This window comes from Gluconacetobacter asukensis (genome assembly GCF_014174375.1).
Lineage (GTDB): Bacteria > Pseudomonadota > Alphaproteobacteria > Acetobacterales > Acetobacteraceae > Gluconacetobacter > Gluconacetobacter asukensis.
Genome location: NZ_JABEQE010000017.1, coordinates 1 through 57,671, shown reverse-complemented (window position 1 = coordinate 57,671; position 57,671 = coordinate 1). Strand labels below are relative to the sequence as shown.

The 57,671-nt window shown below is 60.8% G+C and carries 47 protein-coding genes and 2 pseudogenes (1 of these 49 running past the window's edge); 34 read left to right on the top strand and 15 right to left on the bottom strand.

Features of this window, described 5'->3' with window-relative positions:
- The 5 genes from HLH35_RS16065 to HLH35_RS16045 all read left to right on the top strand — a co-directional run.
- On the top strand, positions 1-1,109 hold the 3' portion of the coding sequence (locus HLH35_RS16065; protein ID WP_182980109.1) for a peptide MFS transporter. 382 nt of this gene lie to the left of the window's left edge; the window shows 1,109 of its 1,491 coding nt (coding positions 383-1,491); its start codon lies off the left edge, out of view; the stop codon is at positions 1,107-1,109.
- A gap of 83 nt (positions 1,110-1,192) precedes the next feature.
- Positions 1,193-2,341, top strand: coding sequence for a M24 family metallopeptidase (locus HLH35_RS16060; protein WP_182980108.1), 1,149 nt, complete (start codon positions 1,193-1,195; stop codon positions 2,339-2,341).
- Complete coding sequence (locus tag HLH35_RS16055; RefSeq protein WP_182980107.1) at positions 2,338-4,752, top strand: glycoside hydrolase family 127 protein; 2,415 nt, start codon at positions 2,338-2,340, stop codon at positions 4,750-4,752. The genes HLH35_RS16060 and HLH35_RS16055 overlap by 4 nt, the downstream gene beginning before the upstream one ends.
- On the top strand, positions 4,749-6,506 hold the full coding sequence (locus HLH35_RS16050) for an aminopeptidase P family protein (protein WP_182980106.1): 1,758 nt from the start codon (positions 4,749-4,751) through the stop codon (positions 6,504-6,506). Before HLH35_RS16055 ends, HLH35_RS16050 begins: the two co-directional genes overlap by 4 nt.
- A 30-nt stretch (positions 6,507-6,536) precedes the next feature.
- On the top strand, positions 6,537-8,888 hold the full coding sequence (locus HLH35_RS16045) for a S9 family peptidase (RefSeq protein ID WP_220790726.1): 2,352 nt from the start codon (positions 6,537-6,539) through the stop codon (positions 8,886-8,888).
- Between the two features lie 28 nt (positions 8,889-8,916).
- Here the strand turns inward: HLH35_RS16045 and HLH35_RS16040 are convergent, their stop codons facing one another.
- From HLH35_RS16040 to HLH35_RS16010, 7 genes are all read right to left on the bottom strand, one after another.
- The gene (locus tag HLH35_RS16040; RefSeq protein ID WP_182980105.1) at positions 8,917-9,090 is read right to left on the bottom strand and encodes a hypothetical protein; all 174 of its coding nucleotides are present in this window, start codon (positions 9,088-9,090) and stop codon (positions 8,917-8,919) included.
- A 292-nt stretch (positions 9,091-9,382) separates the two neighbouring features.
- On the bottom strand, positions 9,383-10,651 hold the full coding sequence (locus HLH35_RS16035) for a c-type cytochrome (protein ID WP_220790725.1): 1,269 nt from the start codon (positions 10,649-10,651) through the stop codon (positions 9,383-9,385).
- Positions 10,652-10,653: 2 nt separating this feature from the next.
- Positions 10,654-12,429: a GMC family oxidoreductase gene (locus HLH35_RS16030; protein ID WP_182980103.1), complete on the bottom strand. Its 1,776-nt coding sequence runs from the start codon at positions 12,427-12,429 to the stop codon at positions 10,654-10,656.
- Positions 12,430-12,507: 78 nt separating this feature from the next.
- Positions 12,508-13,233 carry a gluconate 2-dehydrogenase subunit 3 family protein gene (locus HLH35_RS16025; RefSeq protein ID WP_182980102.1) on the bottom strand — a complete coding sequence of 242 codons (726 nt, stop codon included), beginning with the start codon at positions 13,231-13,233 and terminating at the stop codon, positions 12,508-12,510.
- 189 nt (positions 13,234-13,422) lie between these two features.
- Positions 13,423-14,622, bottom strand: coding sequence for an L-dopachrome tautomerase-related protein (locus HLH35_RS16020; RefSeq protein ID WP_182980101.1), 1,200 nt, complete (start codon positions 14,620-14,622; stop codon positions 13,423-13,425).
- Between the two features lie 78 nt (positions 14,623-14,700).
- Positions 14,701-16,077 (bottom strand): MFS transporter, encoded by a 1,377-nt coding sequence (locus tag HLH35_RS16015; RefSeq protein ID WP_338029373.1) that lies wholly within the window; start codon positions 16,075-16,077, stop codon positions 14,701-14,703.
- Positions 16,078-16,270: 193 nt separating this feature from the next.
- Positions 16,271-17,188, bottom strand: coding sequence for a LysR family transcriptional regulator (locus HLH35_RS16010; RefSeq protein ID WP_182980100.1), 918 nt, complete (start codon positions 17,186-17,188; stop codon positions 16,271-16,273).
- A gap of 133 nt (positions 17,189-17,321) precedes the next feature.
- Between HLH35_RS16010 and araD the strand changes: the two genes are divergently transcribed.
- From araD to HLH35_RS15965, 9 genes and pseudogenes are all read left to right on the top strand, one after another.
- Positions 17,322-19,103, top strand: a complete 1,782-nt coding sequence (gene araD / locus HLH35_RS16005) for an L-arabinonate dehydratase (protein ID WP_182980099.1) — start codon at positions 17,322-17,324, stop codon at positions 19,101-19,103.
- Positions 19,104-19,132: 29 nt separating this feature from the next.
- Entirely contained in the window at positions 19,133-19,951 is an 819-nt protein-coding gene (locus tag HLH35_RS16000; protein WP_182980098.1) for an HpcH/HpaI aldolase family protein, read from the top strand.
- Between the two features lie 49 nt (positions 19,952-20,000).
- Complete coding sequence (locus HLH35_RS15995) at positions 20,001-21,500, top strand: CoA-acylating methylmalonate-semialdehyde dehydrogenase (RefSeq protein WP_182980097.1); 1,500 nt, start codon at positions 20,001-20,003, stop codon at positions 21,498-21,500.
- A 138-nt stretch (positions 21,501-21,638) separates the two neighbouring features.
- Positions 21,639-23,060 carry a carbohydrate porin gene (locus tag HLH35_RS15990; protein ID WP_182980096.1) on the top strand — a complete coding sequence of 474 codons (1,422 nt, stop codon included), beginning with the start codon at positions 21,639-21,641 and terminating at the stop codon, positions 23,058-23,060.
- Positions 23,061-23,078: 18 nt separating this feature from the next.
- Entirely contained in the window at positions 23,079-23,954 is an 876-nt protein-coding gene (locus HLH35_RS15985) for a DoxX family protein (RefSeq protein ID WP_182980095.1), read from the top strand.
- Positions 23,955-24,070: 116 nt separating this feature from the next.
- A complete protein-coding gene (locus HLH35_RS15980; protein WP_246385158.1) occupies positions 24,071-24,646 on the top strand; it encodes a GlcG/HbpS family heme-binding protein in 576 nt (191 codons plus the stop codon).
- 39 nt (positions 24,647-24,685) lie between these two features.
- Positions 24,686-25,171 (top strand): GlcG/HbpS family heme-binding protein, encoded by a 486-nt coding sequence (locus tag HLH35_RS15975; protein WP_182980094.1) that lies wholly within the window; start codon positions 24,686-24,688, stop codon positions 25,169-25,171.
- A 282-nt stretch (positions 25,172-25,453) separates the two neighbouring features.
- Positions 25,454-25,774 (top strand): annotated as a pseudogene (locus HLH35_RS15970) (integrase core domain-containing protein); the annotation flags it as partial.
- A gap of 46 nt (positions 25,775-25,820) precedes the next feature.
- Positions 25,821-25,973: pseudogene (locus HLH35_RS15965) on the top strand (IS630 family transposase); the annotation flags it as partial.
- A 15-nt stretch (positions 25,974-25,988) separates the two neighbouring features.
- Here HLH35_RS15965 and HLH35_RS15960 read toward each other — a convergent pair.
- A complete protein-coding gene (locus HLH35_RS15960) occupies positions 25,989-26,615 on the bottom strand; it encodes a nitroreductase family protein (RefSeq protein ID WP_182980093.1) in 627 nt (208 codons plus the stop codon).
- A gap of 380 nt (positions 26,616-26,995) precedes the next feature.
- Positions 26,996-27,781 carry an SDR family oxidoreductase gene (locus tag HLH35_RS15955; protein WP_182980092.1) on the bottom strand — a complete coding sequence of 262 codons (786 nt, stop codon included), beginning with the start codon at positions 27,779-27,781 and terminating at the stop codon, positions 26,996-26,998.
- A gap of 142 nt (positions 27,782-27,923) precedes the next feature.
- On the opposite strand from HLH35_RS15955, the gene HLH35_RS15950 reads away from it, so the two are divergent.
- From HLH35_RS15950 to cuyB, 8 genes are all read left to right on the top strand, one after another.
- The gene (locus HLH35_RS15950) at positions 27,924-29,468 is read left to right on the top strand and encodes an FAD/NAD(P)-binding protein (RefSeq protein ID WP_220790724.1); all 1,545 of its coding nucleotides are present in this window, start codon (positions 27,924-27,926) and stop codon (positions 29,466-29,468) included.
- Positions 29,469-29,675: 207 nt separating this feature from the next.
- Complete coding sequence (locus HLH35_RS15945) at positions 29,676-31,241, top strand: ABC transporter substrate-binding protein (RefSeq protein ID WP_220790723.1); 1,566 nt, start codon at positions 29,676-29,678, stop codon at positions 31,239-31,241.
- 25 nt (positions 31,242-31,266) lie between these two features.
- Positions 31,267-32,295: an ABC transporter permease gene (locus HLH35_RS15940; protein WP_182980090.1), complete on the top strand. Its 1,029-nt coding sequence runs from the start codon at positions 31,267-31,269 to the stop codon at positions 32,293-32,295.
- Positions 32,292-33,164 carry an ABC transporter permease gene (locus HLH35_RS15935; protein WP_182980089.1) on the top strand — a complete coding sequence of 291 codons (873 nt, stop codon included), beginning with the start codon at positions 32,292-32,294 and terminating at the stop codon, positions 33,162-33,164. The genes HLH35_RS15940 and HLH35_RS15935 overlap by 4 nt, the downstream gene beginning before the upstream one ends.
- The gene (gene nikE, locus HLH35_RS15930; protein WP_182980088.1) at positions 33,161-34,768 is read left to right on the top strand and encodes a nickel ABC transporter ATP-binding protein NikE; all 1,608 of its coding nucleotides are present in this window, start codon (positions 33,161-33,163) and stop codon (positions 34,766-34,768) included. Before HLH35_RS15935 ends, nikE begins: the two co-directional genes overlap by 4 nt.
- Positions 34,769-34,918: 150 nt before the next feature.
- Positions 34,919-35,860 carry an N-carbamoyl-D-amino-acid hydrolase gene (locus HLH35_RS15925; protein WP_182980087.1) on the top strand — a complete coding sequence of 314 codons (942 nt, stop codon included), beginning with the start codon at positions 34,919-34,921 and terminating at the stop codon, positions 35,858-35,860.
- 82 nt (positions 35,861-35,942) lie between these two features.
- Complete coding sequence (locus HLH35_RS15920) at positions 35,943-36,602, top strand: aspartate/glutamate racemase family protein (RefSeq protein WP_182980086.1); 660 nt, start codon at positions 35,943-35,945, stop codon at positions 36,600-36,602.
- Entirely contained in the window at positions 36,586-37,293 is a 708-nt protein-coding gene (cuyB, locus tag HLH35_RS15915; protein WP_182980085.1) for a cysteate racemase, read from the top strand. The genes HLH35_RS15920 and cuyB overlap by 17 nt, the downstream gene beginning before the upstream one ends.
- 87 nt (positions 37,294-37,380) lie before the next feature.
- Here the strand turns inward: cuyB and HLH35_RS15910 are convergent, their stop codons facing one another.
- The 5 genes from HLH35_RS15910 to HLH35_RS15890 form a co-directional block, all read right to left on the bottom strand.
- Positions 37,381-38,430, bottom strand: a complete 1,050-nt coding sequence (locus HLH35_RS15910; protein WP_182980084.1) for a mandelate racemase/muconate lactonizing enzyme family protein — start codon at positions 38,428-38,430, stop codon at positions 37,381-37,383.
- Positions 38,431-38,486: 56 nt separating this feature from the next.
- Positions 38,487-39,227, bottom strand: a complete 741-nt coding sequence (locus tag HLH35_RS15905) for an amino acid ABC transporter ATP-binding protein (RefSeq protein WP_182980083.1) — start codon at positions 39,225-39,227, stop codon at positions 38,487-38,489.
- A 1-nt stretch (position 39,228) separates the two neighbouring features.
- Positions 39,229-39,888, bottom strand: a complete 660-nt coding sequence (locus HLH35_RS15900; RefSeq protein WP_182980082.1) for an amino acid ABC transporter permease — start codon at positions 39,886-39,888, stop codon at positions 39,229-39,231.
- Positions 39,889-39,898: 10 nt separating this feature from the next.
- The gene (locus tag HLH35_RS15895; RefSeq protein ID WP_182980081.1) at positions 39,899-40,672 is read right to left on the bottom strand and encodes a substrate-binding periplasmic protein; all 774 of its coding nucleotides are present in this window, start codon (positions 40,670-40,672) and stop codon (positions 39,899-39,901) included.
- Positions 40,673-40,807: 135 nt separating this feature from the next.
- Positions 40,808-42,229 carry an amidohydrolase family protein gene (locus HLH35_RS15890; protein WP_182980080.1) on the bottom strand — a complete coding sequence of 474 codons (1,422 nt, stop codon included), beginning with the start codon at positions 42,227-42,229 and terminating at the stop codon, positions 40,808-40,810.
- Between the two features lie 109 nt (positions 42,230-42,338).
- On the opposite strand from HLH35_RS15890, the gene HLH35_RS15885 reads away from it, so the two are divergent.
- The 4 genes from HLH35_RS15885 to HLH35_RS15870 all read left to right on the top strand — a co-directional run bounded on the left by HLH35_RS15885 (position 42,339) and on the right by HLH35_RS15870 (position 47,627).
- Positions 42,339-42,605 carry a CBM20 domain-containing protein gene (locus HLH35_RS15885; RefSeq protein ID WP_182980079.1) on the top strand — a complete coding sequence of 89 codons (267 nt, stop codon included), beginning with the start codon at positions 42,339-42,341 and terminating at the stop codon, positions 42,603-42,605.
- Between the two features lie 304 nt (positions 42,606-42,909).
- Positions 42,910-45,336: a TonB-dependent receptor domain-containing protein gene (locus tag HLH35_RS20330; protein WP_182980078.1), complete on the top strand. Its 2,427-nt coding sequence runs from the start codon at positions 42,910-42,912 to the stop codon at positions 45,334-45,336.
- 95 nt (positions 45,337-45,431) lie between these two features.
- Positions 45,432-46,187, top strand: coding sequence for a class II aldolase/adducin family protein (locus HLH35_RS15875; RefSeq protein WP_182980077.1), 756 nt, complete (start codon positions 45,432-45,434; stop codon positions 46,185-46,187).
- A 102-nt stretch (positions 46,188-46,289) separates the two neighbouring features.
- Complete coding sequence (locus HLH35_RS15870; RefSeq protein WP_182980076.1) at positions 46,290-47,627, top strand: dihydroorotase; 1,338 nt, start codon at positions 46,290-46,292, stop codon at positions 47,625-47,627.
- Positions 47,628-47,656: 29 nt separating this feature from the next.
- Here HLH35_RS15870 and HLH35_RS15865 read toward each other — a convergent pair whose 3' ends face one another.
- Positions 47,657-48,547 (bottom strand): LysR family transcriptional regulator, encoded by an 891-nt coding sequence (locus HLH35_RS15865; RefSeq protein ID WP_182980075.1) that lies wholly within the window; start codon positions 48,545-48,547, stop codon positions 47,657-47,659.
- 386 nt (positions 48,548-48,933) lie between these two features.
- Between HLH35_RS15865 and HLH35_RS15860 the strand changes: the two genes are divergently transcribed.
- The 8 genes from HLH35_RS15860 (at position 48,934) to HLH35_RS15825 (ending at position 57,362) form a co-directional block, all read left to right on the top strand.
- Entirely contained in the window at positions 48,934-49,905 is a 972-nt protein-coding gene (locus HLH35_RS15860; RefSeq protein ID WP_182980074.1) for a D-2-hydroxyacid dehydrogenase, read from the top strand.
- Positions 49,906-50,072: 167 nt separating this feature from the next.
- Positions 50,073-51,377, top strand: coding sequence for an LLM class flavin-dependent oxidoreductase (locus tag HLH35_RS15855; protein WP_338029372.1), 1,305 nt, complete (start codon positions 50,073-50,075; stop codon positions 51,375-51,377).
- A 93-nt stretch (positions 51,378-51,470) separates the two neighbouring features.
- A complete protein-coding gene (locus HLH35_RS15850; protein WP_182980073.1) occupies positions 51,471-52,685 on the top strand; it encodes an MFS transporter in 1,215 nt (404 codons plus the stop codon).
- 40 nt (positions 52,686-52,725) lie between these two features.
- Entirely contained in the window at positions 52,726-53,340 is a 615-nt protein-coding gene (locus HLH35_RS15845; RefSeq protein WP_182980072.1) for an NIPSNAP family protein, read from the top strand.
- Positions 53,341-53,732: 392 nt separating this feature from the next.
- Positions 53,733-54,671 carry a TauD/TfdA dioxygenase family protein gene (locus HLH35_RS15840; RefSeq protein ID WP_182980071.1) on the top strand — a complete coding sequence of 313 codons (939 nt, stop codon included), beginning with the start codon at positions 53,733-53,735 and terminating at the stop codon, positions 54,669-54,671.
- Between the two features lie 35 nt (positions 54,672-54,706).
- Positions 54,707-55,747 (top strand): ABC transporter substrate-binding protein, encoded by a 1,041-nt coding sequence (locus HLH35_RS15835; protein WP_220790722.1) that lies wholly within the window; start codon positions 54,707-54,709, stop codon positions 55,745-55,747.
- Positions 55,748-55,827: 80 nt separating this feature from the next.
- Positions 55,828-56,556, top strand: coding sequence for an ABC transporter ATP-binding protein (locus HLH35_RS15830; protein WP_220790721.1), 729 nt, complete (start codon positions 55,828-55,830; stop codon positions 56,554-56,556).
- A complete protein-coding gene (locus HLH35_RS15825) occupies positions 56,556-57,362 on the top strand; it encodes an ABC transporter permease (RefSeq protein ID WP_182980069.1) in 807 nt (268 codons plus the stop codon). Before HLH35_RS15830 ends, HLH35_RS15825 begins: the two co-directional genes overlap by 1 nt.
- The last annotated feature ends 309 nt before the right edge of the window (positions 57,363-57,671 follow it).

Genomic DNA, 57,671 nt, shown 5'->3' with positions numbered 1-57,671 from the left:
GCAATATCGTGCGCCAGATCTACGAAGGCGACGACGCCGAACTCGATGCGGCCTTCACGATCTACTACATGTTCGTGAATATCGGATCGTCCGTGGCCATGCTCCTGTGCCCGTGGCTTCAGGATCGCTTCGGCCCATCCGTCGCCTTCTTCGTCTGCGCCGCCGGGCTGGGTGTCGGGCTCGGCTATTACATGCTGCGCTCGGACTGGCTCGCCCGACGGGACGGCCCGCTCGACGGGGCGCCGGCCGACCGGCGTGCAGCGGCGATCGTGGCGGCTGGCACGGTGCTGTGTCTTATCTCGTCCGTGGCCGTGCTCGGCGACGGGAGGTTGGCGCTCGATGGCGTATGGGCTGCCGGGGGACTGATCGTCCTCGCCTGGATCTGGCTCTATCGCCGGGTGGAACGAGGCGAGCGGGCGGGGCTGCGGATCGCCTATCTGTTGTGCGCCGAAACCATGCTATATGCCCTTTTCTACCAGCAGCAGGCCACGTCGCTCACGCTTTTCGCGCTGCGTGCGGTGGACGGCGATTTCCATCTCGGCGGGCGAGTCCTCTTCCATCTGAGCGCCGGCCAGTTCCAGGCGTTAGATCCGCTCTGGATCTTCGCTGCGAGCCCTTTCCTGGCCTGGATTTACAGGGTGCTTGCCGGCAGGGGACGCGATCTTTCCCTCGCCTGGAAGATCGTGGTCGGCCTGGGGCTGGGCATGGTGGCGTTCATGATCTGGTGGCTTTGCGCCGCGCAGGCGCAGGCCCGCGTGTCGGGCTGGGTCATGGTGGTGGCCTATGGCTTCGCCTCGGTCGCCGAGCTCCTGACCATGGGGCTGGGGCTCGCCATCATCGCGCGCTACGTTCCGGCGCGTTTGTCCGGCTTCATGATGGGGTCGCTTTATCTATTGTGGGCGCTTGCTTTCTATGCGGGTAGCGTCCTGTCCGCGATCGGCGGGCAGCCGGGGGCAATGGTCGGCGCCGCCGCCTACGTACCGCTGCTGCGTGACCTCGCCCTGCTCATCGCCGCCGCCTTCACGGGTGCCGTCGCCCTGCTGCCTGTGCTGGGACATTGGGAAAAGCAGTTCGCGCGAGACAGGTTTCCGCATATGGATGCCTCATGACACGCGTGCCTCGAATTGACGGAAAATCCGTCTATCGTATACTATTTTAAAGAAATAGAGTTAACGTCAGCGAGCAAGTGACCATGGGAAGCAATGCCGAGGCCCCACCCCCCATCGGGCCGGACCAGTTCGCAGGACGGATCGAGGCCGCGCGCTCCCTGTTGCGCGCGCGGGGGGCGGACGCGCTCATCGTCAACGCCGGGGACAGCCTGCGCTATTTCTGCGGCGTACCGTGGAGCGCGACGGAGCGGCTGGTGGCCCTGGCGATCCCTGTCTCGGGCGACCCCTGGATCCTGTGCCCCCGGTTCGAGACCGGCTCGCTTGCCGACTGTCTGCGCCTGCCGCTTCCTGTCCTGACGTGGGAGGAGGACGAGTCCGCCGCGGCGATCATGCTGGCCTCGCTGGAAGCCGGGCAGCGCGTCGTCCTGGATCCGGACATGTCGCTGCGTTTCGCTACCCTCTTGCGTGCCGCGCGGCCCGATCTTGTCTTTCTCGACGACGTGCCGGTCATCGACACGTTGCGCACGGTCAAGGAACCGGCCGAGATCGCCCTGATCCGTTACGCGATGGGCCTGACGCTCGCCGTGCACAAGGCCGTCTTTGCGTCCCTGCGCCCCGGCATGCGGGCGAGCGAGGTGCGTCGGTTCGCCGATCAGGCGCATCGCGATCTCGGGGCGCGCGACGGCACGACCTTCTGCGCCGTCCAGTTCGGTCAGGCCACGGCGTTCCCGCATGGTATCCAAGGGGACCAGGTCCTCGGCGAGAACGACCTCGTGCTTGTGGACATGGGGTGCCGGATCGACGGATATCACGCCGACATCACCCGCACGTACGCGTTCGGAGTCCCGGAGCCGGAACAGGCGCGCATCTGGGCGATCGAGAGGGAGGCGCAATGCGCCGCCTTCGCCGCCGCTCGGCCGGGGGCGCCGTGCCATGCGGTCGATGACGCCGCCCGCGCCGTGCTGGTGCGCCATGGCCTTGGCCCCGGCTACCGGCTGCCCGGCCTGCCGCATCGGACTGGGCACGGCGTCGGCCTCTCGATTCACGAGACGCCGTATCTGGTGCGCGGCAATGAGACGGCCCTGCGGCTAGGCCATTGCGCGTCGATCGAGCCGATGATCGTGGTGCCCGACCGGTTCGGAATCCGGCTGGAAGATCATTTTTACGTCACGGAAGACGGCCCGCGCTGGTTCACGGAACCGGCCGTGCGCTTCGAGCAGCCCTTCGGATGAAGGGCTCGCTGTCCCGCAGGGCGCTTCTGAGCGCGGGCGCCGTTCTTCCTGTTTCCGGGCTTCCCTTTCCAGACTCCCGGCGGGGGGAGGCGAAGGCGGCCGACCCGGCGCGCGAGGGCGTCGCGACTGCCGTCCCGATGCGCGACGTGCGGCTCGATCCGTCGCCCTGGCTGGTGGCGCAGGATGTCAACACGGCCTATCTCCTGCGCCTGGACCCGGACCGTCTGCTGCATAATTATCGCGAGCAGGCGGGTTTGCAGCCGAAAGGCGCGGCCTATGGCGGCTGGGAAGGCGAGACGATCGCCGGCCATACGCTCGGCCACTACCTCAGCGCGCTGAGCCTCTGCCACGCGCAGACGGGCAACGTGGAGGCAAGGCGCCGCGTCCATTACATCACGGCGGAACTCGTCGCCTGCCAGTCGCGCGACCCCGTGGGATATGTCGCGGGATTCACCTGCATACAGAACGGTCGCACGCTGCCCGGCAAGGTGGCCTTCGAGCAGATCCGCCTCGGCCGCATCCATTCGACCGGTTTCGACCTGAATGGCGCCTGGTCGCCGCTCTATAACTGGCACAAGCTCTTCGCGGGGCTTCTCGACGCGCAGGCCCATTGTGGCGATCTCCACGCCCAGGGGATCATGATTCGGCTGGGCGGCTATATCGAGGGCATCCTCGCCCCGCTGCACGACGAGCAGCTTCAGGCCGTGCTGTCGTGCGAATATGGCGGTCTGAACGAGAGCTTCGCCGAGCTTTACGCCCGGACCGGCGAGGCCCGCTGGCTTCGCCTCGCGCGCCTCATCCATGACGGCAGGGTGCTCGATCCGCTTCAGGAAGGGCGGGACGATCTCGCCAACCTGCATTCCAACACGCAGATTCCCAAACTCGTCGGGTTGGCCCGTCTCCACGAAGTAGCGGGCGATGCCAGGGCCCTGACGGCCGCGCGCACCTTCTGGGAAAGCGTGACGCGGCACTACAGCTATGTCATCGGCGGCAATGGCGACCGCGAATATTTCCCGCTGCCCGACACGATCTCCCGTCATCTCACCGAGCAGACCTGCGAGACGTGCAGCAGCTACAACATGCTGAAGCTGACCCGCCAGCTCTACGGCCAGTCGGGCGACAGCCGCTTCTTCGATTATTACGAGCGCACGCATCTCAACCATATCCGCGCCGCGCAGAACCCGCGCACCGGCATGTTCTGCTACATGACGCCCATGATGGCGGGCGCGGCGCGCCAGTATTCCACGTCGTTCGACGATTTCTGGTGCTGCGTCGGGACGGGCATGGAGAGCCATGCGAAACATGGCGATTCGATCTACTGGCAGGTCGGTCGCACGACGCTCCTGGTCAATCTCTTCATCCCATCGCGCGTGCGGTGGGAGGAAGGCGGGATGCGCCTCAGGCTCGAGACGGCCTATCCCGACAGCGGAACGGTCCGCCTTGCCGTGGAAGGCGGCGCGGGCGAGGGGGAGCGCACGCTCGGCCTGCGCGTTCCCGCCTGGTGTCCGGGCGTGACGCTGGCCGTGAACGGCGTGGCGGAGACGGGCGGGCGCCAGGATGGCTACGTCGTCCTCCGGCGCGTCTGGAGGGCCGGCGACGTGATCGAGCTCATCCTCGACCTGCCGCTGCGGGCCGAGGCGGCGAACGACGATCCCCGCATGATCGCCTTCCTGCACGGCCCGACCGTGCTCGCCGCCGATCTCGGCTCGGTCGATGCGCCGTTCGACGGCCCGGCCCCCGCCCTGGTGAGCGAGGCAGCCCTCGGGTCGCTGGTTCCCGGTGAGGCGCCGGGAACGTGGCGGACGAAAGGCGCCGGGCGGCCTGGCGACCTGCTGCTGAGCGCGTTCCATGCCCAGCACGACCGGCGGGCGGCACCCTACCTCCCCGTGTTCACGGCCGAGGAATGGACGCGCGAGCAGGCGCGTTTCCGGGCGGCCGAGCAACGTCGCCGCGTTCTGGATACCCATGCGGCGGACGTCTTCCACCCCGGCGAGATGCAGGCCGAACGGGACCATGCGTTGAGCAGCGCGCTGTCCTTCCCGGTCGTCTATCGCGGCCGCAACGGGCGGGATGCGCGGTCCGGCGGGCATTTCACGTTCACGATGCGCACGCGGCCCGGCCCGGCCGTGTTGCAGGTCACCTATTGGGGCGGGGAGCGCGACCGCCGCTTCGCCATCCTCGCCAATGGTGCCGTCCTCGCCCGCCAGATGCTGGAGGCCGGGCATCCCGACCGCTTTTTCAGCGTCCGCTATCCACTGCCGGCGGCGCTGACCGCGGCGGGCCGGCCGGTCGCCATCACGTTCCGCCCCGATCCGGACCATTCGGCCGGGCCCGTCTTCGGTGTCGCCATGCTGGCGGCGGACGGGCTGCCGCCCTTGGGCGATCCCAGCGACGAGGAAGCCTGGCCATGACCCCGGCACAGCGGCTCGAAGCCTTTCGCGGCGAACTGGCGCGTCTCGGCGTGGACGGATTCTTCCTCCCGCGCGGGGACGAGTATCTCGGCGAATACGTGCCCGCCAGCGCCGAACGCCTCGCCTTTTTGACGGGCTTCAGCGGAAGCGCCGGCTTCGCCCTCGTCCTTCCGGACGAAGCGATCGTCTTTTCCGACGGGCGTTATCAGGAGCAGATGCGCGGGCAGATCGACCCTGCGATCTGGCGCATCGGCCATCAATACGAGACACCGCCCGGCGCATGGCTTGCCCGCCACGCGGGGGACCGGCGGGTGGGATACGATCCGCGCGTGACCGCCGGGCAGGACCTGGCGATGTTCCGTGCAGCCGGCGTGACGATGGTGCCGCTGCCCCGAAACCCCGTGGATGCGATCTGGCGGGAGCGTCCGGACGAACCGGCGGGCGTCGCGGAAACCCAGCCCGAGCGGCTGTCCGGTCGCTCGACGGCAAGCAAGATCGCCGAGATCGCGGCATGTCTGCGCGCGGAGGGTCAGGACGCGGTCGTTCTGGGGGACCCCACGAGCGTCGCCTGGCTGTTGAATCTGCGCGGAACCGATCTTCCGTGCCTGCCCATCATCCGGGCTCAGGCTCTGCTGCGGGCGGATGGGCAGGTGATCCTGTTCGTCGCGCCGGACCGGGTGAGCGACGAGGTCCGCGCGCATCTGGGGGCGTCCGTGACCGTCGTGCCGCCGGGCGCGATGGAGGGCGTCCTTCGCGCGTGCGGCGGCCTCGTGGTCCGGCTCGATCCGCAGCGCGTCCCGGTCTGGTTCGCCGAAATCCTGAGCGCGTCCGGCGCGACGCTTCGGGAAGGGACGGACCCGTGTCTACGTCCCCGCGCGATCAAGACGCAGGCTGAACGCATTGGGATGCGGCAGGCGCATCGCCTCGACGGCGTGGCGCTCTGTCGTTTCCTCGCATGGCTCGACCGGCACGGGATCGGGGAGACGGAAAGCGCGGCCGCCGCCCATCTCCTTGCGCTGCGACGCGCGTCGCCGGAATGCGCGGGTGCGAGCTTCCCCTCCATCGTCGCCTCCGGTCCGAATGCCGCGATCATGCATTATCTGCCGGACGGGCGCGCCGACCGGCGGATCGAGGCGGGCTCGTTCCTTCTTGTCGACAGCGGCGGCCAGTATCGCTGTGGCACGACGGACGTGACGCGGACGGTCTGGGTCGGCGCGGCGCCGCCGCCGGAGGCATGGCGGGACCAGTATACGCGCGTGCTGAAGGGGCTGATCCGGCTCAGTCGCGCCGTGTTCCCCGCCGGGACGCCCGGATATCGGCTCGATCCGCTTGCGCGCGAGGCGCTCTGGGAGGTTGGGCTGGATTTCGACCATGGCGCGGGGCACGGCCTCGGCAGCTATCTCAGTGTCCATGAATGGCCGCTCGGTTTCACCCGGCGGCCGGTCCTCGACTCCATCGAAGCGGGCATGGTCTTGACCAACGAGCCCGGCTACTACGCGCCGGGATCGCACGGCATGCGGCTTGAGAATGCCATGGAGACCCTCTTGGCCGTCGGCGGCGGGGACGGCGCGTTCTGCCGCTTCGATACGCTGACCCGCGCGCCCATCGACCGCTCCGCCCTGCGGGTCGGACTTCTGGACGAGGGGGAGCGACGCTGGCTGGATGCCTATCATGCCTGCGTCCTCGACGAGATCGGTCCACTTCTGCCGCCGGACGATGCCGCCTGGCTTGGGGCGGCGTGCCGCCCGATCTGAGCTGTTCCTTCCTGCCTGCGGAGAATGAGGGTGCCTGTCATAAAGCGACGGATCGGCGCGATTCTGGTCAGCCTGCTTCCCGGCATCGTCGCGGGGGCGATGCCTTCCCGGGGGGTCGCGGCTCCGCCCGTCGCGGCCGATTACCAGCGTTCTCTTGCCCTGCGCGGGGACTGGAGCCACCTGACGCGCGACGTTCCCTTTCCGGCGCGGTGGAGCGACGACGGGAAGACGCTCTATTACCGCAAGACGGTCCAGGAAGGCTTTGCCTTCGTCGCGATGGACCGCGCGACGCTCCGCAAGGCCCCGGCTTTCGATGCGAAGCGCATCGCCGCCGCGCTGGGCCGCGCGACGGGCGAGCGGGTGACGGGCCGGGACCTCCCGTTCGATAGCTTCACGATCCGCGGCAATCCACGGCATCTGGAGTTCATGATCCACGACGAGGACTGGTCGTGCGGGTTGCAGGACGATGCCTGCGGGCCCGTACAGACCGGCCTGCGGCCGCGCGGTTTCGATGCCGTGCGGGATCTGCGCGTGCCGGCGAGGAACACGCCCGTTCCGTCTCCCGACGGAACCTGGGAAGCGTTCGTCCGCGCCGATAACGTCGTGGTCCGTGCGAAGGCCGGCGGAGCGGAGACGCGCCTCAGCCTCGACGGTACCGCGAGCGATTTCTACGATCCGGAATCCATCGTCTGGTCGCCGGATTCGCGCCATCTCGCCGTCCTTCGTGTCCGCCCGGGCTTTGCCCGCTATGTCACGCGCGTCGAGGCCGCTCCCCGCGACGGGGGGCAGCCACGTATCCATACGCAGCTCTACCCGAAACCCGGCGACATCATCGATTCCGAGCAGCCCGTTCTCTTCGACGTCGCGTCGGGTCGGGGCCGCGATATTCGCACCGACGACTTCGCTGACGCCTATCCTCTTCGGAACGGAGACGTGGGATGGAGCCGGGACGGGAAGTTCCTGATGTTCCCGTTTGTCCAGCGCGGCTATCAGCGCGCTGGCTTCATCTCCGTCGAGGTGGAAACAGGGCGTGCCCACCTCGCGGCGGATGAACGCGCGCGAACGTTCGTCGATGCCGGGCGGCTATATGAACATGTGGTCGGCAACGAGGGCAGGGAACTCATCTGGGTGTCCGAACGCGACGGATGGCGCCATCTCTACCTGTTCGACATGACGACCGGGCATATCGAGCGCCAGATCACGAAAGGTCCATGGGTGGTCCGTGAGGTCCTGCGGGTCGACGACCGGAAGAGGGAGATCTGGTTCGGCGCCAGCGGCATGACGCCGGGCGAGGATCCCTACTTCGTCCACTACTACAGGATCGGCTTCGACGGTTCCCACCTGACGGCGTTGACACCCGAGACGGCCAATCACCACGCGGCGATCTCGCCCGACGGCGCCCTTCTGGCCGATACCTATTCGCGGGTCGATCTCGCTTCGCGGAGCATGCTGCGGAGCGCCGAGGACGGTCATGTCGTTGGCTCCGTGGAGACCGGCGACGATACCGGACTGCGCGCCACCGGGTTCCGGCCGCCGGAGGTCTTCCATGCCAAGGGCCGGGACGGGACGACCGATATCTGGGGGCTCGTCGTCCGGCCCCGCGATTACGATCCAGCCCGGAAATATCCCGTGGTCGAGAACATCTATGCCGGCCCCCATGACAGCTTTGTCCCCAAGGATTTCTGGCCGTTCGGCTACCATTCCGGCGGCGACAAGGTCATCGGCATGCAGGCGCTCGCCGATCTCGGCTTCATCGTCGTGCAGATCGACGGCATGGGAACGGCGAACCGGTCGCGGGCCTTCCATGACGTGGCCTGGAAGAATCTCGCAGACTCCGGCTTCCCGGACCGGATCCTCTGGCACCGTGCCATGGCCGCGCGCGATCCGTCCTACGACATCACGCGCGTGGGCATCTACGGAGGTTCTGCCGGTGGGCAGAGCGCCTTGAATGCCCTGCTGTTCCATCCCGAGTTCTACAAAGCGGCGGTCGCATTCGCCGGCTGCTACGACAATCGTATGGACAAGATCGACTGGAACGAGCAGTGGCTCGGATGGCCGGTGGACGAAAGCTACGTCCGTGCCTCGGGCGTCGAGAATGCAGGCCGCCTTCAGGGGCGCCTGCTGATGATCGTCGGCGAGCAGGATGCCAATGTCGATCCGTCCTCGACGTTCCAGGTCGCCAGCGCGCTCATTCGCGCGAACAAGAACTTCGAGCTTCTGGTCGTCCCCGGCGGCGGCCATGCGACGGGGCGCTCGGAGGGGCCGATCGGCTATGCGGAGCGCCGGGAGTTCGGATTCTTCGTCCGGACCTTGCAGGATGGCCGGGAGCCGGACTGGAATCGCCTCTCCGAGACCGACCGGACAAACCGTCATGAAGAATAGCGCCCGCCAAGACAAGTATCCGTTGTGATCAAGCGGCTTTTTGTGCCCAGATTCGGTTGTCGCGGAGGAGCGCGTTTGCGATGACGACGAGCCTGCGCATGATAGCGGTGATGGCGATCTTGGCGTGTTTTGCGCGTATGACGAGGGCATCGTAGCGGGATTTGAGATCAGGGTTGAAGCGCATGGTGGTGTTCGGCTTCATGCGGCCGGTCGGGCATCCGTACCGTCAAGACGCTGGCGCTGGAACAGGCGCGGCGCCAGTTGTGGGACGAACGCTCGGCCGAGGCCACCCTGTGGCGGCGGGGTGGATGGGCAACATGGCCGCGACCGTGGCCCAGCCGTTCGAACTTTTCATCAATCGCGGCATTCTACCGGCGGAACCATGCCCAAACAGGAAATCATCTTCGAGAACATGTTTTCATGATCCTGTCAGGGGGACAAGCCGACGACGGCCGCTGCCCCTGACTCTTCGGGAGCAGCGGCCGGAACAATCGTCAGTGCCAGACGACCTGCTGGGCGCCGAGCGCCTTGCGGGCCTTTGCCACATCGGCGGCCGAGACGGCCGCCGCGGCATTGCCCTGGCTGTTGCGGATGTAAGTCAGAACATCGGCGATTTGATCATCCTGCAATTTCCAGGCGAAGCCGGGCATTGCGGCGCCCGTGGGGTTCGCGGCGGTCGCGGGGCCAGTGGTGCCTGCGAGCAGGATATTCAGCAGACTATCCGGGCTTCGCGCGTTGATCGCCGGATTGCTCTGAAGCGACGGAATCATGTTCGTCACGCCCTGGCCGCTGCTGGTGTGGCAGGCGCTGCACTGCACGACAAATTCGCGCCGGCCGGCCTCCACCTGCGCGTTGTTGGCGGGAAGCGGCGGGGGAGCCTCGACCGTCCGTGCCGGCAGGGCCTTGAAATAGGCGGCGATGGCGTGCAGGTCGGCGTCGGTGAGATGCTGGGTGGAATTCACGATCACTTCGGTCATCGACCCCGAGGAGGCCGTATAGCGGTTGGTGCCGCTCCGCAGGTAGGTGACGATGTCCTCCGCGCTCCATTTGCCCAGGCCGGTATGGTCGTTGTTGGTCAGGTCGGGCGCGTGCCAGCCTTGCAGGGATGTCCCCTGATAGGTCGCCGCACTATCACCGCCGAGCGCGTTCTTGGGCGTATGGCAGATGCCGCAATGGGCCAGCGCCTCGACCAGGTAGGCACCGCGATTGACGGCGTCGCTCTTCGCGGAATCCGGCCTGAAGGGCGTGCTGTCGAAGAACAGGGCGTTCCAGACGATCATGGCTGAGCGGATATTGTAGGGGAACGGGAGCTTGTTCTCGACCACCTTCTGGCTGACCGGCGGAATGGTCCGGATATACGCCCAGAGATCCGCCAGGTCGGCGTCGGTCATCTTGGCGTAGGCAGTATAGGGCATGGCGGGATAGAGGTGCCCGTTCGGGCCCTTGCCGTGCCGGACCGCGGCATCGAATTGCTGCAAGCTCCACGACCCTATGCCCGACGCCGTGTCCGAGGTGATGTTGCTCGCCGTGATGGTGCCGAAGGGCGTGTTCAGGTCCAGCCCGCCGGCGAACGGCTTGCCGCCGGGGGCCGTATGGCAGGCGACGCAATCGCCGGCGATCGCGAGATAGCGGCCATGGTCGATCCGCGTATCGGCGGGCGCGTCCTGCGCCTGTGCGCCGTGTGCGAACAGGGCTGCCACGGACAGCGCAACGCCACCGCGGATACAGGAACGCAGCGTGCTGCGGAGCAAATATCTCGCCATGATCACAACCTCACCAGCGGGCCGGGGTTCTTGAGGTACAGATCCTTGATTGCCTTTGCGGTCCACAAGGTGGTCGCACCTACCGCGATCGTCGGGTTGTATCCGGCATTGTTCGGGAAGGAGGACGCCCCGATCACGAACAGGTTGGGAATATCCCAGTTCTGCTGATAGCGGTTCTGGACGCTGGTTTTCGGGTCCTCGCCCATGACGACGCCGCCCTGGACATGCGACGAATCCCACGGCCTGTAGCCGGAGTAGGGTTGATCGGGGAAGGAATCGCCCCAGACCTGCTTGGCGCCCATCTCCTTGGCGATCTCGATGCACTTGTCGCGGACGAAACGGCCGGAGCGGCGATCGTTCTCGTTATAATCGAAGGTGATGCGCAGCAGTGGCTGGCCGAAACGGTCCTTGTAGGTCGGGTCGAGATCCATGAACTGCTCGCGGTGGGCGAAGTTCGTGCCCTGGCCCTGGATCTGCGCGTAATTCTGGTAGCCTTTCTGGAAGGCCTGCTTCCATCCCTTTCCCCATTGCGGGCTGCCTTCGGGTACCAGCCCGGCCATGCCGATCGGCAGGCCCTGGTTGCATAGCGACTGGATGCCGGCGCCGCCGATGAAGCCCAGACCCGTATGGTCGAAATTATCGCCGTTGAAATCGTCGATCTGTGTCGCCAGGGCGCCGGTGTTCATGAACGGGTTCAGATACTCGTTCTCGAAGAACATGAAGCCCCACGACAGGGTCTGGAAGGTGAAGGCGCGCCCGACGACGCCCTGGCCCGACGCGAAATCATAGGGCGTGCTGATGCCCGACAGCAGGAGCAGGCGGGTATTGTCGAGCGTGAACGTGGCGGTGATGACGATATCGGCCGGCTGCTCGCCGATATTGCCGTTCGAATCGACGAAGGTTACGCCGGTCGCCATCTTCTTGTCGGGTGTGGTGTTGATGCGGATCACTTCCGATTCCGTGACGACCGTGAAGTTCGGGCGCTGCATCAGGACTGGCAGGATGCAGATATTGGGGCTGGATTTCGACCAGTTGCCACATCCGTAGAGCTGGCAGTAGCCGCAATAGGTGCAAGGCGCCAGATTGAGGCCCAGCGCGTTGGTATAGGGGGCGCCGATCATCGCCGAAGGGACGGGGAACGGATGGTAGCCCAGTCGGGTCGCGGCTTCCGCGAACAGCAGGTTGGCGCGTGTGCGTTCCAGGGCGGGTGTGGGATAGGGGCTGGTGCGCGATCCCTCGAACGGATTGCCGCCTGGTTGCTTGACGCCGTTGATTACGCCCGCCGTGCCGGAGGTTCCCGCGATCTTCTCGAAACGGTCGTAGAAGGGTTCGAGATCGTCATAGGTGATGCCCCAATCCTGGAGGATGAGCCCATCGACCAGTTGCTTGGCGCCATACCGTTCCATGACGCGGCTATAGGGCTGGTGGTCGAACGCCTGCCAGCGCCAGCTTGCGCCGGCCCAGTGCGTTCCCGCGCCACCGACATTGTTGCCCAGCGTCAGATTGTTGTATTTGCGCAGGGGCAGGGCGGTCTGGTCGGCCTTGTTGCGCACCGTATAGGTTTCGGTGACCGGCGCCTGGAGAATGTCCTTGCGTACCGATCCGCTGAGTTCATCGGGATCGCGCGTCGTGGGAAAGTTGGTGGTGGTATCGCGCCACGCACCGCGCTCGATCGCGACGACATTCAGCCCCGCGCGGGTCAGCTCCTCGGCCATCGTGGAGCCGGACCAGCCGAGCCCAATGATGACCACATCGGCCTTTGGCCTTTTGTAATTCATTAAGACGTACCTTTTTTCTTTTTATTGTAGCTCGATCAAGACAAAGCTGCCCGAAACGTCCCGCCGGGCGCCCCGGTATCAGGCGCGGCTGAGCAGGCTGACGGGTTCTACGTCGATCTTCTGTCCCCGTTTCGACACCATCCAGTCGCGATAATCGTAGATTGCCCCGGGGAATCCGACCAGTTTCCATCCGACCATGCCGCGGTTGCCGCCATACATCGGATCGGCCAGATAGCCTTCGCGGACGTTCTGAAGCAGCATGGAGAAGAATTCGTTCGATTTCAGCGTTTCGAAGGCGATCGTCCCGGTTTCGATTCCTTTCATGAAATCGATCTTCTGGTCTTCCGCCAGATCGATGAACGGTTTGCCGAACTTCGCCTGTGCGGCGTGGTCGAGTTCGACCAGACCTTTGCGGTAGAGCTCCGCCGGGGTCGCGATGCTTTGCGGCCCCTGTTGCGGCAACCCCTCGACTACCGGCCCGAGCCTGTAATCCTTCGCCGCCGCGCCATAGGGCCCGGCCAACTGGTGATCGAGGAAGGTCACGCAGCCAGCCTCGGTCGCGCCGATCCCGAGTTCGTCAGGGGGAATGAGGATATCGAACACCGCGCCGACCAGCTTTGCCTCGGCCTGGGTCAGATAGACCAGCCGGCTGGAGTCGACCACCGTCAGCGGCGGGGGCGGATCGGCTTTCCACAGGCCGCTGCCGCCGACAAAGGTCTTGGAATAGGCGGGTTTGTAGATGGAGGCCAGCGTGGTGGTCGCCATCAGCACCAGACCCCCTTTTATGACGTCGCGTCGCTTCATTGCTTTCTCCTGATAGACTTCATGCGTTCCCGAGATCGGCACCGTGCGGTCACGGGAGAGATCGGTCCTGACCCTGAAAGCCGGTTCTCTGGCCATGAAGCCAGGGGAATCCGCTCTCGTCGTGATGGCCGGGTACGGACGATTATTATCTTGTCATTTTATTTTACTTGGAATTTCGAAATCTAGACATCAGAGGCTGCTCACGACATTGCCCAGCCGATGGCCGTACAGCGTCTCCGGAAGTGGGAAGCCGAGGCTGATGAAGGGTGGCTTCAGGGCATTCAGGCCCGCGTTGTTTCCCGGCAGCAGCTCGGTCTGCGCAATCGGAACCAGCATGTGGCGATCGGCGGTGATGAACAGGGCATCGCCGTCGACCAGCCGCGCGTCCTCAAACAGCGTCAACTGCTTTCGCTCCGGCGTCAGCACCACGATCCGCCCGCGCTCGGCATCGGCGAAATAGAAATTGTCCAGCGTGTCGATGGCCGTTCCCATCATCGTCGGCATCTCCAGCACCGTCTCGATCTTCGCGGCGAGCTGGGCGTCGGTCAGCCCCATGTCGAGCAGGGCGCTGGTCGGGAGGCGGCGCAGCGGACCGATGGGGGCGGAGAAATAGAACCATTTCCTGTCGGCGGTGATTTCGAGCATGTCCGAGTGGACCAGCGGCCGCTTGCCGTTTTTGTCCATGAAGATATGCCCGTCGCGCCCGCGCATAGGCTTGGCATAGGTCGCCCGTAGCAGCGGATGCTCCGACAGCCGGCGCACCGTCTCGCCGCTGCCCATGTGATGGATGATAATCCCGCCGAGCCCGGAATCGGTCACGAACATCAGGTCACCGGCGATGCGCAGATCGTTCATCGCCGCGCCCGGCGGCAGGATGTCGGGCCCCCAGCGCAGCACCTGGAGCACCTTGCCGGTCCTTGTGTCGAACTGCACCAGCTTCTGCCCGCCGGGCACCGTGGCCCCGGTCGTCGGGTCGACGCCCTGGTCCACGACCCACAGCGTATCGTCGCTGAAGATATGCAGGCCGTTGACCATCAGGAACGCATTGGTCGGATCGGCGCCTGGCTTCCATTGGTTCCAGCTTCCGCCAGGGAACGGCTGGAGCGCGCCGTCCGGCGCGGCGCGGAACACGCAGGGCGTGTCCTCCATCAGTTCCCAGCGTGGCGCGCCTAGGAACAGGGTGCCGTCCCGTGTCGCGGCGACCGCGTTGCATAGATAACGCGGGGAGGACGCGATCACGGTCGCCTGGAGATGTGGCGGCCGGAATGCCGCCGCGGCCAGCTGGACACCGGCGGCCTCAAACCCGGCCAGCGCCAGGCCGCTGGCCAGCCCCGACAGCGCGGCGCGCCGGGAGAGCTTTCGGCCGGAAGCGTCGATGAGATGAGACATGGAATGTTCTCTTTTTATTATTATTGTTGTCTTTGATCGTTGCCGGTCCTGCCGCCCCCGCGACAATGCGAGCCGGTTTCAGGTGGGCAGGGAAAGGCGCCTTATCTTGCCCACCACGAAGAGATAGAGAAGGATCGCGACGATGCAGTGCGCTGCGACGAAAAGCAGCGCCCCGTCATAGGATTTCGTCCAGGCGACGATGTACCCGATCACGATCGGCGTCACGATGCCCGCGATATTGCCGATCCCGTTGAAGATCCCGGCGGCCAGTCCGGGTGCCTCCTTGGGCGCGATGTCGGAGATGACCGCCCAGCCGATCGCGGCGACGCCCTTGCCGAAGAAGGCGAAGGACATGATCGCCACGATCAGCCACGCGGAATGGACGAAATTGCACAGGCAGATGGTCGAGGCGACGGCCATTCCGATGACGTAGGGCGCCTTGCGGGCCAGGGTTTCCGATCGTCCTGAGCGCAGCAGCATGTCGGACAGGGCGCCGCCGATGATCGCGCCGGCCAGTCCGCACAGCGCCGGTACGCTGGCCGCCAGACCGGTTTGGGTCATCGAGAGCCCCCGGGACTGGTGCAGGTAGAGCGGGAACCAAGTGAGGAAGAAATACAGGATCGCGGTGATGCAGTATTGGCCGCCATAGACGCCGAGCAGGGTCCGGTCGGTCAGCATGAAGCGGATCTGCCGCTCCGTGAGTGTGGTCCTGACCCGCCGGGTGCGGTCGTCGATATCGACCAGCGCGCCGCCGGAGCGCATGAAGGCAAGCTCGGCGGCGCTGACGGCGGAATGGGTGGCCGGTGGCTGCATCCGGGCGAGCCAGAAGATCGCGAGCCCCATGCCCGCGATGCCCATGGCGGCGAAGATGTATTCCCAGCCGAATCGTTGAGTGACCCAGCCCATCACCGGCGCGAAGAACGCCACGGCGACATATTGCGCCGAGTTGAAGATGGAGGTGGCGAGACCGCGCTCGGAGGTCGGAAACCAGCTCGAGACGATGCGGCTGTTGGCGGGGAAGGTTGGTGCCTCCACCAGCCCCAGCCCGGCCCACAGCACGAACAGCGCGGGAAACGCAATGTCATGCGGGATTCGGCCGATGCCGGAGATCGCCAGCGTGCAGACCGACCAGGCGAACAGGCTGACGCCGTAGACGCGGATGGAACCGTAGCGATCCAGCAGCCAGCCGCCCGGCACCTGGCTCAGCACATACGCCCAGGCGAAGGCCGAGAAGACGTAGCCCATCGCCACCGGCGTCAGGCCGAGATCATGCGCGATGCTGGAGCCCGCGATACCAAGCGTCGCGCGGTCGCCGTAATTGATTGCGGTGATGACGAACAGGAACGCGAGGACGGCGTAGCGCACGACCGTGCGCTGCCCGGCCCAGGCCGCCTCGTTGGTCGCCGATGGATGCGTGACCGGGGGGCATATTGTTGGCCCTCTTGTTGTAGTCACCCTCGTTTCTCCCTCAGTGCGTGGGCCGGGCAGCGGAGCAGGAGATGATGGATGGGCCGCCGCACCGCGACGTCACGCGGTCCTGCGGCATAGGGAACGCGTGGCGCCGGGCTGCGTCAAAGCCAAACTTCGTATGGATCGATACAGGGAACGCATCGTTCGGGCAGGATCGGCCGCTCGGGCCTCCCGCCGGTCAGGGGATGGATGCAGTGGGCAGCCGACCCGCTTTGGCGATTTTCTCCGCAACAGCCATGACATTTTCAAGGACCAGGCTTGCATCCCCCGCACGATGCGCCATGAACAGCTCGACTTCGATCTCCTCCCCAAAGGCCAGCGGGCGGCAGATAACATTTCCGATACCGAGCCGGGATGCCGATTCCGGGATCAGCGCCATGCCGACGCCGGTCTTCACCATCGAGAGTACGGCATGGATCTGCGTCAGGTGATGAACAAGTCGGGGCCGGATGTTCGCGCTGACCAGCAGGCGGCGCACGAGGTCGTGAAAATAGCCGCTGCCGAGGATCGAGTACATGATCAGCTCCTGGCCCTCCAGGTCCGCCGGCGTCAGCGCGCTGCGCGCCGCGAGCGGATGATCGGCGGGAAGCGCGGCGACCATGCGTTCGGCCAGTACCCGTCGGGACCGGATCTCGGCGGCATCGAAGGGCGGCCGCACGAAGGCGAGGTCGATGCGGTGCGAGGCCAGTGCCGCGAGCTGGTCGCGGGTGATCATTTCCTCCAGCATGAGTTCCACATCGGGATAGTCCGCGCGCAGGGCGGAAATCAGCCGGGGCAGGAAATCGTAGCTGTTCGAGGGGGTAAAGCCGATCGCGATCTGCCCCAGCGCGCCGCGTCCGGCCCGGCGGGCGGCGAGCATCGCATCCTCCGTGCTGCGCAGCAGGCGCCGCGCCTCGGGCAGGAACACCGTGCCCGCCTGGGTGAGCCGGACGCTGCGGCTGGTGCGTTCCAGCAGTTCGACGCCGAGCTCGTGTTCCAGAAGCTGGACCTGCCGGCTCAGCGGCGGCTGCGTCATGTTCAGCCGCGCGGCCGCCCGCCCGAAATGACGCTCCTCCGCGACCGCGACGAAGCATCGGACCTGGGTGAGCTGAAGCATCGATACCAATCCTGTCTCAATCCATGCCGTATCTAATCTGGACACCATAGATCTGTCGCGCCCTAACTTGCAGCCGAGAGCACCCGCCATCCCGCCGCGGCAGACGGCCGTGATCGGGCAAGGAGAAGAACGCATGACAGAAGATGCCGGAGCCCGGACGCCCGACCTGGAAGCGGGCGCCGCCAAGAGGCGCAAACTGCGCAGCGAGCGGTGGTTCGGGCCGGCCGATCTGCGCAGCTTCGGGCACCGCTCGCGCGCGATGCAGATGGGGTATGATTCGCAGGACTGGGAGGGAAAGCCGGTTATCGCGATCCTCAACACCTGGTCGGACATCAACCCCTGCCACATGCATTTCAGGCAGCGGGTCGAGGATGTGAAGCGCGGCGTGCTGGAAGCCGGCGGCTTCCCGCTCGAGCTTCCGGCGATCTCGCTCTCCGAGAATTTCATGAAGCCCACCACCATGCTCTATCGCAACATGCTGGCGATGGAAGCGGAGGAATTGCTGCGCTCCTATCCGGTGGATGGCGCAGTGCTGATGGGCGGCTGCGACAAGACCACGCCCGGCCTGCTGCTGGGTGCAACCAGCATGGATATTCCGGCGATCTACGTGCCCGCCGGGCCGATGCTGAGCGGCAACTGGCAGGGCAAGACACTGGGCTCGGGCGCGGATTCCTGGAAATACTGGGATGAATTGCGGGCCGGCAAGATCACGCAGGCGGACTGGCAGGGCGTGGAGGCCGGCATCGCCCGCAGTGCCGGCACCTGCATGACGATGGGCACGGCGAGCACCATGACCGCCATTGCCGAGGCGATCGGCCTGTCGCTGCCGGGGGCCAGCTCGATTCCAGCGGTCGATTCCAACCATATCCGCATGGCCAAGAGTTCGGGGCGGCGGATCGTGGACATGGTCCGCGAGGATCTGAAACCTTCGAGAATCCAGACCCACGCCGCCTTCCTCAACGCGATCGCGGTGGCGATGGCGATGGGTTGCTCGACCAATGCCATCATCCATGTGATCGCCATGGCGCGCCGCGCCGGCATTCCGATCGGTCTCGATGATTTCGACCGTGCCAGCCGCGAGGTGCCGGTGATCGCGAATGTCCGGCCGACCGGCACGACCTATCTGATGGAGGATTTCTATTATGCCGGCGGCATCGCGGCGCTGATGAACCGGATTTCGTCCTTCCTCGACCTCACCTGCCTGACCGTGACCGGCCGTAGCGTGGGTGAGAACATCAAGGACGCGCAGGTGTGGAACAACGATGTCATCCGGCCGCTCGACCGGCCGATGTTCACCGGCCAGGCGGGCGGGGCGCTCACCGTCCTGCGCGGCAACCTGGCACCCGATGGCTGCGTGATGAAACCGGCCTGCTGCGACCCGAAATTTCACAAGCATAGCGGCCCGGCGCTGGTCTTCGACGATTATCCGAGCATGAAGAAGGCGATCGAGGACGAGACGCTGGATGTTACCCCCGACCATGTCCTCGTGCTGCGCAATGCCGGGCCGCTGGGCGGGCCGGGCATGCCGGAATGGGGCATGCTGCCGATGCCCAAGCGCCTGATCAAGGAGGGGCATCGCGACATGCTCCGCCTGTCGGACGCCCGGATGAGCGGCACCAGCTACGGCGCCTGCGTGCTGCATGTGGCCCCTGAGGGCTATGTCGGCGGGCCGTTGGCCTTGCTGAAAACCGGCGACATCGTCTCGATCGATGTCGAGGCGCGGTCGATTTCGATGGAGGTGCCCGAGGAGGAGTTTGCCCGCCGCCGCGCCGCCTGGACCTCGCCGCCGCCGCGCTACGGGCGCGGCTATGGCTGGATGGCAGCACACCATATGCGCCAGGCGAACGAGGGGTGCGATTTCGATTTCCTCCAGACCGATTTCGGGGCCCCGGTGCCCGAGCCGGTCATTTACTAGCGCCGCTCCGACAGGTCAGGACAGAAATCATGAACAGGAACCCGATTCGGCGCATCTGGGCAGAGGGCGGGGCCGTGATCAACGGCTGGCTGTCGATTGCCAACCCGTTCTCGGCCGAAATCATGGCTTCCGCCGGCTATGATTCGGTGACCATCGACACCCAGCACGGCGCCATCGGCTACGAAGGCATGCTCGCCATGCTCCAGGCGATGCGGGCGTCGGGCGTGGCGCCGATGGTGCGGTCGACCTGGCTCGACCCGGCCTCGATCATGAAGGCGCTGGATGCCGGCGCCTGGGGCGTGATCTGCCCGATGGTCAACAGCCGCGCCGATGCCGAGCGGCTGGTCTCATACGTGCGCTATCCGCCCGGCGGCTGCCGAAGTTTCGGGCCGACGCGGGCGAATTTCGCGCTGGGCAGCGATTACGGGGCCGTCGCCGATGACGAGGTGCTGTGCTTCGCAATGATCGAAACGGCGGAGGCGATGGCCAATCTCGACGAAATCGTCCGCACGCCGGGGCTCGACGGCGTCTATGTCGGCCCAGCCGACCTGACGCTCGGCTTGACCGGGCGGCGCTACCGCACCGGCTTCGACCGCGAGGAGTCCGAGATGCTGGAGGTCATCCAGCGCATCATTGCCGCCGCCCGCGCGGCCGGTATCCGCATGGGGCTGCATAACGGCTCGGCCGCCTATGCGGCCCGCGCGATCGGCTGGGGATGTGATCTGGTCACGGTCTCCAATGATGTCCGCCTGCTCGTGCAGGCGGCGCAGGATTCCGTCGCGGAGGTCCGCCGGTTCGTCAAGTCGGGCGACGCTGGCGCGCCCGCCACGGGTTCGGCCTCCTATTGATCGGGCCGCGTGAATCCGCCCCCCACCCATGCAGTTCAGGAGCAGAGAGATGAGTACCCATACCATTCCCCACGTCATCGGCGGCCGGCATACAGAAGGCCACGGCACCCGCCGATCCGACGTCTTCAATCCCGCGACCGGCGAAGTCGCATGCCAGGTCGCTCTCGGGGACGCCGAGGACCTGGAGGCCGCGATTGCCGCTGCCCGGCAGGCTTTTCCGGCCTGGGCCGAAACCCCGCCGCTTACCCGGGCGCGGATCCTCTTCCGCGCCCGCGGCCTGATCGAGGCACGCAGCAATGATCTCGCCGCGATCATCACCGCCGAGCACGGCAAGGTGCTGTCGGACGCGAAGGGCGAGATCATGCGTGGGCTCGAGGTCGTGGAATTTGCTACCGCCGCGCCGGAGATCCTGAAGGGCGAATATACCGAGCAGGTCAGCCGCGGCATCGATGCCTGGACCATGCGCCAGCCGCTGGGGATCGCCGCCGGTATCACGCCGTTCAATTTTCCGGTGATGGTGCCGCTGTGGATGGCGCCGATGGCGATCGCCACGGGCAATTGCTTCATCCTCAAACCCTCCGAACGCGATCCCTCCGCCTCGGTTCTGCTTGCCGATATCTTCAAGGAGGCCGGGCTGCCCGACGGCGTGTTCCAGGTCGTCCATGGCGACAAGGACATGGTCAACGGCATCCTCGAACACTCGGCCATCGCCGCCGTCAGCTTCGTCGGCTCGACGCCGATCGCGAAGCACGTGTATGCGACCGGGACGGCGGCCGGCAAGCGGGTGCAGGCGCTGGGCGGTGCCAAGAACCATGCCATCGTCATGCCGGATTGCGACCTGGAGAAGACCGTGGACGCGCTGATCGGCGCGGCCTACGGCTCGGCCGGCGAGCGGTGCATGGCGATCTCGGTCGCGGTCGCCGTCGGCCCGGTTGCCGACCCGCTGGTGGCGATGATCGCCGAGCGGGCGCGGACATTGCGCGTTGGCCCCAGCACCGACGAGGCCAGCGAGATGGGGCCGGTCGTGACCGCCCAGCATCGCGCGAAGATCCGCGCGCTGGTCGATTCCGGCGTCGAGCAGGGGGCGACGCTGGTCGTCGACGGGCGTGACCTGGTGGTGAAGGATCATGCAGGCGGCTTCTTCATCGGCGGCTCACTGTTCGACCATGTGACGACGGAGATGGAGATCTACCGCGAGGAGATCTTCGGCCCGGTCCTGTGCGTGATGCGCGCGCCCGATTTCGAGACGGCGCTGAAGCTGGTCAATGGCAGCCCCTATGGCAACGGCACGGCGATCTTCACCCGCGATGGCGACAGCGCTCGTGCCTTCACCCACGGGGTCACGGCCGGGATGGTCGGCATCAACGTGCCGATCCCGGTGCCGATGGCCTTCCATTCCTTCGGCGGCTGGAAGGATTCGCTGTTCGGCGATCATCACATGCACGGGCCTGAGGGTGTACGCTTCTTCACGCGCATGAAGGCAGTGACCCAGCGCTGGCCCACGGGCATCCGCAGCGGCGCGGAATTCGCCATGCCCACGCACGGGTAAGGGGGGCACCGGATCAGCGCGGCCTGGCAGACACGGGCTGGAATCCTCCCGCCCATAACGGAAATCATCCGCATGGCATGAAGACGACACGCACTTATCAAGAAATCTGAAAAAATAATAAAAATACGAGGTTTCTTCATGGTCAGCCGTGCTGATACGGTCGGGCACATCCTGCATGCAAGGCGGGCGACGCGCTTTTTTCCCGCGTTCGTCCTTCTCGTCGCGGCCATGATAATGCCGGCCGTGCGATCATGGGCCCAATCGACGAATACCGGCCCCGGCGCCCTGCCGGAAATCCTCAATGCGATTCCGCCGGAATCCAATTATCCGCCGCCTCCGCCCGTCACCCATCTTTTGCAGGGCGAGGCGGCGCGCTGGCATGATTCCCTTGCCAACAAGGGGGTCAACCTGCTGATCGACGACTGGTCCGAATTCGCCGGCAATCTCTCGGGCGGCACCCGCAAGGCGCAGGATTTCGCGGGCCAGGTCGCGGTCGAAGTCGATCTGGATTGGGACAGGATCCTGCATATTCCCGATTTCACCACCACCATCACCGCCGTTCAACGCCATGGAAGGCGCCTGTCGACCGATGCGTTGCAGGACGGCATCGTCAACCCCGAGCAGATCTATGGTGGCGGTGGCAATGTCGTGATCCATCTGGTCTATTTCTACGCCCAGAAGAAATGGATGCATGGACGGGTGATCCTGACGATGGGCCGCTACGCGCCCGGACCGGATTTCGATTCGAGCCCGCTGCAATGCCTGGTCATGGGCCAAGCGACATGCAGCCAGCCTCGGGCGACGACCCTCACGGACGGCTATTCCTCCTGGCCGGGCACCGCATGGTCCGCGATGCTGCGCGTGCGCCCGACAGTGCCGACCTACATCACCTTCGGCGCCTATGAAACCAGCCCGATCAAGGGCGGCACCGCCGGCACCGACTGGGGCGGCGACCACATGACGGGCGTGACCCTGGCCTTCGGCGGCGGTTACGAGCCAGTCTTCGGCCCGCATCGCCTCAACGGGCATTACAAGGCCGGCATGTTGTGGGATTCCTCCCCCCACGCCTACAACGTGCCGGCGGCTGACGGCGTAACCCGCTGGCGGCACGGCCAGATGATCAGCTATATCGCGTTCGACCAGATGGTGCTGCGCAACGGCCACTATTCCGACAGCGGCGTCATCGTCCAGGGCGGTTATACTCATGTCACATCCGCGATCTCCGTGGTGTCGGACCAGGCCTATGTCGGCCTGCTGGATGTCGGGCAGTTTCCCGGCCGGCCGCGTGACGCGCTGGGGCTGACCTGGTCCACCCTTCGCTATGGCCCCAACGTCAAGTCGATCTGGCAGCCGACCGCGACCAGCTTCACGCCCGATCCGCTTGTGCCCGACCTGCCGCTGCTTGCCAGCCACGAGGCGATCTTCGATGCCACCTACAATTTCCACCTCAGGGACGGCGTCGATATCGCGCCGGATTTTCAGTATTTCTGGCGACCGGGCGGCTCGGGCCGCGTTCCCAATGCAGCGATCCTCGGCGTCAACTTCCACGCCATCCTGTGACGTTCAAGAGAAAAGACAATGTCGCTGAAAACGCATATCCCGCCTTCGTCATTCGTGGCGCTCCGTCCGCGCTTCGTGCCCTGCTGGCTGCTGTGGCCGGCGCTGGCGGCATGCGGCGGCGCGATGGTCTATTCCTCGTTCGTCGATCCGGTGATTCCGGATTTCGCGCGCCTCTCCACGATCGGGCTCGACGGGCTGGCGCTGCTTGTCGCGATTCTGGTGATGCCGAGACATTTCATCGTCGGCTTTCTGGGCTCGATGCTGCCCTTCGTGATCAGCTGGCGGGTGGCGGCCATCCATGGGTCGGTGCCGGGCATGGCCAGTTCCACGATCGCATTCCTGGTTTTTTTCGTGCTGTACGTCGATTGCGCCGTTCATGACTGGGCGGCCTCTCGCGTGTCCGGATCGGGCAGCCTCATGCAATGGCAGGTCGCGACGATCCGCATATATTTCGGATTCGACATGGTGGGGCATTTCGCGGAAAAACTGTTTGCAGGATTTCATTCCTTCCATCACATGGCGCAGCTTTTCATCGGCTTTGGCCTGCCGTCGGGGGGGCTGGCCGTGATCGCGGCCGGATTATGCGAACTCGCGATCGCGATCGGCGTGGGGATGGGGGTGCTGACCCGCGCGGCCGGCGTGGGCGGGGCGGTCTATTATCTGATCGCCAATCAATATGGCCGTCATTTTGGGGATGGCTTCACCTGGAACAATGCGCCGGTCGGGGGCTGGGAATATCCCATGCTCATGATCGTGCTGTTCGCGAGTTTTTCGATGGCCGGTGCGGGAAGACTCTCGATCGACGGCTGGCTGATCGCGCGTGGCTGGATGCCGCGCTTCCTGCAGCCGCTCTGCGTGCCGGCCGCGCCGGATCATGCGCGGCAGGATTCGTGAAAACAGGTGATGATGTCTTATCACATGCATGAGAGGTTTCGTTGTTCCCTCTCTGGGTGGTTTGATATCTTCGGGAAGTATAGTAAAGACTATCAAGTAAACTAGGTAAAAGTCTTTTGACTGGCGGACGTTTTTATTTTCGGCGCCTGTGTGTTCGCGCTGCGATCGAAACGTCATCAGGGTTCACGAATAACAATCAGAATAAGGTAACCCGTGACATGAAGTGGATGTTTACAGTTCTCGCCGCGCTGGCGTCCTTCAGCGCCCCGGCGCTCGCTCAATCGTCATCGACGGCCCCGCAGCTCAACATCACCACCGAGGCGGCGCTGAACATGGCCCATTACGCGGTCGGGCTTGCCGAGAGCCGGCATCTCAAGCTTTGCATAGCGATCGAGGATACCGACGGAAATCTCGTCGCCTTTACCCGGATGCAGGGCGCGTATGCGGGCTGCGTCGAGGCCTCGATCGCCAAGGCGAAATCGGCGGCGCGGTTCGCACGGAACACGATCGAATTCTTCGATGCCGCGCGAGCGCAGAATCTGCCCATCGGTTTTGTCCCCGGCATCCTGCCTTCGGCAGGCGGCGCAGTCTTCAAGCAGGGCGATGTGGTCGTGGGTAGCATCGGCACCAGTGGCGACACCAATGAGAATGAGCAGGCTCTCGTCATCGACGCGGCCAAGCATTTTCACTGACGCGACATAGTTCCCACCATTCCTGTATCCGGAGTGCACATGAAAATCAGACATCTCGGCCCCCTGGCCGTTCTGGCGCTGTTCCCCGCCTTCGCGGCGGCCCATGCCGATGAAGGCAAATTGCTCACACGGGCGATTCTCAGCAGCGAGGGTGCGAAAAGTCTGCTGAATGCCGCGGAGGCCGACGCGAAACAGCGCGGCATGCGGGTCAGCATCGCGATCGTCGATGGATCGGGCCGCCTGCTGGCCTTTACCCGCATGGACGATTCCCAGACGGGAACGGACGAGACCGCCATCAAGAAGGCGCGGACGGCTGCCCTGTATTCCTCGCCCGGCAAGGAGTTCTCCCAGCGCATCAAGCAGAACCAGGCCTTCCTGATGACGCTTCCCGGCATTACGGCGGTGCCGGGTTCTCACCCTGTCATGAACGGAAAATATCTCATCGGCGCGGTCGGCGTCAGTGGCGCCACCGATGATCTCGACGATGCCGTGGCGACCGATAGCGCGACCAGTTTCCGGCCGTAAGTAGCCTGACCGGAAATGCGCGCCGGCGGCGCGTCCGCCGCGCGTTTCTGGTGCTCCGATGTGGCACCGTGCCGGAGCGCACTAGCTGAATCGTCGCGTATCGCGATGAACGGTGAGGCGTCGAGCCCTTGCCGGACTCCACGTTCTTCGGCGCGGGTGCTTCCCTGACTGATCTGCCTCTGTGAAACTGGTCCGGTTTGAGTGTCAGTCTTTTTGGCGAACTTTCCTCATGAAGGGGAGTTCACGGGATGAAGACGAAGCGGTTCAGCCTGGAGCAGATTATGGGCTTACCATCACGGCGTTCGCATGGATTTTTCTCGTCCCGGCAAGCCGACCGACAATGCCTATATCGAGACGTTCAACGGTAAGCTCAGGGATGAGTGCCTGAACCTGCACTGGTTCGGCTCGATCGCTGAGGCCCAGCGCCAGATCGAGGCCTGGTGCCGGGACTATAATGAGAGCCGTCCTCACTCGGCTCTCGACCACACGCCACCGGCAGAATATGCTGCCAGGGCAAAAATCTTGCTGGCCCCCATGGGGCCAGCAAAGCTGGAGACTAACTCTCGATCCGGACCACCGTCGCCAAGCGTTTCACAGCAGTGAATTCCATCTTACCCAATGGACCACCCTGAAGGGGGGAGGCACCTCACTGCGCGCCAACTGGCTGTCCAATACCGTCTTCGACAGCATCGATCACATCATCGACGCCGCCTGTTTCGCTTGGAACAATCTTGCCGCTGCGTCTGATACCATCCGATCCATCGGACTCAGAAAGCGGGCTCACACAGGTCAGTGCCTATAACGTTGGTATAATCGCTTATTGAGCCTTTCGATAAGGATTTTCTTGTCCTGCAAATGTACCGTCGTATATTATCTCATCCAACGCAACGCGCATGGATGGCTTTTCTCGGACGGCGAGGTCGTCGGGCAGCATACTGAGGGCACCTTGCTTGCCAATCGCGATTGCGGTTTCCAGTGCAAAAGAGTCCGGGAGTTTCAAACCGGCATGAGTTTCTTCGATATTGCTGACACCACTCATGGTATGGGCGGCCCATCCTGCATAGGTCGCCTGCAGGAGTATCAGCATGGCAGCTGCTCCAGCATCATAGGAATGCGTTCTCGAAAAGACGGGATCGGGTGTCATGCGCGGAATCATCGTCTTGCACGAAGCAACATAAACCAGCGCGGATGCCGATTTGGCCCAGCGCTGATTGACGGGCTTCAGCCAGGAGAGAAAAAGATCCCAGTTCTCCGTACCGCGTCGCGCATACATAAAACGCCAGGGCTGCGAATTGTACTGTGATGGCGCCCAGCGCGCAGCTTCGAGAATTGCGCGCAATTCTTCATCGGAAATCAAAGCATCTGTAAAAGACCGTGGCGACCAGCGCTCGACGATCAAACGCATGATTGAGGGGCTCGCAAGGCGACGATCAGTGTGGACCATGATGATACATATCCTGATGTTGAAAAATATTTACTATTACATGAGTTTATCAGAACGGTTGCGGGAGGATGCCCGTCGGATAGGCTAGCGCCGTCATGGATAGATTGCACTGCGTATGCGTGCTGCCCTTCTTCCGTTTTGCCAGCCGCTCACGCCACTTCATGACATATCTTATACAAGGATAAGGCGTGGGCCGTGGAAAGAAAAGGACGGCTCTGATTACGATATTCGCCTGACTATATAATCTTATTATAGGAATGAGAGGGTGGTGGGATATAAAGGATGCAAGGAAATTTTCATCGGAAACCGCAAAGAATAATTGAGGATTCTATTAAGGGGTCTGCAGGACATTCGGTCACGCATTCATGCCATGTCGATGATTAGATACTTCTGATCATGCCACCATCAACGCGGATCTGTGAGCCGGTAATGTAGCCTGCCTGCTCGCTGGCGAGGAACGTCACCACGGCAGCGAATTCCTCCGGTCGGCCATAACGAGCGGCCGGAATCGTCCTGCATGACAATGCGGCGGCCTCTTCTACCGAAATGTTCTGACGCTGTGCGGCGAGTGCGTCGAGTTGGTCGACGCGATCGGTATGAATGCGGCCGGGAATGACCATATTGACCGTAACGCCCTCACTCGCGACCTCATTGCTCAATGTCTTCGACCATCCACCGATTGCCGAACGGATGCTGTTCGACAGGCCGAGGTTGGGAATGGGCTGGATGATGCCGGATGACGCCACCGTCAGGATCCGTCCCCATCGCCGGGCGCGCATGGGCGGCAGCAGGAGGCTCGTGATCTGGAAAATCCGGGTCGCCATCATGTCGAACTGCGCAGCCCATATTTCCGGCGTTATGGCTCTGATCGGGCTCGGCGGCGGTCCGCCGCTATTATTGACCAGAATATCGGTCCCACCCGTGACGGTGATCTGCTCCACAGCGGCGGCGATGGATGCCGGTTCGGAAAGGTCGAGCGGCAAAGGGGTTACGCGTTCCTGCTGTTCCGCGGGAAGCCTATCACGCCAACTGATGATATCATCCGGCTGGCGCGAGGTTGCGTAGACATGGACCCCCTCGGCCAGAAACGACAAGGCGATGGCGCGCCCCAGGCCGCGACTCGCACCCAGCACGACAGCTTTCTTCCCGTGAAGATTGAGATCCATGTCCGGCCTCCGGCAATGTTGCGACCAAATTATCTGGATTTCTTATGAATCATATCGAAGTATTCTTTGCCATCTGTCAATGGCGATGCCGCTTGCAAGATGACTTGTGGCAATTGATTTTTAAAATGCTCGCAGGCCATTTTTGATAGAGGAATCCGCCAATTCCACTTGCAAAACATTCTACCCTTCTTCTTCCTGTCGTAACGGTGTTATTACGGTGCGACGGGAGGCCTTATTGGGCGATATGCTTGATTCTGAGGCGGGAAAACGGCTGGAAGCGTTGACCCGTCGTGCCCGCGACGACCTGGCCCGTATCTCTCATCCGAAACGGTCGTGGGTTCTGCCGCTGAGGGGGCCTGATGAGGCCATCATGCTCGATGTCCTCATCGTCGGGGGCGGCCAGAGCGGCATTGCTGCCGCGTTTGGCCTGATCCGGGAGCATGTGACCAATATTCTCGTCGTCGATCAGGCGCCTCGCGGCATGGAGGGGCCATGGCTGACTTACGCCCGCATGCATACATTGCGCAGTCCGAAAGATTTCACGGGTCCTGATCTCGATATTCCGGCACTGACATATCAGAGCTGGCACGAGGAAAAATTCGGACCGGATCATTGGGGGACCCTGCACCTGATTCCCCGTCGGGATTGGGCCGAATATCTTCTCTGGTTGCGTGACACGGTTGGGGTTCCCGTGTGGAATGAGACATGTGTGGTCGATATCCAGCCTTATAACGATAGTCTGGCCGTCACGCTGCAGCAGGCGAATGGTCGGATTCAGACGCGCTATACACGCAAGGTTGTTCTTGCAACCGGACAGGAAAGCCTCGGTCGTTGGTCCATGCCGGATTTCCTGCGGGACCTGCCGGAGCATCTCAGGGCGCACGCCGCCGATGCCATCGATTTTTCTGCCTTGCGCGGCAAGTGCGTCGCCGTGCTCGGGGCCGGGGCGTCGGCGTTCGACAACGCGGCGATGGCGCTGGAGGCTGGTGCCGCGGAGGTCCACCTGTTCTGCCGCCGGGCGGCGCCTCAGCTTGTGCAGCCTTATCTGTGGTTGACCTTTACCGGATTTCTGCGTCATTTTTCCGATCTGGACGACACGTGGAAATGGCGGTTCATGAATTATATTCTGGGCCTTCGTGAAGGGTTTCCGCAACCGACATGGGACCGATGCGCACGCCACGCCAATTTCAAACTCCATACCGGTGCATCGTGGCACGGAGCGCGCGTCGCGGGTGAGGGTGTGGATCTGGATGTTCCACAGGGTGTCTTTCATGCCGACTTCGCGATCTGCGCCACTGGTATAGAAGTCAATCCAGCCTGTCGCCCGGAACTGGCGCGTTGCGCTGACAATATCGCGACGTGGGGCGATCGCTTTTCTCCGCCGGAAGAAGAAAAAAACGACCGGCTGGCGCGTTTTCCCTATCTTGGCAATGATTACGCATTGCAGCCAAAAGAGATCGGGCGGACGTCATGGCTGCGTCACATTCATCTTTTCTCGATTGCCTCGACCATGAGCTTCGGTCCGTCCGGATCGTCCATCAATGCGATGAAATTCGCCATTCCGAAACTTGTGGCGGGGATAACGGGGCGGCTCTTCGCTGACGATATCGAACAATACTGGCAGTCACTGTGTGATTACGATATCCCCCAGGCCGAAATGCGTTGGCCGGCAGGACATCCGGACTAGGGCTTTCCCGAGGCCGGATCTGGCGTGTTTTATCAGTCTGGGAGGATCTGCCCGTTCCAGAATGACGTTGCAGCGTGACATCTGGCGGGTGAGAAGATCATGAATCGGCGAGGTGTTTCGGCGCCTGGAAAGGGGAACGCGATGACCCAGGTCATAGATCGACGGAGCGTTCTGGCTGCCCTGTCCCTGCTTGCTGCGGGTGGTCCGGTGACGCTGGCGGCTTCGGCCGCGCGCGCGCGGGTCGGACGCACGACGATGCGGCATGTGACTGGCGGATCCATCAACACGCTGGACCCCACGATGCTGGGTTCTACACGTGAGTCTTTCGGCTTGAGCATGAGCGTTTACGATCGGCTCATGACGTTCGGGCGCAAGCCCCTCGCGGACGGCATGTGGACGTTCGACCCGGAGACGTTGCGCGGTGAACTGGCGGAGCGATGCGAAGTCAGCGACGACCAATGCACGATCACCTTGCATTTGCGGCCCGATGCCGTCTGGCATGATGGGACGCCTGTTACGGCCGAGGATATCAAATGGTCCTTGGATCGGTGTGTGCAGGGACATTCGCTTGCGGTTCCGCAATTCACGAGTGGGTCCATGACGTCGCCGGACCAGTTCCGAATTGTCGGCGAGCATATGATCCAGATCACGTTGCCGAAGCCCGATCGGCTGGCGGTTGCGAATCTGGCGATGCCTTATGCCATCATGATCAACAGCCGCCTTGCCCGCCGTTATGCAACGCACGACGATCCATGGGCCCAACAATGGCTGCAACATAACACAGCCGCCGGCGGGGCCTATCGCGTGGACAGTTTCCGCCCGGGCATCAATGTCTCGTTGACTCGTAACGATGCCTGGAAGTCGACCGCCGATGGTTCGCGCCCATTCTTCGAGCATGTGATCAGCCAGACAGTGCCTGAAGCAACGGCGCGGGCGAGTCTGGTCGAGCGCGGGGATGCGGATATCGCCATCGACCTTCAGGCTTACGATATCATTGCCATGGCGATGCGCAAGCGCGTCAAAATCTCCTCAATCGTCCAGAGCAATTGCTTTACTCACCTGGCTTTCGATACGCAGCGCGCGCCATTCGATAACGTTCTTGTCCGGCGCGCGATCGCGGCGGCGCTGCCGTATGACGATATGTTTGCGGCCTGCCTGTTCGGGCGTGGTCAACCGCTCTATGGCGCGCGATGGCATGATGTCGCACCGGACATCTCGTTTCCACAATCATTGCCGCTTGCCACCGACCTGCCACGCGCGCGTGCCTTGATGGCCGAAGCCGGCTACCCGCAGGGGTTCGAGACCACATTTTCGTACACGACCAGCCAGACGACAACGGCCGAACCAATGGCGGCGCTGGTGCAGGAAGCTCTCGGCAAGATCGGGATAAAGGTTCGGATCGACAAATTGCCGGATGCGACCTTCAATACGATGCAGGCAAAGCGTGAGTTGCCATTCTATACCGATACCGGCGCGGGTTGGATCGAACGGACCTATTATTTTTTCTATCTGTATTTTACGCGGGATCAGAGGTGGAATTTCTCCAACTGGCGCAACATGCGCATGGTCTCCCTGATCGAAAAGGCGCGGTTCGAAATCGATGAAGCCGCCTATGAACAGGACTGCCGTGACATGATTTCCCTTCTGATCGATCAGGTTCCCCTTGTCATGCTCTGGCAGCCGAAGATGGATGCCGTTTCCAGTTCGGATATGGAGGGATTTACCTATCAATATTATAGGCAGGTCGATTTTCGTACCTTGAGCAGGGCATGATGACGTACGCTCGGGGAATCGCGCGATGATCAGCAGGGCGGGAGCGACCCGCATCGGTCTACGCATCGTGGCGGCGGTTCCCGCGCTGCTGGGTGTGATTCTGTTCGCGTTTATCATGATGCGGGTTCTGCCCGGTGATCCCGCGGTATATTTTGCTTCCGGCCCAAATGCCGGGCAGGCTGAAATCGATGCATTGCGGCACAAAATGGGTTTGGACCAGTCAATGCCGCTCCAGTTTCTGCATTATCTGGAAGGACTGGTGAGAGGCGACCTGGGAAATTCGCTGGTGACCGGACAGACGGTTACGCAGGATATGCGGGAGCGCCTGCCCGCTTCACTGGAGCTGACATTGACGGCCTTGATGTTCAGTCTGGTGATCTCCCTCCCGTTGGGCGTGCTGGCGGCGTGGTGGGCCGGGTCGATGTGGGACCAGTGGGTGCGTGCGTTCTGCTCGCTGTGTTTTTGCGTGCCGCCCTTCGTATCTGGTATCCTGCTGGTGTATCTATTCTATTACATGTTCGGTCTGGCGCCGGACCCAACCGGCCGCATCAATATTTTCACGCCGCTTCCCCACCGCGTGACCGGCATGTTGCTGATTGATTTCGCACTGGCCGGAGATTGGGCGGGATGGCGACAGGCGGCGGAGCAATTGATTCTGCCGGCAACCACAATGGCCTTGTTCGTGATAGCGCCGCTGACCCGCATGACACGGGCGGCGATGCTGTCCGTCGTCAATTCCGACTTTATTCGTACGGCGCGCGCTATGGGGTTGCCGACCTGGCGCATCGTCATCGTCTATTCGCTGCGAAACGCGCTGATGCCGGTGCTAACGACGATTGGCATCGTCTTTTCCACGATGATGGGCGCCAATGTGCTGGTGGAGAAGATCTTTTCCTGGCCCGGTGTTGCGTCCTACGCGCTGGATGCGCTGGTTGCATCTGACTACGCGGCGGTACAGGGCTTCATTCTGCTGATGGCTTTTCTGTTCGTCATGGTGAATCTGGTAATCGATCTGTTATTGAGCGTCCTCGATCCCCGGGTGACGGTAGAATGACGACACAGTCCACCGGCCGGCAGGAACGTGCAGGCCTTTCGACCGCATTACGGTTCGCGCGGGAAAACCCAGTCACGCTCTTCGCGATGTCGGGACTCACCCTGATCGTCATTCTGGCGCTTCTGGGACCCGTGATCACCCGTTACGACCCTTTGGCGTCGGACGTACCGCATGCGCTGCGTCCTCCAGACGGCATGCACTGGTTCGGCACGGATGAACTGGGGCGTGACGTGTTCAGCCGGGTCCTCGCAGCGGCACGTCTTGACCTCGCGATCGCCGTCTCAGCTGTGGGGCTGTCGATGGCCGTCGGTGTGACCGTCGGATGTTTCAGCGGATATCATGGTGGCTGGCTGGACCGGATCACCGGACGGATCGTGGATGTTCTGACCGCCTTTCCGTTGTTTGTCATGGCGATGGCCCTGGTGGCTGTCCTGGGCAACTCGGTCGAAAATCTTGTTTATTCGACGGCGATCATCAACTTTCCGTTCTATATCCGTATTGCACGTGCCGAGGTCGCCGCGCGCCGTCAGCTTGGCTGGGTAGAGGCTGCCCACGTCTCGGGCAACGGGCCGTCGCGCATTGTCCTGATGTTTCTGCTGCCTAACATCATGCCGACGATCGCCGTACAGGCTTCCCTGAATCTGGGCTGGGCAATCCTTAATGCCGCCGGCTTATCGTTCCTGGGGCTCGGGATTACGGTTCCGACTCCGGAGTGGGGCATCATGGTGGCTAATGGCGCGCATTTTATGTCATCGGGTCGTTGGTGGCTGGTTGTCTTTCCGGGTTGCGCCCTGATGGCAACCATCCTGTGTTTCAATCTTATGGGTGACGGTCTTCGCGACCTTCTGGATCCGAGGACACGGGCATGACGCCGCCAATCCTCGAAGTCGAAGACCTTCGTGTCAGCTTTACGTCGCCACGCGGGGTATCCGAAGTCCTGCACGGTATTTCCCTCTCGCTGCAACGGGGCCAGATTCTGGCGTTGGTGGGCGAGAGTGGCTCGGGAAAGTCCGTGACTGGCCTGTCGGTCATGGGGTTGTTGCCTCGGCAGGCATCCATCACGCGCGGATGTATCCGCTTTGATGGTCGGGAGATTACGCACCGGGTGCCGCGCGAATTGCGGGGCGCGGGTATGGCCATGGTTTTTCAGAACCCGCGTGCGGCCCTGAACCCGACACGGCGGATTCGGAACCAGTTGGCGGATGTCATCCTGGCGCATGAAAAGCCCACAGCGGCGGAATTGCATCGGCGGTTGGCCGAGTTGATGGAGCAGGTCAGCATAGCCGACAAGGCCCGGTGCCTGGCGGCCTATCCGCATGAACTGTCCGGGGGGCTGTGCCAGCGGATCGTGATCGCCATGGCCATTGCGTGTTCGCCGGATCTGATTATCGCGGATGAACCGACCACGGGCCTGGACGTGCTGACCCAGAAAGCCATCATGGACCTGCTACTGGATCTGACGCGTGCCCGCGGGATGTCCATGATCCTGGTGACGCATGATCTGGGGATGGCGGCGCAGTATTGCGATGACGTCGCCGTCATGAACAAAGGCTACATTGTCGAGAGCGGAAGAGACCCGCACGCGCTGTTTCTCGATCCGGGCGATGCCTATACCAGGCGTCTTGTCAATGCCTGTCCGACGGAACAGTCCAGACTGGGCCCGCAATCCGTATCGGTGCCACCGGCTTCCGCGGCGCCTCTTCTGGACGTTCGGAACCTGGTCAAGACATACGGTCGGGATTTTCGTGCCGTGGACGATGTTTCCTTCACGATCGGACGCGGGGAAAGCCTCGGCCTGATTGGTGAATCGGGGTCTGGTAAAAGCACGATTTCACGTCTTGTCAGCCGGCTGATCAATCCGGATGGGGGACAAATCCTGTTTGGCGGGCAACCGATCGGCCAGATGCCGGCCGATCATTTCTATCGTACGCCGTTGCGCCGCCAGATCCAGTTCGTTTTCCAGGATGCGGCCGGCAGCCTCAATCCACGTTTTACCGCCTTCGATGCGATTGCTGACCCGATACGCCGTCTTCAGCAGGGCGAGACGTCTGAACTGGGGGAACGCGTGATCGCATGCGCTCGTTCTGTCGGGTTACCCGAGGGCTTGCTGAATCGTTATCCGCATCAGATGTCCGGTGGACAATGCGCGCGGGTCGGCATCGCGCGGGCGATCGCGGTCGACCCGCAATTGCTGATTCTTGATGAGCCGACGGCGGCTCTGGATGTTCTGGTTCAGGCGGAAGTGCTGGCTCTGCTGGAACGGCTGCGGCGCGAAAAAGGCATGTCCTATCTCTTCGTCAGTCATGACCTGCATGTCGTGCGCATGCTGTGTTCGCGAATGCTCATTCTACGTCACGGAAAAGTCGTGGAAAGTGGGAGTTGCGAAGAGATATTCCGACAGCCCAGGGATGCTTACACGATTGATCTTCTTTCCGCGATTCCGCATTTCCGGCCGACCGGAAATGGGGCCTGAGGCGACAATCTTATAACCATTACAAATAGGGTTTGAGATTTCTTTATAAGATACGTGATTGAGAAAGCGCGCGTATCTTATTAAATAATAGAACAAATTCTTGAAAACATAAGAATATTGTTTCCACCATGAATATGGATGCAAAAGAGAATGAGCCGCGTTATCCGAATCGCTGCGGCCCAGATGGGGCCCATTCCAAAGCGGGAAGCCAGGGCAGAAACCCTGTGTCGATTGATTGCGCTGCTGGAGAAAGCTGCTGAACGCGGTGCGAAGCTGGCGGTGTTTCCCGAGCTTGCGCTGACGACGTTCTTTCCCCGCTGGTTGATGGACGGGGACATCCTGGACAGTTATTTTGAGTATTCTATGCCCAATCCCAATGTCCAGCCCCTTTTCGACAGGGCGAAGGAGCTTGGGATCGGATTTTATATCGGCTACGCCGAAATGTCTCCTGAAGGGCAACGCTTCAATTCATCGATTCTGGTCAGCCCAGAGGGTGAAATTATAGGAAAATATCGCAAGGTTCACCTGCCAGGATCGGTGGAGCCGCGTGAAGGCGCCCTCTACCAGCAGCTGGAAAAGCGCTATTTCGAGTACGGGGACATGGGCTTTCCTGTCACACATGCCGGGCCGTCTTTGGACGAAGCGATTATCGGCATGCTGATCTGCAATGATAGGCGCTGGCCGGAAGCCTGGCGATGCCTGGCGATGCAGGGAATGGAATTGTTGTGCGTCGGATATAATTCAGCCGCCTACGATCCGAATGGCGGCGATACCGAAAGCGCCGAGCTCAGGACATTCCATGCCCAGCTCGTCGTGCAGGCCAACGCGTATATGAACGCGTGCTGGGCGGTTGCGGTGGCGAAAGCGGGCAGTGAAGATGGTTCGGGCCTGATCGGCGGGTCCTGTATTGTCGATCCCAACGGTTGCATCGTCGTCGAGACCAAGACTCTGGAAGACGAAGTGATTGTCGCTGACTGCGATCTGGATTTGTGCCAGCAAGGCAAGTCCAAGATGTTCAATTTCGAGGCCCATCGCCGCCCGCAGTGGTATTCGCTGATAACGGAACAGACGGGCGTTGTTATAAGGAAATGACACCGGCGGCCGGTTTTGGCCGTTCCGTACAGTGTGGCTGCAAGCTGTGAAGGAGAGTGTCATGTCCGATCGCGATAGAATATTGGTCATCAATCCGAACTCGTCCGATTGCGTGACGGAGGCGATCGACCGGGAGGTCGAGCCGTTTCGCCGCTATGGCGATTTTACGATCGATGTCTGCGGCACGCCGGGGGCGCCGCCCGGGGTGTCCTACCAGACGGATGCCGATGTCATCGGCCCGATGGTCCAGGCGACCATGGCGCGCGAGAAAGCCAGCGCCTATATCATCGCATGTTTCAGTGACCCCGGCCTGCTTGGTGCGCGGGAGAAATTCGATGATGCGATCGTCATCGGATGCGGCGAAAACGCTATCTTCCAAGCCATGACAGACGGGGATCAGTTCGGGATCATCTCGCTGTCGATATTCTCGACCCGACGGCAGCGTCGGAAAGTCAGGATGATGGGGGTTGCGGGCCGGTATGTCGGCAGTCGCGGCATCGATTCCAATGCGGTAGAGGCCACGTCGCCCGAATTGCTGGACCGTATGGTTCGCGCAGGACGGGAATTGGTGGATCTTGGGGCCGACATCGTCGTGACAGGTTGTGCGAGCATGTCGCACTTTCGCGAACCGCTGGAGGACAGGCTATCCATTCCCGTTATCGATCCGGTGGGGTCGGCGGTGTCTGCGGCGATTGGTCGATGCATTCTGAAAAGAAGACACGGTCGTGCATCTGCCTCCTAAGCTGGTTGGCGTTCTCGGCGGGATGGGGCCGGCGGCCACCGTCGATTTCATGCAGCAGGTGATCTGTTCCACGACGGCCTCCTGCGATCAGGATCACGTGCCGTTGCTGATCTTTTCGGATCCCACGATTCCTGATCGCAGCCGGGCAATCATTGATGCGATGGCGCCCTCTCCGGTGCGGATGTTGTGCGATCACGCGGCCCGGCTTGAAGAAGCCGGGGCGACGGCCCTGGTTATTCCCTGCAATACCGCCCATCATTTCTATGAACAGATCGCGGGCAGCGTGACGATTCCGGTTCTGCATATTGTCGATGCTGTCTGTCAGGAACTGGATTGTTTCCCTGGTCTGTCCGAGCGCGATGTCGCGATCATGGCAACCGCGGGAACGCTTCGCTCACGCTTCTACGAAGAACGCCTGGCGCGGGCGGGCTATCGGTTGATGGTTCCGACCGATGAAGAACAGGCGGTGGTTAATGAGGTGATCAGGCTGATCAAGGCCGGGGAGATCGCGGCAGCCAGGGTGCAGGTTCTTACGGTCGTGCGCGATCTGAAGGCGCGCGGGGCGGGAGTGGTTATCCTGGGATGCACGGAACTGCCACTGATCCGCGACGTGATCGGTGAACTCATCTCTTATATCGATTCCACCGATGCCCTGGCCAAGGCCTGTCTGCAGTACGTTCGATCAAGCTGATCGCCGCCGCCATCATCCGCCCGGAAGAATCCGACCCGGAAGTAACAAATCCTGTGCGCACCGCTCTCGGAGAGCGGCGCCATCCGGTCATAATCCGTTCTGATATGGTATCAGGAATTCCGACAGCGCCGTGAGGTCGGGCCGGATCCCCCAGCCAGGGATGTCGGGAAGGGTGACGACGCCATGGCGATGTGCCGTCACATCGGTGAAATAGGCCTCCCAGATCGCAAATTTGGAGACGGGCCATTCCACGAACCAACTGTTCGGAGTCGCTGCCAGCCAGTGCGTGTGCATCACGACGTTCAGGGGGGTGGTAAAGGAGTGGCTGCAGACGCGTGGAACGTGGCATGCAGCGTCCCGGGCGGCTAGAATGCCGCAGCGGGTAATATCGGCCTGCAGAATGTCGACCAGGGGAGCGATGCGCATCAGGCCGGGCAGGCCGCATTCGCCTTCGCCCGACGCAATGGGCACAGGGCTGGCGACCTTCAGGCGCGCCTGCCCCAGCAGATCGTCACGGTCCAGAGGCTCCTCGATCCATCCCAGGTCGAAGCGGGCAAAAGCGCGGGCGCGCGAAAGGGCGGTCTGTTCGTCGAAAGCCTGCGCGGCATCGACCATCAGCGTGGCGTCGGGCGCTACGTCACGGGCGGCTTCGAGGAAGGCTACGTCACCGGCTTCGGATTGGCCGAAAGGGGGCCAGCCCAGCTTGTGCGCCCTGAAGCCCAGTTTCCGTTCGGCCATGATGCGCCGTGCGGTCAGTTCAGGCGTCGCCGCGACTTTATCGCTTGCATAACAGGGCATGCTGTCGCGCGCATCCCTGGCCAGCAGGCGGGAGACAGGCAGGTCGGCACGCTGGCCGGCCAGATCCCAGAGCGCCAGTTCAGCCGCAGCGATGGTCTGCATGACCACGCCATCCCGGCCGATCCATTGCGTCCCTTTTTCCATTCGCCGGCGCAGCGCTGGAATATCCGTCGTATCTTGTCCCAGAAGAATGGAGCGTAAACCCTGGCACGTCACATGTGTCAGGGGCGCATCGACGACGGCACGAGACAGGTAGGGGCTTCCATGGGCCTCGCCCCAGCCTTCGCGTCCATCTTCGGTGACGATGCGCAGCAGGAAACACTCCTCGTTCCTCGCCATTCCGGTTCGGGACGAAGGAAGTCGAAACATCAGGCCATCGATGGCTTCAATGCGGCTCATGAAAGGTGAGCCCGTTCGAGGAATGCCCGGCTACGGGCTTCCCTGGGAGCCGAAAAGAAATCCTCGGGCATCGCGTCCTCAACAATCTGGCCGTCGGCCATAAAAATAATACGATCCGCGACGCGGCGGGCGAAGCTCATTTCATGGGTAACGACCAGCATGGTGGTGCCGGCGGCCGCCAGCCGTTCCATGACGCCGAGGACCTCCTGCACCATCTCCGGATCCAGGGCGCTGGTCGCCTCGTCGAACAGCATCACGCGCGGTTCCATGGCCAGGGCGCGTGCGATCGCGACACGCTGTTGCTGGCCGCCCGACAATTGTCCGGGATATTTTGCCATGTGCGCGGCGAGGCCGACCTGGTCCAGCAGATGCTCCGCCTGCCGCCGCGCCTGGGACAGGGGCGTTTTCAAGATCGATGTGGGGCCGATCATCACGTTTTCTAACGCGGACAGATGCGGCCAGAGGTTAAAGGACTGGAATACCATGCCGACCCGGCGGCGCAAGGCAGTCAGATCGCGGCTGCGGGTATGCGTGCCGATCACCAGCCCGTCGACGCTGATTTCGCCGGCAGAATGCCGCTCCAACTGGTTTACGCAGCGCAACAGGGTCGATTTTCCCGCGCCTGATGGACCGATAAGTGCCGCGACCTGTCCTTCTTCGATGTCGAGCGACACGTCCTGCAGCACCGGGCGCGATCCGAACGTCTTGCCGACATTCCGGAAGGTGACAATGCTCATATCATTTTACCGTATAGTAATTAAGGCGGCGTTCCAGCCATGTCTGGGCGATTTGGAGCAGGGTGGTCATGAAAAGATACAGCACGCCCGTCGCGAGCATGACCTCCACCACCTTGAAGGTCACGGAATAAATGCTTTGAGCCGTCTGCATGAGGTCCGGTACGGCAATCACGGAAACCAGGGAGGAATTCTTGATCAGCGTGATAGCCTGGCCAATATAGGGCGGTAATGCAGGCCGTAGCGCCTGAGGAAGCACGATCTTCCATAGAGTCGTGGCCGGTCCCATGCCGATGGCGATCGCGGCCTCTGATTGCCCGGGGGGAATGGACTGGATCGCGGCGCGAAAGATTTCGGAAAAATAGGCTGCGGAATTGAAGCCCAGTGCGAGCACGCCAGCCAGCCACGGATCCAGTCTGAGCCCCGTGAGCGGCACGGCATAATAAAGTGCGAACAATTGTAGCAAAAGCGGCGTGCCGCGTACAAGCCAGACATATGTCCAGGCCGCCGTGCCCAGCACCCGAATCGGTGAAAGGCGCAGCAATGCGACGCTAAGGCCGAGAATGGTGGCCAGGGAGAGTGAACACAGGCTGATTCCCATGGTCTGGCCGCATGCACGCAGCAGGCGAGGCATGATGATCGCGATAAAGTGCCAGTCAATCATTCTCTGTTGCTCAATTCCCAAACCAGCGTTCAGACAGAATCTTGGCCTGACCGTCATCCTGCCGTGCCTTGATCTGGCGGGAGACCGCCTCGGCCAGTTCCGTTGCGCCTCTCGGCAAGATCATGGCGATCGGCTGCGGGTTGATCGAACGCCCGACGACCTTCAGGGGAAGCTGTTGCGTCTTGATTGCATACAGTGCCCCGGCCCGGCCCACCACGCCCGCGTCCAGTCTGCCGGCCATCAGATCCATTATGATGTTCGGCAAGCCGGGATAGGACCGCAATGTTCCGGCACGGGCCATAGTCTCGGCCGTTGCCTCCAAGATGCTGCCGGACGCCGTGCCCACGACGAGACCGCGCAGATCTTCGATTTCCTTGATGGCCGTATTGTCCTGACGGACCATCACGGCGACCGAATCCGACGTATAGGGGATGGAAAACGTAAAGTTTGCCGCGCGCTCGGGCGTGATGCGCACCGCGCTCATCACGCCGTCGTATTGGCCTGCCATCAGGCCGGGCAGGATGCCATTCCAGGAAAGGTACGAAAACCTACTTTCCACCCCCAGGCCCGAACAGATCAGCCGCGACCAGTCGATATCGAACCCGGCAAGAGCGCCATCCGGACCGACGAAATTATAGGGAGCATCCGCGCCCGTCGTCGCGATCCGCATATACCCCTGCTTGCGGATCTCATCGAGCGTGGGCGCAGCCGCCAGCGCCGCGCGAAACGGCATGCAGGCCACGCTGGCCATTGTGCCGATCATCAGGGAGCGACGACGAATCATGGATCCTCCGATAGATTGCAAGTTCTGCGCCGGCGCGTCTGCCGGCCTGCTGTCCCTTGGGTCACACTACGCCCGGTTTGTGGCAGGACGTCCAGCGGTCCGTACGCGGCTGGTGCGTCACTGTGCGCCACGATATCAGATGCGTCCATTCACGCGATAGAACGGTTCGGTGACGTCCAGGTAAGAGAGCATGTTTCGATGCCACGCGTGGAAATAGGGCCGAAGGGCCTGGAGACCCGCCGTCCGCTCGGGCGTCGCCGCCTTGGCCTCGTGATGCTTCACATAGTGCCGGATTTCCGCGTACAATGCTTCGACATCCAACGTCTTGAACTGGCGGTTGCAGATCACCACACGTCCATCCACCACGACGTCCGTCACGTCCTGTCCCTTGGCACGCCACAGGAGGAGGTCGGAAATCGCCAACCTGTCCGATGTCCAGGGATCGTGCAGCATGGATGCGGAGTCGAGCACGATGACATCGGCCGGCGCGTTGGCATGCAGTGTTCCGTGCTGCGGAACGAAGCCCAGTGTACGCGCGGCGTTGGTCGTGCCCATCGACAGGATCTGTGCGGAGGTCAGTGGCGGCATCGTACCCAGGTCGAAGCCCGGCACGCGTGAGAGCATGGCCGACATCCGCAGTTCCATGAACGGGTCGTCATCGTCGTTCAGCGACTTGTCGTCGAGCCCCAGGGCGACATTGATACCCTTCTGCATCATGTACCAGATCGGAGAAATGCCGTTGCGGACATGAAGATTGCACGATGCATGATGAGTCGTGCTGGCGCCCCGGTCCGCCATAATCTCGATGTCGCGTTCCGAAAGCCAGACCGCATGACCCAGCGTCGTGTTCGGGCCGAGCACCCCAAGCCGGTCCAGATGTTCGACAAGCGAGCAGCCGAACGTCTTGATGCTCCACGCGCGTTGATGGGGGGTCTGCAACGTATGAATGTGGATAGGCGTTCCGCCGCCCGCGTTGGCGCTGTCACGAATACGCGTGAAGAATTCGTCCGTCGTGCCATGGGCCCAGGATGGCCCGTGCAGCACGCGGCTCATAGGACCGTCTTCCGACTGCTTCAGCGTGTCGAACAGGGCCATATAGTCGTCGGCGATCTTCCGGGCATCGTACCGGGTCATGGGCGCCACGAACGCATGAAGCTCGGAGGGCAGAGTTTTCAGGAACTCGGCCTCGTCGATGCAGAAGCGGTTCCGGTCCCGGACGGCGGGCGAATAGGCCAGCCGAATGCCTGATCGCCGGTAGCTTTCGATCGCCAGGCGGGCATTTTCGAGCGCCCTGGGGCCTTCGTCGTTCCAGCCGGTATGGTGGATGCTGGTACAGCCCATGCGCAGGTGGCGGACGGCCGACAGCGCCGCACACAGGTCATTGGGCAGATAGACCATAGACGACCAGTCCAGGAAAGCGTTTTCCAGATAATCGTATAGAACGCCCTTCTGGATCGGCGACAGGCCCCGTCCGTGCGAATGGGCATCGATCAGCCCCGGCATCACGATGGATTCCGGACCGCCGATGACTTCGGCATCGGGATACTTGGCACGCATGGTTGTCCAGGAACCGATTTCCTGAATCTGCGTGTCGGAGACACAGACCGCAGAATCCGAAACGATTGTCGTGGCGTCAATCAGAATGTGTCCGCCTCTGATCAGTATCATGATTCCATCCATCCAAAAAAAATCGTTCGCGGCGCCGATTGCCCTTATGCGGCCAGTCAGGGAGTTCGAAAGAGAACAAAATATCGAGAATAAAGACTTGTTCAGAAACGGTTTCGTCGTGGCACCGGACGACAGTCCCCGCGACGTTGCCTGCCTGAAGTCGGTCTCCAGTCTGTGCCTGATATCCTGGGCCACGCAAGAGGCCATAACGCTTCGTCCTGACAAGAAGCCTATCGAACTCCATCGCGGAGTTAAAGCACCGTGAAAGCCGTGGTTTTCACCAGGGAAATCAAGGTCAAATATGCACTAAGACTGGATTTTTCCTTACGGATGGCATCCAAGGCGTCGGGGTCTATCACTCGTTAGTATAGTGTGGCCGATATAGTGATAGTTAATATAATTGCTCGCGCTGATCCGAGCATGCTTACATATCATCTCGGATTCGGAACATACATTCCGATTTTTCCCGGTATTCTAGGCGAAAATGATTGGTTGAAACAGAGAATCGATCGCCTGTTCGTCATGAGAACAGGCTGAGATTCATCTAATAAGTAAAGGGGCGCGGTGCCGTGTCGCATTTTTTGATTGTGCGGATGCTACTTCTCTCCACGACGGTGCTGGCGGTCGGCATGGCTGGTGGATCCGTTGCCGTCGCAGCGGATCCATCGCCTTCACCCACGGCGCAAATGAAGGCGAAAGGTGGAACCAAGGCGAAGGGAGGTGCGTCGGCGCATGGGGGTGCGGCGGCGTCCAAAAACCGGAAACCCGATCCAGTCGTGGAGGGGGAGGATCTGTCGGTGACGGGATCCACGCGCCGCAACAGTGGCGGCGGCCTGCTGTCCATGACCAAGGATGTCAAATCGTCGGTGGCGGCGTCGCGGGCCTACATCCTGACCCGCCCCGCGAGTGCCAATCCGGAGCAGCTGATGGCAATGCAGCCCGGGGCCGTGGTGGCCAGCCAGGACCCGTATGGCGTGGAGCCCGGTAACATCACGGTGCGGGGTCTGAATAACAACGAGATCATCTGGCTGTACGAAAACTCGCCTATCACCAATGATGGTACCTTCTTTCCGCAGGAAGTCGTGGACGGCCTGAACCTTGAGGAGGTCCGTCTGAGCCCCGGAGCGAGTAATTTCGACCTGCCGGGCTCGAACGGCGCGGCTGGGTCGATCCGCATGGCGCTGCACAACCCCGCCCACAAGATGGGTGGGTATGTGAATGTCACCTACGGGTCCTACAATACGAGGCAGGTGTTTGGCCGCTTCGAAACGGGCGACATCGGCAACACCGGTCTGCGTGGTTTCGTGTCGTATTCCAATTTTCTTGGCGACGACTGGCGCGGCCCCGGCCGTAACTGGCGTGAGCATATTGATACGAAGTGGATCAAGGACTGGCATAACGGCAGCCAGACCACATTGGCCGTCGAGTGGACGAAGCTGAACTTCCAACTCGAACGCCCACCCAGCATGGCATCCTGGGAACAGTTCGGAAAAAATTATAATTATACGTCAAAATTCACAAACGGCGACACGAACTATTATAAGCTGCACCAGAATGTCTATGAGGGCATGTTTGCCACGTTGAACCAGAAATTCGTTGTAACGGATAATCTGGTTATCGAGGCCGATCCCTATCTGTATTATGCTCGGGCGGCAAGCCCGGGTGGGTCAGTGCTGTCCACATCGTCTGCCTATTACGGAACGGAGAAGATCAGCGGCCTGTCGCTGATCACGGGGAATGGAACTACACCCAATTCCGCGACGCTTTATTCCAATGCGCCCGCACTGTTCATGCGTTCAGGTATCAATGCCAGCGTGGCATGGAGTCTGGGCAAGCATCATAAGCTGATCTTCGGTGACTGGTATGCCTATACCGAGCAGACATCGCGTGGGCAGTTTAACTACCTGACCGCGTCGGGTTCTCCCAAAAGCCTGTGGGGTGCGAGTTCCTCTGCTGTCTACTTGCCCGACGGCAGGCTCTATACGACGTCCGATGTCCTCAATCGTATCCAGACGAACCAGATCTTCCTGGGTGATCGGGCGTCCTACCTGAACCACCGTCTCGCGCTGGAGGCCGGTTTCAAATATATGTTCTACCGCGCTCAGGATTTCAACCGAATTCCGGGTATGACTTACAACGTCAATAACAATCAGACAGCGCCGATGCCGAGCCTGGGTGCGCGTTACGACTTCAACGACCAGCACGAGATCTTCCTCGATGCCGGCGTGAATTCCCGCGTGCCGGATCCAAGCCAGATTGCGGACTCTGTCAGTGCGACGACTGGCAAGATCACCGGACGCGCCTCGCGCGATCAGAAGATCGAGACATCAATCATCGAAGAGTTGGGCTATCGTTATACCGGCCGCCTGGTGAATGCACAGTTGACACTGTTCAACTATAACTTCACGAATCGCCAGGTTCAAACGGTGGTCAGCCAGAATAACGCCCTGGTCACCCAATATGTCAATGCCGGTGGGCAGACCAGCCGCGGTGCGGATGCGTCCGTCGGGACGACGCCGTTCCATCATTTCTCCCTGTTCGTATCAGGTGAATATCTGCATGCCACGATCGACAACAACATTCCAACGACAGGAACCGTTCTGCCAACCAAAGGGAAAACCGCAACAGGGTCGCCGACATGGACTGGTAATATCGGCGTGACGTACGACGATAGCCGTCTGTTCGGGAATATCCAGATGCATTACGTTTCCAGCCAATTCTCGACCTTCATGAACGATGAGAGACTGCCGGGCTACAAGACGGTCGATATGTCTCTCGGCTATCGTTTCCACGATATGGGCCGCGTGAAGGCACCCAAGCTTCAGCTGAATTTTGTGAATTTGACGAATAATCATTATCTGGCTGGTATTTACAGCACCCAATTCAATGCCAAGACCACCCAGGGTTTAAATGGTACCTCGGTCGCTGGGGGCACACCGCTCTATATTGTGGGCTCTGGTTTTGCTGCTATGTTCTCGGTCTCGGCAGAGATGTGACGGCAGATGCTCGGATGGCCGAATCCGCTGCCGTCGGACATGCCGCATATCGCGTCCGCGCGTAAAGAGTGCTTTGAAAGCTGGAGGATTCTTTCATGACTTGGAACAATTTGCCGACAGATCAGACCAATCTGACAACGCGTCAGGAGCTGGCGGCGATTTTCCGCATCCTTGCACATTTCCGGATGACCGACCTGATTCATACGCATGCATCAGCACGGTTAAAGGATCGCGAAGACCTGCTGCTGATCAACCGCTATAATCTGCTGTTCGACGAGGTCACCGCGTCGAGCCTGATTGAAATCGATGAAAGCGGCGTGCCCACCAGCCAATATGCCGATGCCGAGATCAATGACGCGGGATGCAATATCCACAGTGCGATCCATGAGGCTCTTCCGCATGTCGGCTTTGTTATCCACACGCACACGAAGGCGGGGGCTGCCGTTTCGGCCCAACGGCATGGCCTGTTGCCGATCAGCCAGCAGGCCATGATGTTTCATGGAGCGATCGGCTATCATGAGTTCGAGGGCTTTGTGCTGTCGAAAGAGGAACGTGTCAGCCTCGTGCGGGACGTTGCCGACAATAAAGCAGTGATCCTGCGCAATCACGGACTGATCGTGGTCGGCGAAAATGCTGCGGAGGCCATGAACCGTGTCTATAACTTGGAACGCGCATGCGAGATCCAGATCGCGGCGCTGGCAGGAAATCCGGAACTGGTGGTGCCGCCAGAGGCCATTCAGGCGCGACTGGGTACCCAGGCGGTGTCACCCAAGCAGATTCACATCGAAAAAATGGCATGGAATGCCTGTCTGCGTCTGATCAAAAACGAGGGGTCCGACTATCGTTCCTAATTAGCGCATCGATCATGCGTGGTAGACAATACCGGAAAGGGTCACGAACGACGGTGGAATAGGGAAAAATCGCCTATTGTACTGTAGATGTTTGGAAGCGCGATGGAATATTTTGATCTCATCCTGCGGAACGGGACGGTTGTCTTCGACCACGGCCGTCAGCAGGCTGATATTGGTTGTCGTGGCGGCAGGATCGTGACGATTGGCGACCTCGGTGCGGCGGATGCCGGGCAGAGTATCGATTGTTCGCATCTGATGATTCTTCCGGGATTGATCGACCCGCACGTACATCTCCGCGATCCCGGAGACCCCGCCGTGGAAAATTTTTACGATGGCACGCGGGGGGCTGTCCTTGGGGGCATAACGACCTTGTTCGATATGCCCAATACGACGGAACCTGTTATCGATCGAGCGCGACTCGATGGTAAGCTGGCGGCGATGTCAGGCAAGATCTGGTGTGATGTCGGCCTTTATATCGGTGCCACGAAGTATAATTTTCTGGAGCTGGAAACTCTGGAGAGGCAGGAAAACGTCTGCGCCATTAAATTGTTTCTCGGTTCGGCGCAAGGTGAGCTGCTCGTCGATGATGACGAGAATGTCGAACGAATCATGCGCCATGGGCGTCGGCGGATCTGCTTTCATTCGGAGGATGAAGACCGGCTGCGCGAGAGGCGTGCGCTCTTCTCCGATGGGCAGCCATACCGTCTGCATGCGGAATGGCATGATGTTGAATGTGCACTCCTTGGCACAAGGCGCCTCGCGGCACTATCGCGCAGAACCGGGCGGCCGATCCATATCCTGCATGTCTCGACGGAGGAGGAACTGCACTATCTGCGCGGCTATCGGGATCTGGTGACGACCGAGCTTCTGGTCAATCATCTGACGCATGTAGCGCCGGATATCTACGATACTCATGGTGGCTTCGCGATCATGAATCCGCCTATTCGCGATCGCCGTCATTATGATGCTGCATGGCGTGCGGTGCGCGACGGTCTTGTTGACTGTATCGGGTCGGATCACGCACCGCATAGTCGTCAGGCCAAGGAGCGTCCGTGGCCTCGGACTGCGGCGGGGCTGACAGGTGTGCAGACCCTGGTGCCCGTCATGTTGAATCATGTGTCTGCCGGACGGCTCGGACTCGAGCGAATGGTGCAGCTGATGGCTTCAGGACCGGCGCGGGTGTATGGTCTGCGTCACAAAGGACAGATCGCGGTCGGAAATGATGCCGATTTTACGATCGTCGACGTGCAGCGGCGGCAGACCATCACGGCAGACTGGATTGCGTCTCCGTGCGGGTGGACGCCATTCGACGGTCACGAATGTACCGGATGGCCTGTCATGACAATCATTCGCGGTCATGCCGTCATGCGAGATGGCGCGACGCAGGACATGCCTCAGGGAATGCCGGCGCAGTTCATGACGCATCCGGCGTTAGTCTGAGGCTGCAGGTTTTCCACGGCAGGGCCGGATTACACGGCCTGCTCTTGCAGATGAATCCGGACTTCATTCAGAAATGTGTGGGCCAGCCTGGTCAGTGATCGATTTTCGGCCCACACGACCGACGCCGCAACGGGAATGCGTGGCGTGAACGGGCGGCTGACCAGTGAAAACCGGCCCGCGGATGATGCCGTCAGCGGGTCCACCACCGCCACACCGACGCCGGCATCCGCCAGCACGCAGGCCGTCAGGCCATAGCGCACTTCTACCGCGAAGTTCAGATCGACGCCGGCTTCGTCAAATGCATGCCGTAACGCGACGCCCAGTTTCGTGCCATGTTCCAGCGCGATAAATCGATGTTTCAGAAGATCATGTGGCGTAACCGTTGTATTATTCGTTAACGGATGATCGGGCTGCATGACGCAGATCATCTCGCCTTCGAACATGATTTCGGATCGAATGCCGGGATGCTCCGCGAAACCCATGATGAAGCCGAGCTCCGCCTGGTTGGTTTCGATGATTTCGATGATTTCCTCGTAACGTCGTACGTCGAAAAACGTGCGAACGCGAGGGCGACGGATCTGGATCTCGCGAATGGATTTTGTAATAACGCCGTATCCCAGAGGCGGGGTCGCGACGACCCGTAATTGCCCCGCCCGATTATCGCGCAGATCCTTGATCCGGCTTTCAAGCCTTTTGTGGATCTCGAAAATGGATTCCGCGTCGGCCAGAAGGATCTTGGTCTCGGCGGTGGGATAGATACGGTTGTTCACGCGTTGGAAGAGGGCAAAGCCAACCTGCTCTTCCATTGTTTTCAGGGCGTTACTTACGGCCGGCTGCGAAAGCCCCAGGGCCTGACCAGCTGCGACTGTCGTATTATACCGTACGATCGCACGAAGGATCTCAAGCTGGCGCAGGTTCATCTATAATCACCATGAATTGAAGACGACATTTTATCATATGGAAATCAATAGATGAAGCTCAATTTCCGCTATCTGTCGGTTCGAAATATCGTATGTTTTGAAAGTCGAATGCGGCCTCTTTTCCTCTCCCAGCCGGCTTTCCGGGCTGCCGGACCCGCAGGATGACAGGCAAATGGAGAGGGTGACAGAGCGACCTGGCCAAAGCACTCGGATGCTGCCGGGGCCCGGTCAGAGAGCGGTTTTTTGGCTTTCGTGGTACGGCGGTTGTGAGGGATGGGAAACACGGATGGGTGCTGGGCCGGCGCCAGGACACGGACCGGGCGTGGATCATCGGGCATGCGTCATTGCCGCCGGTAGAAACGGATACATAAAACGGAATATCGAACATGACGTCACTGTGGCGGAACACGAGACCGCGGATTATTTCGGCGCATCCGATTTATGACATACGTGCCGCCTTGGCGGCGCAAGGTCACGATGTGATCCACGCGCATGCGTTCTCAATGGAAGAGTTGCTGCCCTATCTTCCGGACGTGGATGTGCTGTGTATTTCGATGATGTGGCAGAATTGCGTGCTGGAACGGGCACCGCACCTCAAATTCGTGCAGTCTATCAGCGCTGGCGTGGACCATTTCCCACAATCTCAGTTGCGGGAGCGGGGTATCCCCCTGTGCAGCGCCGGCGGCACGAACGCGGCCGCGGTATCAGAGCATGTTCTGGCGTGCATCTTGAACATCTCGCGCAGGCTCTTCGAAGCCCGTGACGACCAGAAGGCCCGGCGGTGGAATCCCCCTGGCTACCATACGGTGAATCGTCCGCAGGAAGTGTCCGGAAAGCACGTCATCGTTATTGGGTATGGCCAGATTGGCCAGAAGATTGCCTATTTGTGCCGTCTCCTGGGCATGACCGTGACCGCCGTGAAACGGCAGGTGGCGCGTCAGGATGACGCCGATATTGAAATCATCACTCCCGACCAGGTGCCGGAGAACCTGCCGCGCGCGGATTTCGTGGTCTTGAGCTGCCCGTTGACTGAGCAGACACAAGGGCTTGTCGGACGCGATTTTCTTGCGGCGATGAATGAGAAGGCCTGGCTGATCAATGTCGCACGAGGCAAGGTCGTCCAGGAAGACGCGATGATCGATGCCCTTCGATCGGGTCAAATCGGAGGGGCGGCCCTCGATACGTTCGAGGTCGAGCCATTGCCGGAAACGTCCTCGCTTTGGGGTCTGCCGAACGTATTGATGACGCCCCATGACGCCGGAGACAGCCAGTTCTACGCAGGAAATGTCGGTCGCCTGCTATTGGATAATATCGCGCGTCTCGAAGGTGGGAAAGAACTGAAAAACCGCATCGTCTGAGAAATCATCCTTGCCGTCGGCCCATCAGCTTCTATCTGCCGGGTAGATTGCCCAATCCTGGCGACAACATATAGTCTGCGATGACAGGGGCAGATCGAAGGTAGCGGCAGGGATCGATAATGCATGCGTAAAATATGATCGAACATTGAACAGCATGGTGGGCTATCGTGAGCACAAGAAAAATGAAACTCGGCCTGTTCTTCGAGCCGTCCGGCCGTCATATCGGGGCCTGGCGGCATCCCGACGCGGCGCACGCCGGCGCGACAAGCAGCGAGAACTTCATTCGCATCGCGCGTAAGGCGGAAGCGAGTCTCTTCGATTTTCTCTTTATCGCTGATACAAACAATGTCTGGGAAGATCTCGAGTATTACAGCCGTGTCGATCGGACGGGCGTGATCGATCCGCTTGTTATTCTGACCCTGTTGTCGCAGCATACATCTAGGATCGGGTTGATCGCGACGGCCTCGACAACCTATACGCAGCCGTTCCATCTGGCACGGAGCTTCGCCTCGCTGGACTATGTGAGCGGAGGACGCGCCGGTTGGAATGTAGTGACATCGATGTTCGAGGGGGAGGCGAAGAATTTTTCCGGCGGAGCACATCCGGTTCATGCAGACAGATATCGACGGGCCGAGGAGTTTGTCGATGTCGTCCGCGGTCTGTGGCGCAGTTTTGAGGTCGATGCATTCCTGTGCGACAAGGAAAGCGGGCTTTATATCGACGTCGAGAAAATGCATGTTCTCAATCACGTCGGGGAGTTTTTCTCCGTTCGTGGCCCGTTGAATGTTCCGCGCTCCGCGCAGAGCGAACCCATCATCGTGCAGGCAGGGTCGTCGGAGCCAGGAAAGAATCTGTCGGCGCGAACGGCGGAAGTCGTCTTTACCGCGACGCAGAAAATGGAGAACGCGATCGAATTTTATAGCGATCTGAAATCCAGATTGCCGAAATTCGGCCGTGCGGAAGACAGCCTGCTGGTCATGCCGGGAATCTCTCCCATCATGGGCGCGACAGAAAGCGAAGCGCGCGAGAAATACGAGCAGCTTCATGAATTGCTGCATCCCGCAGTCGGCATTTCTCTGCTATCCACGTTGCTGGGTGGATTCGATCTTTCATCATATCCGCTTGATGGACCGTTGCCTGATATTCCTGAAACGGAAGGCGGAAAAGGGCGGCAGAGCGTGATCGTGCAACAGGCGCGGCGTGAAAATCTGACGATCAGGGAACTCTATCAGAAGACTGTTTGCGGACGCGGACACTGGCAGCCGGTGGGAACATACACGCAGGTCGCCGATATGATGGAGGAATGGTTTGTCAATCATGCCGCGGATGGCTTCAACATCATGCCGCCCGCGCCACCCGACCTTCCCGATTTCTGTGATCATCTGATTCCGGAGCTTCAGCGTCGGGGTTTGTTCCGTACGGCTTATGAAGGAACGAATCTTAGAGAAAATCTCGGTCTTTCCGTATTTTGACATAGAATTCCACCGGGAGGGATGTGGCGCCATGATTCAGGATGAGCTCCTACAGAAGAAGCTTGTGATAAGGCTGGTTCCTCTTCTTACGTTGTGTTTTTTTTTGCGTATGTTGATCGGGTCAATATAAGCTTCGCGGCCATGGATATGCGCCGGGATCTTCAGATCTCGGCGTCGATATATGGATTGGGCGCAGGTATTTTCTTTCTTGGGTATTTTCTTTTTGAAATACCGGGGAATTATCTTCTGACCCGGATTGGCGCCCGCTTATGGCTTTCGGTGTGCATGATCGCCTGGGGCGTGATCTCGGCCAGTATGTCGTGCGTTACCAATGGTACGGAATTGCTTTGCGGCCGCTTCGTGCTGGGCGTGGCAGAAGCAGGTTTTTACCCTGGCATCCTGTTCTTTCTGATGCAGGCTTTTCCCCGGCACTGGCATGGTCGGGTCATTAGCTATCTTATTGTTGTCATCCCGGTGTCCAGCGCGCTGTCCGCTTTCATGTCCGGTCTGATATTTCATCTGCATGGGGTACTTGGTCTGCATGGATGGCAATGGCTATTCGTGTTGGAAGGCTTGCCGTCGATTCTGCTGGGTTTCGTGTTGTACGGCTATCTGCCCAACAGGATAGAAGAGGCATCCTGGCTGACGCAGGCCGAGCGTGAATATCTTGCCTTGCGACACCAAGAGAGCGGATTGCGCTCTTCCAGCAAGTCGTTTCGCGTTTTTGCGTCTGTCGCCGCCGATGGAACGGTCTGGAGGCTGGCCGCGATCTTCTTCTGCATATCGTTCGTGAACGGCACGATTCATTTCTGGCTTCCCCAGATCGTCTCCTCTGTCGGTTATGGCCGGCAGACCGTCATGCGCCTGGTCACAGTGCCCTATATTCTGGGTGCCTTGGCGCTAATTGTCTGCGCGGCGCGTTCGGACAGGACCGGAAACCCACGCACCGCGCTGTTTGTTGCGATGATTGCATCCTGTATGGGTCTGTTCATGACCGCCTGGGGCGGCAATGTCATGTGGCAGGGCCTGTTCATGACAATCGCGATTGCCTGTCTGTTTATCGTTCTCGGGCTGCTCTGGGTCATTCCTGGAGATCGTTTGCGCGGAACCAAGGTTGCCGGGGGCGTTGCCCTGATTAACTCTGTGGGCAACCTGGGAAATTTTTTCGGACCGACTATTTTTTCCTTTACTCTTGAAAAGTCAGGTCATTATCAGATTGGTCTGCTGATGGACGCAATAATTGTCTTTCTCGCAGCCGTCATGTTCATGGCCGTGACGGCCGTGGCAACGCAACGGGGTGATGTTTGAAGCGTCAGTCGTGGTATCGTTGCCGCGGAAGGGGACATGCATGTTCTATGAAACCATCACCATTTCCGCGGTTCCGGCGGCGTTCCGCGCTATGCAGGAAGCCCTGATCGATCTGTTTCTTGATCCAGCACGGGCCGATAGACTTCTGGGATGTTGGCGATGCGAGATTGGGCGTCTGAATCGGGTCGTTATCCTCAGGGGCTTTTCAAGCCTGTCCGACCTGTTTGAGGACCGGTATGCTCTTCAGTCGGATGAACGTTGCAGGGTGCCGGAATGCGGGATCGAATCCATGCTGTTTGAAGCATGGAGGCCTCTTGCCGATCTGCCGCCGATTCTTCCCGGTGCATTCGGTCCAATCTATGAGATTCGGACATATGTCGTGCGTCCCGGATGTCTGGACAATGCATTGATGCGCTTCAGGAATGCCCTTCCGGAGCGACTGAAGTGTTCGGCACTGACCGTCTGCATGTCCGCGCTCGATGGGGTGCCCCGCTTCAGGCACATATGGCCCTATGCCAGCCTGGATGCTCGGGCCGAAATCCGGGCCGAAGCCGTCAAGGCTGGCATATGGCCACCGAAAGACTCGGCCGGGTTCTTCGGTGATGAAATGGAGAATTGTGTGATGCTTCCGTTGCCGTTTTCGCCACTTTCATAGGTGTATGGGCCTTCAGTGTCGATCGATCGGCCCAAGCGCAGAACGTGCCTGTGACGGATTCTATTATCATATTCGATATACTATATCATTTCGTAATAAAAACATGCTGACTGTGTAGGGATGTACCGAATAAGTCATTAATATTCAGTCAGTTAATTCGATATCTCAGCTTCATGCGCCTGTGTCATGCCTCCTTTGCGTTGCGAAAAACTCATGTATAATACGTAGAGGGTAGGAAGTTTAAAGCCTCTATCATGGCTGCAGATTTGAAATTACATATCCATTTGAAACGGGATTTCTCAGAACGTTTCTTCTTGGTAATTTAAGACGCATTTGGAACTGAATGTATTTTACAAAAAAACGCGTGCTTTTACGTATGAGGATGTCAAGATATGCCTGATACAAACAATGAATTCCGTGTGGAGCGGGTGACTGGCAATATCGGCGCGATCATTCGCGGGGTGAATGCGGCGGCGCCTATCAGTGATGGACTCGCCGCGAAGCTTCGAGAGGCATTATGGGAATATAAAGTCATTTTCCTGCGCGATCAGCACGATATGACGGATGAGTCCCAGGTTATCTTTGCCTCGCGTATGGGTAAGGTTATTGCAGCCGCGCACCCGACCCATGGCGGCAAGGAAGGTCATCCAATGATTTCCGCATTGGATTCGGAAGACAAGATTACCAAGACAAATCGATGGCACACGGATACCACCTTTGTGGATACGATCCCGGCCGGTGCGGTATTGAGGGCCATAACATTGCCGCCTTATGGTGGCGATACCATGTGGGCCAATACCGAAAAGGCTTATATGGATATGCCCGAGCATCTCAAGGCTTTCCTTGAAAAGGCCTGGGCCGTGCATAGCAACCGATGGGGTTATGCGCACGCTCGTACCATCGACGGTGATCTGCCGCCGACCAGTGAGGAATCGCCTTTCGGTGGCACGGGATTTTCGGGCAATCCCTTCGAGGCAATTCATCCCCTGGTCCGTATTCACCCCCATACAAAGCGCCCGACGATCATAGCGGGTAATCATCTGCGCCATATACTTGGGCTTGGTGCTGCGGCATCATTCGAAATGCTTTCTATCATACAACAATATATTACGGTCGCGGAAAACACTGTTCGCTGGCGCTGGGCGCCCGGTGACATCGCGGTGTGGGATAATGAGGCGACGCAGCACCTGGCTGTCGCCGATTATCACCACCGTCGGGTCATGCATCGTATTTCTCTGGTTGGTGAGCCGCCGGTCAGCATGGATGGCCGGACAGGATATCAACGGATTGGTCATTTCATGCCGATCGTTCCATCGCCAGTGAGTCTATAGGGAGTTCTTCCCTGTTCATACCGACAGGAGAGCGCATGGAAGATCTTGCGATGCAGAGGCGCGTATTTCTGAAGATCGCCGGAATCGGAACTGCATCTCTGACGTGTGGTGCCGGTATGGCCGATGCTGCGACACCGGTTTCCACGAGGATGACCAGCGTCGTGGAACAGTTCGACTGGATCGCGAATAGTCGGATATTGGGGGAAGTGGTTGCACAGAATCTCGGATATTATGAGGATGAAGGGATTCGATTCAGTATCGCCTTGGGTGGTCCTCACAATACCGGCGTTGCCAGCGTCGCTTCGGGCTATGCCACGCTGGGCCTTCTCTCGTCGAGTCCCACGCTTATGGCGGCGCGCGCGGGCGATATCCCCCTTAAATGCATCGCGGCGGGCTTTCAGCGTCATCCGCTGACATTTTATTCTCTGCCTGACAATCCGATTCGCAGCCCGCAGGATATGAGGGGCAAGCGCATCGGCATTGCCCGGCCTGGCTTCAATCTGGTGCGGGCCGTGATGAGAAAAAATGGCATCCCCGAAGATGAGGTACAGATCGTTGCCCTGGGAGGAGATATCGCTCCGCTTTTCAACGGTCAGGTTGATGCCATCAGCGCCTGGGCGACCGATGCGACCAAACTCAAGCCTCTGGGACCGGATCGAGTCGCCCTTTCCCTATGGGATTCTGGCGTGCAGCTTTATGCCAATCCGTATTACACGACAGATACCATGTTGCGGGAAAGACCCGAGGTGATCGCGGCATTCATGCGGGGAACGGCCCGGGGGTGGGCATATGCCAGGGGTAATCCGGAACAAGCCGTTGATATCCTAGTAAGATCCTATCCAATGCTAGATCGGAATGGTGAGTTGTTTGCGCTCCGTGTGGCCCTGTCGTTCGTGTTCGATGAACAAACGAAAATGGAAGGCTGGGGGACCATGAAGAAGGATACGTGGGCGGATCAAATTCGCTTGTTTGCTTCCATCGGACAATTTTCGGGTCAGGACGTACCGACCGTCGACGATGTTATGACGTTATCCATACTGAATGCCACAGCAGATCAGCGGCCCAAAATCGGATGACACATCCTCTCGCATCCTTACGATCTGATGGAACGGCCGTCCGCGGGCCCGCTGTCAGGCTGGAGCATGTTTCGGCCAGAATGTCCGATGATATGTCACGTCCCAACATATTGGAGGAAGTCTCGCTTTCCCTGCCTGCTTCCAGCTTTACGACGATCATCGGACCATCGGGATCTGGAAAGTCCACACTGTTACGCATGATCGCGGGTTTGCTTCAACCACAGGCCGGAACGGTCGGTATTCTTGGGGGGACGCCGGCCGAGGCCAGGCGGAATCGGCAGATTGGCTTCGTTTTCCAGGATCCGACATTGCTGCCATGGCGATCGGTGCTTGAGAATGTACGCCTTCCGCTCGAAATCCGCACGTCGTCTCCCAGTAAGACCGCCCATTACAGCCCGGTAGAACTCCTCGAACTCGTGGGCTTGCAGGGCAGGCAGAACGCCATGCCTCACGAACTTTCGGGCGGCATGCGACAGCGGGTGGCCATTGCCCGGGCACTGGTCTGCAAGCCTGATATCATTCTCATGGATGAGCCGTTCGGTGCGCTTGATGAAATCACGCGCGACAAGCTGAACGGTGAAGTGTTGCGGATCTGGCAGGAAACCGGCGCAACGATCATCTTCGTGACCCACAGCATCAGCGAGGCTGTCCGGCTCGGGGAGAGGGTCCTGGTCCTGCGGGCGAACCCCGGACGAATCGAGCGGATTGTCGATATCGATCTTCCCCGGCGCGCAACAGCCGACGATTGTGAAAGCCAGACATTCATGACGTATGTATCGATGCTCCGCCGGCTTCTGGAGACATGCTGATGTTGCAGATGGCGATCGAACGCGCATCCGTGGCCCGTCTGCGGCAGAGAGTGAAACAGGGTGTGTATTTTCTGTTTCCCCCTGTCATGACAGCGATCTGCCTTCTCGCCCTGTGGCAGGGCGCGATTCTCTTCTTTCATATTCCAGCTTATATTGCGCCGGATCCATCGGTCATTGCGGGGCAGCTGATATCCCAACAACATCTGATTCTGGCCAATCTGTGGCCAACCTGCGTCGAAGCCCTGTCCGGCTTTTTACTGGGCAACGGGCTTGCTGTCTGCGTGGCGGTCTGGCTTACGCATCATCCGCTGGCGGAGCGTTGCGTGTATCCACTTGCCGTCGTTGTCCACACTATTCCGGTCCTCGCCGTCGCGCCCATTCTGGTCTTGATCCTCGGGACTGGGTACACACCCAGAATCGCCATTGTTGCCCTGGTCTGTTTCTTTCCCATGCTGGTGAATACGGTGCGGGGTCTCAAGTCGGTCAGTCCACAAACAATAGAACTCATGAAAATATTATACGCCCGCGATATGGAGACGCTGGTGAAGGTCCGGGTTCCATCCTCCTTGCCCTTCATATTCTCCGCTCTTAAAGTCACCGCCCCAGCCAGTGTGATCGGAGCGGTTATTGGTGAATGGATCGGCGCGTCCTATGGATTGGGTTCCATGATCCTCGAAGCGACCTATAATTTTCGTTCACCTCTTCTTTATGCTGCGGTCTTTGCCTGTTCAGTCCTCGCTCTTGTTCTGTTTGTTGTCGTGGCCGCCATCGAACGGCTTCTCACACGCTGGGCTCCCCTCAACTAGGGCGCGTCAGATTCTTGAATGCCATTGAGAAGTGACCCGGATTCGGGGGATGTGAGCGGGGTTTTCGTGGCCCGTCAAACGGGTTCTAGCTTCCTTTGGATTTCGATCTGTATTGCGGAGCTGTTCCCGAAGCGGAAGCTGTCGTTTCCTGCTTCCTGGATGTGACAGTGACCTTGCCCCCAACGTGCCTCAGTTCTGAGAGTATCCGTTGTGATCAAGCGGCTTTTGGAGCCCATGTTCGATCATCGCGCAGGAGTGCGTTGGCGAGGATGACGAGCTTGCGCATGACGGCGGTGATGGCGACTTTGG

Excerpts from the sequence above, each read along its gene's own strand:
- HLH35_RS15885 (WP_182980079.1), top strand. The coding sequence starts at position 42,339 with ATGATTCCATCCATCCAAAAAAAATCGTTCGCGGCGCCGATTGCCCTT.
- nikE (WP_182980088.1), top strand. The coding sequence starts at position 33,161 with ATGACGCCGCCAATCCTCGAAGTCGAAGACCTTCGTGTCAGCTTTACG.
- HLH35_RS16040 (WP_182980105.1), bottom strand. The coding sequence starts at position 9,090 with ATGAAGCCGAACACCACCATGCGCTTCAACCCTGATCTCAAATCCCGC.
- HLH35_RS15895 (WP_182980081.1), bottom strand. The coding sequence starts at position 40,672 with ATGATTCGTCGTCGCTCCCTGATGATCGGCACAATGGCCAGCGTGGCC.
- HLH35_RS15900 (WP_182980082.1), bottom strand. The coding sequence starts at position 39,888 with ATGATTGACTGGCACTTTATCGCGATCATCATGCCTCGCCTGCTGCGT.
- HLH35_RS16060 (WP_182980108.1), top strand. The coding sequence starts at position 1,193 with ATGGGAAGCAATGCCGAGGCCCCACCCCCCATCGGGCCGGACCAGTTC.
- HLH35_RS15910 (WP_182980084.1), bottom strand. The coding sequence starts at position 38,430 with ATGGCGAGGAACGAGGAGTGTTTCCTGCTGCGCATCGTCACCGAAGAT.
- HLH35_RS15845 (WP_182980072.1), top strand. The coding sequence starts at position 52,726 with ATGTTCTATGAAACCATCACCATTTCCGCGGTTCCGGCGGCGTTCCGC.
- HLH35_RS15890 (WP_182980080.1), bottom strand. The coding sequence starts at position 42,229 with ATGCGTGCCAAGTATCCCGATGCCGAAGTCATCGGCGGTCCGGAATCC.
- HLH35_RS15995 (WP_182980097.1), top strand. The coding sequence starts at position 20,001 with ATGAGTACCCATACCATTCCCCACGTCATCGGCGGCCGGCATACAGAA.
- HLH35_RS15865 (WP_182980075.1), bottom strand. The coding sequence starts at position 48,547 with ATGAACCTGCGCCAGCTTGAGATCCTTCGTGCGATCGTACGGTATAAT.
- HLH35_RS15985 (WP_182980095.1), top strand. The coding sequence starts at position 23,079 with ATGTCGCTGAAAACGCATATCCCGCCTTCGTCATTCGTGGCGCTCCGT.
- HLH35_RS15875 (WP_182980077.1), top strand. The coding sequence starts at position 45,432 with ATGACTTGGAACAATTTGCCGACAGATCAGACCAATCTGACAACGCGT.
- HLH35_RS16050 (WP_182980106.1), top strand. The coding sequence starts at position 4,749 with ATGACCCCGGCACAGCGGCTCGAAGCCTTTCGCGGCGAACTGGCGCGT.
- HLH35_RS16020 (WP_182980101.1), bottom strand. The coding sequence starts at position 14,622 with ATGTCTCATCTCATCGACGCTTCCGGCCGAAAGCTCTCCCGGCGCGCC.
- HLH35_RS15940 (WP_182980090.1), top strand. The coding sequence starts at position 31,267 with ATGATCAGCAGGGCGGGAGCGACCCGCATCGGTCTACGCATCGTGGCG.
- HLH35_RS15825 (WP_182980069.1), top strand. The coding sequence starts at position 56,556 with ATGTTGCAGATGGCGATCGAACGCGCATCCGTGGCCCGTCTGCGGCAG.
- HLH35_RS15935 (WP_182980089.1), top strand. The coding sequence starts at position 32,292 with ATGACGACACAGTCCACCGGCCGGCAGGAACGTGCAGGCCTTTCGACC.
- HLH35_RS15955 (WP_182980092.1), bottom strand. The coding sequence starts at position 27,781 with ATGGATCTCAATCTTCACGGGAAGAAAGCTGTCGTGCTGGGTGCGAGT.
- HLH35_RS16030 (WP_182980103.1), bottom strand. The coding sequence starts at position 12,429 with ATGAATTACAAAAGGCCAAAGGCCGATGTGGTCATCATTGGGCTCGGC.
- HLH35_RS15975 (WP_182980094.1), top strand. The coding sequence starts at position 24,686 with ATGAAAATCAGACATCTCGGCCCCCTGGCCGTTCTGGCGCTGTTCCCC.
- HLH35_RS15840 (WP_182980071.1), top strand. The coding sequence starts at position 53,733 with ATGCCTGATACAAACAATGAATTCCGTGTGGAGCGGGTGACTGGCAAT.
- HLH35_RS15925 (WP_182980087.1), top strand. The coding sequence starts at position 34,919 with ATGAGCCGCGTTATCCGAATCGCTGCGGCCCAGATGGGGCCCATTCCA.
- HLH35_RS16055 (WP_182980107.1), top strand. The coding sequence starts at position 2,338 with ATGAAGGGCTCGCTGTCCCGCAGGGCGCTTCTGAGCGCGGGCGCCGTT.
- HLH35_RS16025 (WP_182980102.1), bottom strand. The coding sequence starts at position 13,233 with ATGAAGCGACGCGACGTCATAAAAGGGGGTCTGGTGCTGATGGCGACC.
- HLH35_RS15835 (WP_220790722.1), top strand. The coding sequence starts at position 54,707 with ATGGAAGATCTTGCGATGCAGAGGCGCGTATTTCTGAAGATCGCCGGA.
- HLH35_RS15870 (WP_182980076.1), top strand. The coding sequence starts at position 46,290 with ATGGAATATTTTGATCTCATCCTGCGGAACGGGACGGTTGTCTTCGAC.
- araD (WP_182980099.1), top strand. The coding sequence starts at position 17,322 with ATGACAGAAGATGCCGGAGCCCGGACGCCCGACCTGGAAGCGGGCGCC.
- HLH35_RS16035 (WP_220790725.1), bottom strand. The coding sequence starts at position 10,651 with ATGGCGAGATATTTGCTCCGCAGCACGCTGCGTTCCTGTATCCGCGGT.
- HLH35_RS15990 (WP_182980096.1), top strand. The coding sequence starts at position 21,639 with ATGGTCAGCCGTGCTGATACGGTCGGGCACATCCTGCATGCAAGGCGG.
- HLH35_RS15860 (WP_182980074.1), top strand. The coding sequence starts at position 48,934 with ATGACGTCACTGTGGCGGAACACGAGACCGCGGATTATTTCGGCGCAT.
- HLH35_RS15830 (WP_220790721.1), top strand. The coding sequence starts at position 55,828 with ATGTCCGATGATATGTCACGTCCCAACATATTGGAGGAAGTCTCGCTT.
- HLH35_RS15960 (WP_182980093.1), bottom strand. The coding sequence starts at position 26,615 with ATGGTCCACACTGATCGTCGCCTTGCGAGCCCCTCAATCATGCGTTTG.
- HLH35_RS16000 (WP_182980098.1), top strand. The coding sequence starts at position 19,133 with ATGAACAGGAACCCGATTCGGCGCATCTGGGCAGAGGGCGGGGCCGTG.
- HLH35_RS16010 (WP_182980100.1), bottom strand. The coding sequence starts at position 17,188 with ATGCTTCAGCTCACCCAGGTCCGATGCTTCGTCGCGGTCGCGGAGGAG.
- HLH35_RS15905 (WP_182980083.1), bottom strand. The coding sequence starts at position 39,227 with ATGAGCATTGTCACCTTCCGGAATGTCGGCAAGACGTTCGGATCGCGC.